Source organism: Spirosoma knui, assembly GCF_054780635.1.
In genome coordinates this window covers 747,053-804,723 of record NZ_BAAGVY010000002.1, presented here as the reverse complement: position 1 = coordinate 804,723, position 57,671 = coordinate 747,053, and the positions used below count along the sequence as shown (strand labels likewise).

The 57,671-nt window shown below is 51.3% G+C and carries 52 protein-coding genes (2 of these 52 running past the window's edge); 16 read left to right on the top strand and 36 right to left on the bottom strand.

The window, feature by feature from the left end:
* Both dnaJ and ACYVIY_RS08130 read right to left on the bottom strand, forming a co-directional pair.
* On the bottom strand, positions 1 to 546 hold the start of the coding sequence (gene dnaJ, locus ACYVIY_RS08135; protein ID WP_460975808.1) for a molecular chaperone DnaJ. Its footprint begins 618 nt before the window's first position; only the first 546 of its 1,164 coding nucleotides appear in the window; it begins with the start codon at positions 544 to 546; its stop codon lies beyond the left edge, outside the window.
* A gap of 69 nt (positions 547 to 615) precedes the next feature.
* The gene (locus tag ACYVIY_RS08130; protein ID WP_460975807.1) at positions 616 to 1,239 is read right to left on the bottom strand and encodes a nucleotide exchange factor GrpE; all 624 of its coding nucleotides are present in this window, start codon (positions 1,237 to 1,239) and stop codon (positions 616 to 618) included.
* Positions 1,240 to 1,435: 196 nt separating this feature from the next.
* On the opposite strand from ACYVIY_RS08130, the gene queG reads away from it, so the two are divergent.
* Entirely contained in the window at positions 1,436 to 2,380 is a 945-nt protein-coding gene (gene queG, locus ACYVIY_RS08125) for a tRNA epoxyqueuosine(34) reductase QueG (protein ID WP_460975806.1), read from the top strand.
* 147 nt (positions 2,381 to 2,527) lie between these two features.
* Positions 2,528 to 3,223 (top strand): TetR/AcrR family transcriptional regulator, encoded by a 696-nt coding sequence (locus ACYVIY_RS08120; protein ID WP_460975805.1) that lies wholly within the window; start codon positions 2,528 to 2,530, stop codon positions 3,221 to 3,223.
* Here the strand turns inward: ACYVIY_RS08120 and kynU are convergent.
* The 13 genes from kynU to ACYVIY_RS08055 form a co-directional block, all read right to left on the bottom strand.
* Positions 3,200 to 4,477 (bottom strand): kynureninase, encoded by a 1,278-nt coding sequence (kynU, locus tag ACYVIY_RS08115; protein WP_460975804.1) that lies wholly within the window; start codon positions 4,475 to 4,477, stop codon positions 3,200 to 3,202. The genes ACYVIY_RS08120 and kynU overlap by 24 nt on opposite strands.
* A gap of 171 nt (positions 4,478 to 4,648) precedes the next feature.
* Positions 4,649 to 5,011: a heavy-metal-associated domain-containing protein gene (locus ACYVIY_RS08110; RefSeq protein ID WP_460975803.1), complete on the bottom strand. Its 363-nt coding sequence runs from the start codon at positions 5,009 to 5,011 to the stop codon at positions 4,649 to 4,651.
* A 58-nt stretch (positions 5,012 to 5,069) separates the two neighbouring features.
* Positions 5,070 to 6,542 (bottom strand): hypothetical protein, encoded by a 1,473-nt coding sequence (locus ACYVIY_RS08105; protein WP_460975802.1) that lies wholly within the window; start codon positions 6,540 to 6,542, stop codon positions 5,070 to 5,072.
* A 59-nt stretch (positions 6,543 to 6,601) separates the two neighbouring features.
* Positions 6,602 to 6,949 (bottom strand): four-helix bundle copper-binding protein, encoded by a 348-nt coding sequence (locus ACYVIY_RS08100; protein WP_460975801.1) that lies wholly within the window; start codon positions 6,947 to 6,949, stop codon positions 6,602 to 6,604.
* A 249-nt stretch (positions 6,950 to 7,198) separates the two neighbouring features.
* Positions 7,199 to 8,284 (bottom strand): AI-2E family transporter, encoded by a 1,086-nt coding sequence (locus tag ACYVIY_RS08095; RefSeq protein ID WP_460975800.1) that lies wholly within the window; start codon positions 8,282 to 8,284, stop codon positions 7,199 to 7,201.
* Positions 8,285 to 8,565: 281 nt separating this feature from the next.
* Positions 8,566 to 10,794 (bottom strand): xanthine dehydrogenase family protein molybdopterin-binding subunit, encoded by a 2,229-nt coding sequence (locus tag ACYVIY_RS08090; protein ID WP_460975799.1) that lies wholly within the window; start codon positions 10,792 to 10,794, stop codon positions 8,566 to 8,568.
* A gap of 40 nt (positions 10,795 to 10,834) precedes the next feature.
* Complete coding sequence (locus ACYVIY_RS08085; RefSeq protein ID WP_460975798.1) at positions 10,835 to 11,818, bottom strand: FAD binding domain-containing protein; 984 nt, start codon at positions 11,816 to 11,818, stop codon at positions 10,835 to 10,837.
* Positions 11,815 to 12,438, bottom strand: coding sequence for a (2Fe-2S)-binding protein (locus tag ACYVIY_RS08080; RefSeq protein WP_460975797.1), 624 nt, complete (start codon positions 12,436 to 12,438; stop codon positions 11,815 to 11,817). The genes ACYVIY_RS08085 and ACYVIY_RS08080 overlap by 4 nt, the downstream gene beginning before the upstream one ends.
* Before the next feature lie 260 nt (positions 12,439 to 12,698).
* On the bottom strand, positions 12,699 to 13,877 hold the full coding sequence (locus ACYVIY_RS08075) for an alpha/beta hydrolase-fold protein (RefSeq protein ID WP_460975796.1): 1,179 nt from the start codon (positions 13,875 to 13,877) through the stop codon (positions 12,699 to 12,701).
* A 124-nt stretch (positions 13,878 to 14,001) separates the two neighbouring features.
* Positions 14,002 to 14,571 carry an AraC family transcriptional regulator gene (locus ACYVIY_RS08070; protein WP_460975795.1) on the bottom strand — a complete coding sequence of 190 codons (570 nt, stop codon included), beginning with the start codon at positions 14,569 to 14,571 and terminating at the stop codon, positions 14,002 to 14,004.
* Positions 14,571 to 16,757: a TonB-dependent receptor gene (locus ACYVIY_RS08065; RefSeq protein WP_460975924.1), complete on the bottom strand. Its 2,187-nt coding sequence runs from the start codon at positions 16,755 to 16,757 to the stop codon at positions 14,571 to 14,573. Before ACYVIY_RS08065 ends, ACYVIY_RS08070 begins: the two co-directional genes overlap by 1 nt.
* 123 nt (positions 16,758 to 16,880) lie before the next feature.
* Positions 16,881 to 17,330 (bottom strand): HYC_CC_PP family protein, encoded by a 450-nt coding sequence (locus tag ACYVIY_RS08060; protein ID WP_460975794.1) that lies wholly within the window; start codon positions 17,328 to 17,330, stop codon positions 16,881 to 16,883.
* A gap of 108 nt (positions 17,331 to 17,438) precedes the next feature.
* Positions 17,439 to 17,957: a DUF4494 domain-containing protein gene (locus ACYVIY_RS08055; RefSeq protein WP_460975793.1), complete on the bottom strand. Its 519-nt coding sequence runs from the start codon at positions 17,955 to 17,957 to the stop codon at positions 17,439 to 17,441.
* Between the two features lie 254 nt (positions 17,958 to 18,211).
* Here ACYVIY_RS08055 and ACYVIY_RS08050 point away from each other — a divergent pair, with 254 nt between their 5' ends.
* Positions 18,212 to 18,760 (top strand): YceI family protein, encoded by a 549-nt coding sequence (locus tag ACYVIY_RS08050; protein WP_460975792.1) that lies wholly within the window; start codon positions 18,212 to 18,214, stop codon positions 18,758 to 18,760.
* A 79-nt stretch (positions 18,761 to 18,839) separates the two neighbouring features.
* Here the strand turns inward: ACYVIY_RS08050 and ACYVIY_RS08045 are convergent, their stop codons facing one another.
* The 5 genes from ACYVIY_RS08045 to ACYVIY_RS08025 form a co-directional block, all read right to left on the bottom strand.
* Positions 18,840 to 20,972 (bottom strand): M3 family metallopeptidase, encoded by a 2,133-nt coding sequence (locus ACYVIY_RS08045; RefSeq protein WP_460975791.1) that lies wholly within the window; start codon positions 20,970 to 20,972, stop codon positions 18,840 to 18,842.
* 197 nt (positions 20,973 to 21,169) lie between these two features.
* Positions 21,170 to 21,628 (bottom strand): hypothetical protein, encoded by a 459-nt coding sequence (locus ACYVIY_RS08040; RefSeq protein WP_460975790.1) that lies wholly within the window; start codon positions 21,626 to 21,628, stop codon positions 21,170 to 21,172.
* Positions 21,629 to 21,781: 153 nt separating this feature from the next.
* On the bottom strand, positions 21,782 to 22,756 hold the full coding sequence (locus ACYVIY_RS08035; protein WP_460975789.1) for an immunity 49 family protein: 975 nt from the start codon (positions 22,754 to 22,756) through the stop codon (positions 21,782 to 21,784).
* Between the two features lie 313 nt (positions 22,757 to 23,069).
* Positions 23,070 to 24,356, bottom strand: a complete 1,287-nt coding sequence (locus ACYVIY_RS08030) for a dicarboxylate/amino acid:cation symporter (protein ID WP_460975788.1) — start codon at positions 24,354 to 24,356, stop codon at positions 23,070 to 23,072.
* Positions 24,357 to 24,392: 36 nt separating this feature from the next.
* Complete coding sequence (locus ACYVIY_RS08025) at positions 24,393 to 24,920, bottom strand: acyl-CoA thioesterase (protein WP_460975787.1); 528 nt, start codon at positions 24,918 to 24,920, stop codon at positions 24,393 to 24,395.
* A gap of 214 nt (positions 24,921 to 25,134) precedes the next feature.
* Between ACYVIY_RS08025 and ACYVIY_RS08020 the strand changes: the two genes are divergently transcribed.
* The 8 genes from ACYVIY_RS08020 (at position 25,135) to ACYVIY_RS07985 (ending at position 35,213) form a co-directional block, all read left to right on the top strand.
* Entirely contained in the window at positions 25,135 to 25,584 is a 450-nt protein-coding gene (locus ACYVIY_RS08020; RefSeq protein ID WP_460975786.1) for a DUF2147 domain-containing protein, read from the top strand.
* 94 nt (positions 25,585 to 25,678) lie between these two features.
* Positions 25,679 to 26,824 (top strand): flavin-containing monooxygenase, encoded by a 1,146-nt coding sequence (locus ACYVIY_RS08015; RefSeq protein WP_460975785.1) that lies wholly within the window; start codon positions 25,679 to 25,681, stop codon positions 26,822 to 26,824.
* Positions 26,825 to 26,881: 57 nt separating this feature from the next.
* Complete coding sequence (locus ACYVIY_RS08010) at positions 26,882 to 27,067, top strand: CsbD family protein (protein ID WP_381525708.1); 186 nt, start codon at positions 26,882 to 26,884, stop codon at positions 27,065 to 27,067.
* Positions 27,068 to 27,236: 169 nt separating this feature from the next.
* Positions 27,237 to 30,083: a M16 family metallopeptidase gene (locus ACYVIY_RS08005; protein WP_460975784.1), complete on the top strand. Its 2,847-nt coding sequence runs from the start codon at positions 27,237 to 27,239 to the stop codon at positions 30,081 to 30,083.
* A 96-nt stretch (positions 30,084 to 30,179) separates the two neighbouring features.
* On the top strand, positions 30,180 to 31,481 hold the full coding sequence (locus ACYVIY_RS08000; protein ID WP_460975783.1) for a leucine-rich repeat domain-containing protein: 1,302 nt from the start codon (positions 30,180 to 30,182) through the stop codon (positions 31,479 to 31,481).
* A gap of 316 nt (positions 31,482 to 31,797) precedes the next feature.
* Positions 31,798 to 34,287, top strand: coding sequence for an outer membrane beta-barrel protein (locus ACYVIY_RS07995; RefSeq protein ID WP_460975782.1), 2,490 nt, complete (start codon positions 31,798 to 31,800; stop codon positions 34,285 to 34,287).
* Positions 34,288 to 34,387: 100 nt separating this feature from the next.
* Positions 34,388 to 34,774 carry a helix-turn-helix domain-containing protein gene (locus ACYVIY_RS07990; RefSeq protein ID WP_460975781.1) on the top strand — a complete coding sequence of 129 codons (387 nt, stop codon included), beginning with the start codon at positions 34,388 to 34,390 and terminating at the stop codon, positions 34,772 to 34,774.
* A 52-nt stretch (positions 34,775 to 34,826) separates the two neighbouring features.
* A complete protein-coding gene (locus ACYVIY_RS07985; RefSeq protein ID WP_460975780.1) occupies positions 34,827 to 35,213 on the top strand; it encodes a VOC family protein in 387 nt (128 codons plus the stop codon).
* Between the two features lie 220 nt (positions 35,214 to 35,433).
* Here the strand turns inward: ACYVIY_RS07985 and ACYVIY_RS07980 are convergent, their stop codons facing one another.
* Entirely contained in the window at positions 35,434 to 35,898 is a 465-nt protein-coding gene (locus ACYVIY_RS07980) for a hypothetical protein (RefSeq protein ID WP_460975779.1), read from the bottom strand.
* Between the two features lie 362 nt (positions 35,899 to 36,260).
* Between ACYVIY_RS07980 and ACYVIY_RS07975 the strand changes: the two genes are divergently transcribed.
* A complete protein-coding gene (locus ACYVIY_RS07975; protein WP_460975778.1) occupies positions 36,261 to 37,919 on the top strand; it encodes a carboxylesterase/lipase family protein in 1,659 nt (552 codons plus the stop codon).
* 139 nt (positions 37,920 to 38,058) lie between these two features.
* Positions 38,059 to 38,946: a dienelactone hydrolase family protein gene (locus ACYVIY_RS07970; protein ID WP_460975777.1), complete on the top strand. Its 888-nt coding sequence runs from the start codon at positions 38,059 to 38,061 to the stop codon at positions 38,944 to 38,946.
* 125 nt (positions 38,947 to 39,071) lie between these two features.
* On the opposite strand, the gene ACYVIY_RS07965 is transcribed toward ACYVIY_RS07970, so the two are convergent.
* From ACYVIY_RS07965 to ACYVIY_RS07930, 8 genes are all read right to left on the bottom strand, one after another.
* Positions 39,072 to 39,251, bottom strand: coding sequence for a hypothetical protein (locus ACYVIY_RS07965; RefSeq protein WP_460975776.1), 180 nt, complete (start codon positions 39,249 to 39,251; stop codon positions 39,072 to 39,074).
* Between the two features lie 81 nt (positions 39,252 to 39,332).
* Positions 39,333 to 39,890 (bottom strand): hypothetical protein, encoded by a 558-nt coding sequence (locus tag ACYVIY_RS07960; protein WP_460975775.1) that lies wholly within the window; start codon positions 39,888 to 39,890, stop codon positions 39,333 to 39,335.
* 41 nt (positions 39,891 to 39,931) lie between these two features.
* Entirely contained in the window at positions 39,932 to 42,346 is a 2,415-nt protein-coding gene (locus ACYVIY_RS07955; RefSeq protein WP_460975774.1) for a TonB-dependent receptor, read from the bottom strand.
* A 79-nt stretch (positions 42,347 to 42,425) separates the two neighbouring features.
* The gene (gene holA / locus ACYVIY_RS07950; RefSeq protein ID WP_460975773.1) at positions 42,426 to 43,460 is read right to left on the bottom strand and encodes a DNA polymerase III subunit delta; all 1,035 of its coding nucleotides are present in this window, start codon (positions 43,458 to 43,460) and stop codon (positions 42,426 to 42,428) included.
* Between the two features lie 30 nt (positions 43,461 to 43,490).
* Positions 43,491 to 44,096: an acyl carrier protein phosphodiesterase gene (locus tag ACYVIY_RS07945; protein ID WP_460975772.1), complete on the bottom strand. Its 606-nt coding sequence runs from the start codon at positions 44,094 to 44,096 to the stop codon at positions 43,491 to 43,493.
* Positions 44,093 to 44,659, bottom strand: a complete 567-nt coding sequence (locus ACYVIY_RS07940; RefSeq protein ID WP_460975771.1) for a deoxycytidylate deaminase — start codon at positions 44,657 to 44,659, stop codon at positions 44,093 to 44,095. Before ACYVIY_RS07940 ends, ACYVIY_RS07945 begins: the two co-directional genes overlap by 4 nt.
* Before the next feature lie 249 nt (positions 44,660 to 44,908).
* Positions 44,909 to 46,237 carry an ABC1 kinase family protein gene (locus ACYVIY_RS07935; protein ID WP_460975770.1) on the bottom strand — a complete coding sequence of 443 codons (1,329 nt, stop codon included), beginning with the start codon at positions 46,235 to 46,237 and terminating at the stop codon, positions 44,909 to 44,911.
* Positions 46,238 to 46,317: 80 nt separating this feature from the next.
* On the bottom strand, positions 46,318 to 46,989 hold the full coding sequence (locus ACYVIY_RS07930) for a TetR/AcrR family transcriptional regulator (RefSeq protein ID WP_460975769.1): 672 nt from the start codon (positions 46,987 to 46,989) through the stop codon (positions 46,318 to 46,320).
* Positions 46,990 to 47,121: 132 nt separating this feature from the next.
* On the opposite strand from ACYVIY_RS07930, the gene ACYVIY_RS07925 reads away from it, so the two are divergent.
* A complete protein-coding gene (locus tag ACYVIY_RS07925; protein WP_460975768.1) occupies positions 47,122 to 47,661 on the top strand; it encodes a hypothetical protein in 540 nt (179 codons plus the stop codon).
* A gap of 24 nt (positions 47,662 to 47,685) precedes the next feature.
* Complete coding sequence (locus ACYVIY_RS07920) at positions 47,686 to 48,276, top strand: DUF6624 domain-containing protein (RefSeq protein ID WP_460975767.1); 591 nt, start codon at positions 47,686 to 47,688, stop codon at positions 48,274 to 48,276.
* Between the two features lie 41 nt (positions 48,277 to 48,317).
* On the opposite strand, the gene ACYVIY_RS07915 is transcribed toward ACYVIY_RS07920, so the two are convergent.
* The 5 genes from ACYVIY_RS07915 to ACYVIY_RS07895 all read right to left on the bottom strand — a co-directional run bounded on the left by ACYVIY_RS07915 (position 48,318) and on the right by ACYVIY_RS07895 (position 53,905).
* Entirely contained in the window at positions 48,318 to 48,923 is a 606-nt protein-coding gene (locus ACYVIY_RS07915; RefSeq protein ID WP_460975766.1) for a Uma2 family endonuclease, read from the bottom strand.
* A 34-nt stretch (positions 48,924 to 48,957) separates the two neighbouring features.
* Entirely contained in the window at positions 48,958 to 51,093 is a 2,136-nt protein-coding gene (locus ACYVIY_RS07910; RefSeq protein ID WP_460975765.1) for a ComEC/Rec2 family competence protein, read from the bottom strand.
* Positions 51,090 to 51,542 (bottom strand): GNAT family N-acetyltransferase, encoded by a 453-nt coding sequence (locus tag ACYVIY_RS07905; RefSeq protein ID WP_460975764.1) that lies wholly within the window; start codon positions 51,540 to 51,542, stop codon positions 51,090 to 51,092. Before ACYVIY_RS07905 ends, ACYVIY_RS07910 begins: the two co-directional genes overlap by 4 nt.
* Before the next feature lie 67 nt (positions 51,543 to 51,609).
* Positions 51,610 to 52,962 carry a M43 family zinc metalloprotease gene (locus tag ACYVIY_RS07900; protein ID WP_460975763.1) on the bottom strand — a complete coding sequence of 451 codons (1,353 nt, stop codon included), beginning with the start codon at positions 52,960 to 52,962 and terminating at the stop codon, positions 51,610 to 51,612.
* Complete coding sequence (locus ACYVIY_RS07895) at positions 52,943 to 53,905, bottom strand: PhoH family protein (protein WP_460975762.1); 963 nt, start codon at positions 53,903 to 53,905, stop codon at positions 52,943 to 52,945. The genes ACYVIY_RS07900 and ACYVIY_RS07895 overlap by 20 nt, the downstream gene beginning before the upstream one ends.
* 359 nt (positions 53,906 to 54,264) lie before the next feature.
* On the opposite strand from ACYVIY_RS07895, the gene dnaB reads away from it, so the two are divergent.
* Complete coding sequence (gene dnaB / locus ACYVIY_RS07890) at positions 54,265 to 55,851, top strand: replicative DNA helicase (protein WP_460975761.1); 1,587 nt, start codon at positions 54,265 to 54,267, stop codon at positions 55,849 to 55,851.
* A 79-nt stretch (positions 55,852 to 55,930) separates the two neighbouring features.
* On the opposite strand, the gene ACYVIY_RS07885 is transcribed toward dnaB, so the two are convergent.
* Together ACYVIY_RS07885 and ACYVIY_RS07880 are read right to left on the bottom strand one after the other, a co-directional pair.
* Complete coding sequence (locus ACYVIY_RS07885; RefSeq protein WP_460975760.1) at positions 55,931 to 56,731, bottom strand: LOG family protein; 801 nt, start codon at positions 56,729 to 56,731, stop codon at positions 55,931 to 55,933.
* Positions 56,732 to 56,917: 186 nt separating this feature from the next.
* Positions 56,918 to 57,671: the 3' portion of a toxin-antitoxin system YwqK family antitoxin gene (locus ACYVIY_RS07880; RefSeq protein ID WP_460975759.1), read on the bottom strand. Its footprint extends 392 nt past the window's final position; 754 of the gene's 1,146 nt are visible here — the last part of the coding sequence; its start codon lies off the right edge, out of view; its stop codon occupies positions 56,918 to 56,920.

Genomic DNA, 57,671 nt, shown 5'->3' with positions numbered 1-57,671 from the left:
GGTCTGGCCGGTGCCACTGCAGGTCGAACACGTCTGTACGGACGTACCGTTCTTAGAGCCGTTGCCGCCACAGGTAGTACAGGCAACGTGCCGTTTCACTTTTATTTTCTTCTCAACGCCGTTGGCAACCTCCTGTAGGTTCAGTTTCAGTTTGATGCGCAGGTCAGAGCCGCGCCGTACGCGCTGACGTTGTCCACCACCGTTGGCCCCGCGGAAGAAACTCCCGAACGGAGAGTCGTCGCCGAAGACATCGCCGAACTGGCTGAAAATGTCTTCCATACTCGGACCACCTGGCCCGTAGCCACCGCTGGCTGCTCCTCCCATACCGGCATGACCGAACTGATCGTAACGCGCCTTTTTCTGCGGGTCGTTCAGGACATCATAAGCCTCGGCCGCTTCCTTAAATTTTTCTTCGGCGGTCGGGTCGTCAGGGTTTTTATCCGGGTGGTACTTGATGGCCATCTTGCGGTAGGCCTTTTTCAAGTCATCCGGCGAGACGTTTTTATCAACGCCCAGTATTTCGTAATAATCGCGCTTGGTTGCCATATTTTTGAATGAGTGAATGAGTGAATGACCGGGCCGCCGGTGCGGTGATTCACTCATTCACTCATTGTTTTAACTGCCTACAATAACTTTTGCAAACCGGATCACCTTGTCATTGAGGTAGTATCCTTTTTCGACTTCATCAATAACCTTGCCCTTCAGATCGTCGCTCGGCGCGGGGAACTGCGTAACGGATTCGTGCAGATCAGCGTCAAACGGCTCTCCTTTCGACGTCATCGGCTTCAAGCCTTTGCCTTCGAGGGTTTTAAACAATTTGGTATAAATCAACGTAACCCCTTCTTTGAGGGCCGCTACGTCCTCTGCCTGTTCCATTGACTGCATGGCCCGCTCGAAGTCATCGACAACCGGAATAAGTGCCTGAAGCAACCCTTCGTTAGCGTTGCTGATCAATTCAAGCTTTTCCTTGGCTGTGCGCCGACGGAAATTCTCGAAATCAGCGTACAGACGCAGGTACTTATCTTTTAATTCGGCAAGTTCGCGATTGGCAGGGGTTTCGGTAGGCGTGGGTTCTGCTTCGACTGATACGTCGTTGTCGGTAATTTGTGCAGTTGCGTCGTCCGATGTGCCGCCATTGACGGGGCTGGCTTCCTCGCGGTCCGTCGTTTCGTTGGTCAGGTTGTCAGGTTGTTGGGTATCCGTAGACGATTGATCGTCCAAAATGTCTTTATTTTCCATTGATGAGTTCCTATTTCTCTTCCAGAAATTCATAAGCAAAGATGGGCAAAAGCTCGGCCAAAACCGCATTTTCTGCCAAGTTGACACATTTTCTGTAGTTGAATTAATTGCATTCGTACCGAGTACAGGATTTAAAAGGCAGGTAAAATCGTTCTTAGCTAGACAAACTGACTACTCTGTATTTCAATTTTAGTTTATGCACGCGTCAGCCAGCCGATACGCCCAGCTCATCAAATCCAAAGCCACTGAATTAGGCTTCGACTTCTGCGGCATTGCGAAGGCCGACTTTCTGGACGAAGAAGCGCCCCGGCTGGAAACCTGGCTCAAAAACGGCATGCACGGCCAGATGAATTATATGGCCAATCATTTCGATAAGCGGCTCGATCCGCGTCTGTTGGTCGACGATGCCAAATCCGTGGTGACGATGCTGCTCAACTACTACCCTACTCAGCCGTTGCCCGAAGGCGATGCTGACTATAAGCTGTCAAAATACGCGTACGGCGAAGATTATCATTTTGTCATAAAAGATAAGCTGAAAGAGCTGCTGGCTTATATCCACGAAGCAATTGGTGAGGTTGGTGGCCGGGCGTTTGTCGATTCGGCTCCGGTTATGGACAAAGCCTGGGCCAAACGAGCCGGTTTAGGCTGGGTTGGTAAGCATACCAACTTAATCAACCGGCAGATTGGCTCCTTTTTCTTCATTGGCGAGCTGATTCTGGATCTGGAACTAGAGCCGGACGGTCCTATCACTGACTACTGCGGTACTTGCACGCGCTGTATTGATGCCTGCCCAACAGAAGCTATAGTAGGGCCTTACGTAGTGGATGGCAGTAAATGCATCTCGTATTATACCATCGAGTTAAAGGAGGCTATTCCCGAAGAAGTACAAGGCAAATTCGAGAACTGGATTTTCGGCTGCGACATCTGCCAGAATGTATGTCCATGGAATCGGTTCGCCCGCCCTCACCAAACACCTGCATTTGAACCTCACCCCGACCTAGCTTCGTTTACGCAGAACGACTGGCAGGAAATTACGCAGGACGTGTTTAACGAGGTGTTTCGGCGCTCAGCCGTAAAGCGAACAAAACTGGAGGGATTGAAACGTAATGTATCATTTTTACTAATTGGTGAATCGCATTAAGATACAGACACTTGATTGCTTTTTTGCCCGTTACTACGTTGGCAATACGTATCTGTCAGCAATTTATTTAGTCGGTAGGCTGTCATAAAGTTATGATTTTATGGTTACATATGAACTACTACACCTTATGAATTGTCGTTACCCAGTATGCAGCGAAACCGCGCCGAAACCGAACAGCGGCTCATTAGGGCCGTTGGCCAGATTATCTCAACAGAAGGGTATGATCAAATCGGAATCAACCGAATAGCCAGTCGATCGGGTGTTAACAAGATCCTGATCTACCGTTATTTTGGGGGTTTAGAAGGCCTGCTCGATGCGTATACCCGGCAGGTTAATCCCCCGACAGACGTTATTCCGATCGACATTGAACAGCTACGCACCGAACCGTTGGAGAAGGTTCTCGAAACGTGTTGTGAATACCTGCTGGCCGAATACAAACAGTTTCGCAACGACCCCCAGGCCCAGGAGTTTTTCAGGGCGGAGCTGTTGGGAATGAATGTGCCGACCAGCCCTTTTACGATTGAGAAAGGGCAGCAATTTCGCTTGCTGATCCGGCAGATCAGCGAACTGCTTCAAACTTCCTATGGGCTGGCTTATGTTACCTTTATCCATAGTGCCATGGTTATGCTCTCACTGTTGAGTCAGCAAAAGAAAGCTCCCATTGGGTTTGACCTGACCGATGACGAAAACTGGGCACAAATTGAAACCGTTGTCCGGCAGATTTTCCGCGGGGCTTATCTTCAGTTAAACGAGCGACAGAACCGTAGGAAGAAAACCAACCCTAAAGAAAAATCTATGCTGGCACTGGATGGACAGGCCTCAGACGGGCTGAGCAAAAAATGAGTGTATCGCCTGCCCCACTCGCCATACGTCTTCGAACGTATTATACAGGGGAGTGGGGGCCAGGCGGATGCAGTCGGGTTCGCGCCAATCGCCGATTATGCCCTGCTCAGTTAGGTACGTAAATAAGGCCTTCCCGTTTTTTCGGACCAGCAGTGACAGCTGACAGCCCCGTTGATTGGGGTCGTCGGGCGTCAGGATTTGTATCTCGCTGAATGGCGTCAGCAAAGACTCCAGGAATCCGGTTAGCTGCTCGCTTTTCTGCCGAAGTCTGTTTAATCCGGCTTCGGCCGTTATGGCGATGGCGGCCCGATGCACGGCCAACGCCATAATATTGGGTGTGCTCAACTGCCATCCATCGGCACCCGGAGCCGGGAGAAAGCCAGGTTGCATGGCAAAGCGTTTGTCTTCCCGATAGCCCCACCAGCCAGCCAGCCGGGGCAGATTCTGGTCATGATGTTTCTGGTGAACGAATACGCCGGAAACCGCGCCAGGCCCACTGTTCAGGTATTTATAGGAGCACCAGGTGGCGAAATCAACGCCCCAATCATGCAGCCGCAACGGTACGTTACCGATCGCGTGCGCCAGATCAAAGCCAATTGGGAGGCAATGCCGCTGAGCCGTTTCGGCAAGGGCCGCCATGTTATAAACCTGCCCGGTGTAATAATTCAACCCACTCATCCAGATAACAGCCAGCGAATCGGCGTGTTCGGCAATGGCAGCCTGAATATCCGTCGTATGAATAAGCCCGGAACCATCTGAACGAGGCCCAATCTCAATCAGTACGTCGGCAGGTGCTAGGTTGTGGTGTTTTACGTGGGTTTCCAAGGCATACTGATCGGAAGGGAAGTCGCCTTTTATGGTCAGTATTTTGTAGCGGGTAGCAGTAGGCCGGTAGAACGATGCGAGCAGCAGGTGCATATTTACCGTCAGGGCGTTCATGGGACAAACTTCGGCTGGGTCAGCACCTACAATCTGAGCCAAGGCATCTTTGCAAGTAGTATGGTAGCCTAACCAGGTATGCTCAGCACCTTCAGGCGCTTCAAACCAGCCTTCAACGCCTAGATTCTGCCAGGTAGCCAGCTCCTGCTCCATTGAGGTCTGGGCGGCTTTGGGCTGTAACCCAAGCGAGTTACCGCACAGGTAGATCAAGGGTTTACCAGCGCGGTGCGGAATGAAAAAGCGGTCGCGAAAGTGACGTAACGGATCGTCCTGATCAAGCTGCTGGGCGAAGACCAGTGAATTTTCGACTATCATAGGCGTAAAGCTACTTATTCGGACATTTCCTCCCTACCCCTACGCTAATTCATTCGATCAATAAACCGCAGCACTCTTCCGTAAGATCAGCCTTAATCGGTTCGATAATTATTAAACCAAAAAGGCGATCCCGTACGGAATCGCCTTTCGGTATGTTAAGCAAGCTTATGGCTACTGGTTGTCCATACCGCCTTTTTTGCAGCAAGCTGGCAGTTTGGCATAACCAGCCGGGTCAGCGGTTACTTCTTCGGCGTCGTAACCCGTTTTGCTGATGTTTGCTTTTAACTTCGCTACGTCAGTTTTTGCGGGATTATATTTTATCGTAACTACTTTGCTTTTCACGTCGAGATCAGCCCCTTTCACGCCTTTCTCGAACGATAGATTCCGTTCAATCCGGGATTTGCACATACCGCAAACGGCGGATGTCTTAATCTTTACTTCCTTTTCTTTGTCGTCGCGGACAGAACCACCAGCAAAGGCATTTGCCAGGACAAGTAGTGAGGTAAGAGCCGTTAGAAATAGGTTTCGCAACATAGTTTGGTTGGACTTGCCTCTCCGGCAAGCAGGAGTATGGTGTATGAATAACGAGTTTTTAATGGGAATGGTGCCCGTTCATGCTTTTCTTCATGTCGCTCATCGTCATCAGCGAAGGAGACAGACGCAGGTAAATTTGGCCAGAAATTGGCATTTTCCCATAAAATGTCTGCAATGTTTTATCAGGCAAGCTGCCCGTAAGCTGCGCTCCCAGTACAAGATCGGTGTTACGTTGCTGGGCCAGCCGGTAGTTCATGCCAAGCGTCAGATTGTTTATGATCAGCACTTTACCTTCTGGCTCAATCTGATTCTGCAAAGCCAGTTCCTCAGCCGACTTCCCCAGGTTCTCGTAGCGGCCGTAGACAGCCACCCGGTTCATCTGCACGCTGCTTTCGGCTAAGATCGAGCCTTCGTTCTCGCCGTGGTGACTGTTTTGGCCCCATACTAGCGCCGATGTTACGTAACTCCCTGGGCCTATACCTTTGCTATGCAAAATGGATGCCGTTGTGCGCGTAACATTCTCATCCGGATGCGCTTCTTCGGGGCTGTGCAGGAATCCCTGCGAAAATTGAAGCGCCAGCGAAGGCGACGGATTAACGGATACCCGATAGGAGTAACTGTCGAACTTAGGGGCATCGAAGTTATACCGATTTTCGTCCGGCTCACGGCCCTTGAACATAGAGCCTTCGAGTCTCACCCATTTATACCGAACACCAACCGTAGCCACGCCGAACAGTATATGTGTAGCGTCCTGCCAGTGATGCCCTAAAGGCGCATCGGGGTTGTTGAACGCCGAAATCCGATGCATAAAGGCGGGTGGCCCTAAAGCGGGTTCGCCGGGGTAACCTACGTAACCGAATAGATCAACGTCTTTGCTGACCGCGTGGCTGTAGCTGACCGACAGTTCAGAGACCAGATCATGCGGGTGTTGTTTGTCGATGAGCGGTTGTCCTTTGTAGGTTTCGCCGGTCTGGAACAGCAGCGGATACCCGCCGTTACTCACGGTCAGCGGATCGAGCGAGATCATGGCCCGCACCTGGAAAAGGCCCCTTCGCCCAACCTTACGCTGGGCCATACCCATAAACCAGTTTGGGGCTCCAAACTGCTGAGCCCGGCCACGTCCTGACGCATTCAGCGCATTCTGGCTGGTATATCGCAAATAAATAGCGTAGTGCAGCATATAGCTCCACCCTTTCGCCGATGGATGACTCATATACGCGTACATGGGCGTATTGTCGGGGTGCCATGACGTACCAGACCCGTTTCGGTTCATGGGTAAATACCGCGAAAGCGAATGCGTCATGCCCATAGCCGTGTCCATGGTTAGTCCGTAATTGGGCGTACGATCCATACCGGCCGTCTGGTTTGTATCCATCTGGTGGCCCGCATGGTTCATTGGTTTCGTACTATCAGCCTGCGAATGGTTAGTCGACGGGTTGTGTTGAGGCATCGTCATGCCTTCGTGATGCTGGTGCTGACCAGATACGGTCGTACTCAGACTGCTCAGCAGAATAAAGATAAACTTATTCATTAGGTGTTGTTTTAAAAAACGGGATGATTTGCCGTACGGTAAATCATCCCGGCCCTGCATCAGGCGTTGGCAGACATGTGCCGACATTCTTCCGCGCATTTGCGGCAGGCTTCGGCGCAGGCTTTACAATGAGCGTGGTGATCGGCGTGTTTCGCACACTCTTCGGCGCAGGCCTCGCATACTTCGGCACAGAGCGCCATAAAATCCCGCATAAACTCGGATCCACGGGCTTCTAATCGGCCACAGAGCGTACAAATGTCGGCGCAGTCGCGGCACAGCCGGATGCACTCGGTCATGTCATGGTGTCGACTATCTTCGTCGTGCATCATGATACAGGCGGTAGCACAGCGTTCGCACGCTTCGGCGCATTCAAAACACGTATCTGTGTGTGAGGTTGAGTTTTCCATGAACGTAAATCGGTTAGTGTTTTTCAGACCACTATTAGTCTGACAAAATAACCGACTACGGCGTATTGGGTTTTTATATAATTCTGGACTGGCTGTGTAACATCTCCGTCAGCGCAGCTTATTACGTCCATAAAAGCTGCACCAGCAGCTGCCCAACGTATCTTTTTTACGTAACAGCATACCTTAGTAGCTATCCACTTTTACGCAATACTTTCCAAATGTGACTCCACAACTCGATCTGCTCGCTTTTTATGATTTACCAAACATCGCTTTGAGTTTATCAATCAAACCCGAAGATCCCTTCTGTTCGTCTTGCCCGATTAAATATCCGTAAGGTTTCAGCGGCTCTACGTGATCACAGATGATTTTGACGACGCCTAACGCCGGTAAAGCCAGAATCATACCAGGGATACCCCAGACGGCCTCGCCTATCACAATTACCAGTATTGTAAACAATGGATTAACACTCACTTGTGATCCCACAATCAGTGGTTCAAGTATGTAGGTCTGCGTAAATTGAACGATTCCGTAGACAATGACGATACCCAGAATCAACTGGGTATCGCCCCCCTGAGCCAGAGAGATCAGTATGGTGAACAAAGAGCCGGATAGATTGCCCACGAAGGGGATCAGTTCGAGCAACCCACACAGAATCGCTAAGAAAATGGCGTGCTTTACCCCAACAATGCTGAACCCGATCCCGTATAAAACCCATAACATACCCGTCATCGTAAATGTCCCGATCAAGTAGCGCTGCGTAACCTGACTGCTTTCATCGATTACTTTACGTGTTTCGCCTTGTTGATTGGCCGGAACCAGACGTAGCAGAAAGTTTTTTATTCGTCTGCGGAGGAACAGAAATAGGAATGTGTAGACAAGAACCAGCACGAGATCGACCGTTATGCCCAGTAACGAATCCATTACGCTCAACACAATCTTAGGCAGTTGAGCCGCACTGGACGACTGTTTTTGCATAAGGGCCTTTTGTTGCTCTGCCTCAATGCCAAATTTCTGGCTAATGAACTGCCGGGTCTGATCGATAAACGTCGTCACTCGCTGCTCAATACCAGCCAGATCACGAGTAAGTTCAGCGGATTGCCATGCCAGCAACGATATGATTCCGCCAACGGCCAAAACGAAGCAGCATACACAGATAAAAGAGGCCAGCGGTCGGCTTACGCCCCTTCTTTCAAGACGAGCGCTTAACGGCAAAAACAGCGTGGCCAGCAAGCCAGCGATGGCTAGTGGAACCAGCACAACTTTGGCAAAATAAAGGCCACCGAACAGAAGAAATAGAAAAATAAAAAAACGAGTCGGTTTTGTAAGTGCCTGCATGAGACGAGTGTATGATGGTGAGTAACTGCACACCCAGCGACATAATCAAGATGCTGACTAAGCCATTGCCAGGTGTACCTTCATACACTCAACTTTAATTTTAGGAAATTGATAGTGGATGGGCATTAGTTTGACCGGAAGAATCAGTAACCAAAGCCGCTCTTAGCGCGAATGATAATTAGAAAGGCTCACAGCGTGGGCTATCCACAACGTGAGCCTTTTCCCCTATTAACGCATTGTATTAGAGACACTCCACATTCACACTACCTACTGGTTAAAGTTTAAACCAGCACTTTATCAACGGTAATGGGCAGTTCGCGGTGGCGCTTGCCGGTGGAGTGGTAGATGGCGTTCGCAATAGCCGACACGGTGCCGACAATACCGATTTCGCCGATGCCTTTTACCCCCGCCGGATTCACGATATCGTCATCTTCCTCAATGAAAAAGCCGTCGACCGCACGGATGTCAGCGTTGACGGGTACGTGATATTCGGCCAGGTTGGGATTCATGACCCGGTTGGTACGTGGGTCAATCAGCGCTTTTTCGTGCAGGGCCATGCTCAGTGCCCAGATCATACCGCCCCGCACCTGACTTAGGGCCGTTTTAAGATTGATTATCCGCCCAGCCGCGTACGTACCCTGTAGTCGGGTCACCCGCACTTCGCCCAGCGTTTCGTCGACCCGCACTTCGGCGAATACCGCCCCGAACGCAAACATCGAGTACTTCTCTTTTTCATCGCCCTGCTTCGACTGGGCCGTCGCTTCGATTGGTTTTGAGCCGTTTCGCTTTAGCAAACTCGCGAAGGTTTCGCCTATTTTCGGGTTTGTTCGCTGTTGAAGCCGCCCGTTTTCAGCAACGATCTCGGCTTCAGCCAGGTTGTAAAGCGGGGATTTTTTGTCTTTAAAAGCCATTTCCCGCGCCTTGTTGAGTACCTCACGTGCGGCCTGGGTCACGGCAGAACCTGTGCTGGCCGTACTACGTGACCCACCCGACACACTCGCTTCGGGGAAACGGCTGTCGCCCGCGCTAAGCGTGACTAAATCCGGCGAGAGACCCAGCACTTCGGCCGCAATCTGATTCACAATAGTATATGTACCGGTACCAATGTCCTGCGTGCCGGTTTCAACCTGCACCTTTCCATCGGGCAGCAGCCGCACCGTGGCCGACGCATCCCCACGGTTCATGGGGTACGTAGTGGTCGCCATTCCCATACCAATCAGATGATTGCCGTCGCGCATACTCCGGGGCTGGGCCGCACGTTTCGACCAGCCAAAGCGTTCAGCGCCCTGCTGATAACAGGCACGCAGGCTTTTACTCGAAAACGGCAGATTCTTGTTAGGGTCAATTTCGGCGTAGTTCTTTAACCGAAATTCAAGCGGGTCCATTTTCGCCTGTTCAGCCAATTCGTCGATCGCACACTCCAGCGCAAACACGCCGGGTGCTTCGCCGGGCGCGCGCATGGGTGATGGCGTACCAATATTGGCTTTGATGAAGCGGTGCGTCGTCTCCTGATTAGGGCAGGCATACAGCATTCGGGTAACTGTGCCCGCTGGTTCGGCAAACTCATCGAAATCCGAAGTTTGTGAAACAGTATCGTGACGCGATGCGGTCAGTTTGCCCGCCCCGTCAGCGGCAAAGGTCAGCTTCTGGATTGTAGCCGACCGCGACCCAACCATGCCGAACATGTGTTCGCGTTTCAGCACCAGTTTCACGGGTCGGTTCACCAGCCGAGCCGCCATTGGTGCCAGCATCACCTGCGACCACGTAGCGCCCTTACTGCCAAATCCGCCCCCCAGATATTGCGTAATCACCCGAACATTCTCTTTGGGCATTCCGAATAACCCGGCAATACGTTTTTGACAGCCCGAAATGCCCTGGGTTGCGTTGTACAGCGTCAGTTTACCGTCGGTTTCCCACTGAGCCACCAGCGCATGCGGCTCCAGCGCGTTATGAAACTGGGTCGGCGTTACGTACGTCTGCTCCAGACGACTGGTAGCGGAGGCTAGTCCGCTTTTGTAATCACCTCGTATTGTATCTACCTGATCATCAACGCGGGGAAGTCGTTCCGGACGGTCTATTTTGTCCTGATTAGCGGGCAGTGGTGGCTTCACCGTCTGCGTATCGTAGGTTACCTTGATCCGCTCCGCGCCTTCTACGGCTCCCTCGTAGGTTTCGGCCAGCACCATAGCAATGGGCTGGTTGTTGTAATGCACAACGTTATCCTGAAACAAGTTCATCACCCGGTCCGTGGCCGTTTCCGAGGGTTTGTTTTTATCGAGTCCGCCCGGTTTCGGCGCATTTTCGTGCGACATGACCGCCACTACGCCGGGCACTTTCATGGTTTCGGAAGTATCCAGTTTACGGATGCGACCGTTGGCGATGGTACTCATTACCAGTACTCCATGTACCAGTTTATCTTTTTTAAAATCAGCCGAGTAACGCGCCTGACCTGTTACTTTCTGCTTCCCTTCAATGCGATCGAGGGGCTCACCAATCAGTTTTTTTGCCATTACGTAAAGTTGCTTAATGTCCCTGGCGGTACGTACCGGCTCAGGCCGGTTTACTAACCGTTTGCAAAGCCCGAACTATGGTATTCTCGGCCAGCTTGATTTTGAACGCGTTGTGTTCATGGGGTTTAGCACCCGCTATAAGTTGCTGGGCAGCCGCCCGGAAGGTGGTTTCGTTGGCCGGTTTACCAACCAGCTGCTTTTCTACATCAGGTACCCGCCACGGTTTATGAGCTACCCCGCCGAGCGCAATGCGAGCGTCGCGGATGGTACCGTTTTCAACCGCCAGCCGCGTCGCTACCGACACCAGCGCAAAGGCGTAGGAAGCGCGATCACGAACTTTTAGGTAGTGCGATTTACCGGCCTGTTTCGGCGTTGGCAAGTCAATGGCAACAATCAGCTCAGTAGGCTCCAGCACCGTATCCCGCTGGGGCGCATCGCCCGGCAGTCTATGAAAGTCAATGAGCGGAATCGAGCGCGTGCCATTGGGGCCAATAATCTGCACCACCGCATCGAGCGCACTTAAGGCGACGTTCATATCGCTGGGATTGGTGGCGATGCACTGCTCACTAGCCCCCAGAATGGCATGGATTCGGTTTTGTCCACCGATGGCTCCGCAGCCCGATCCCGGCTGGCGTTTGTTGCAGGGCTGGCTGGTATCGTAAAAATAATAACAGCGGGTTCGCTGCATCAGGTTTCCGCCCATCGTCGCTACGTTGCGGAGTTGCTGCGACGCTCCCGCCAGCAACGCCTGTGATAAAAGCGGAAACTGCTTCTGAACGAGCGCGTTGGCCGCTACGTCGCTGTTACGCGCCAGAGCGCCGATGCGCAGTCCGGTAGTTGTTGTCTCGATCTGAGCCATTTGCAGACGACTGATATCGACCAGCGTATCCGGACTTTCAACGCCGTATTTCATCAGGTCCACCAGGTTAGTACCACCTGCGATAAAGCGTGAGCCCGGTTTTTCGCCGATCAGTCGGAGTGCGTCGGCCGGTTGGGTTGTTTGCACGTAGTCGAATGATTTCATCCTGGCGTCCCTCCTTTCTGCACGGTTTCAATGGCATCCACAATGCCTTCGTAGGCTCCGCAGCGGCAGATATTTCCACTCATCCACTCCCGAATTTCCTCCGGCGAATTGGCGTGGCCTTCCTTGATGATGGCGACGCCTGACATGATCTGGCCGGACGTACAGAAACCACACTGAAAGCCGTCGTGCTTTATAAAAGCGGTTTGTAAGGGGTGCAAATTATCGTCTTGCGCTAATCCCTCAATGGTAGTTATCTCCTGCCCCTGGTGCATGATGGCCAGGAGCAAACAGGCGTTTGCCGTCCGGCCGTCAACATGGACGGTACACGCTCCGCACTGGCCGTGATCGCAGCCTTTCTTGGATCCGGTCAGGTCAAGTCGTTCACGCAGTACGTCGAGGAGCGTTTCGCGGGGCTCCACATCCAGCTTGTACATTTTGCGATTAATCCGCAGCGTTATCGATCGTTTACTAACCATTTGCGTATCGGATGGAATTGCGGCACTCGAAGCCGCAGGGGCAGCCAGGGGCGGCATGAAGAGCAGACCAGCCAATGCGGATGACTGCTTGATAAACCAACGCCGATTTGAGCCGTCTATCAGGTAAACCTCTTTTTCTGTCATAGGAAACGGAGTCTGCTACATGTAACTAACTCTACAGAAAAAGGTGTTTAAATTTCGATTGAATGTGATTGAATGCGTAGTCAAATTCAACAAATCATTCTCGTAAACTAATCGTACCAATTCGCTTTGCGCAGTAAACTATGGGCATTTAAAATGACTACGGCGCTGACTACAACCTTCCCAAAAAGAAGAATTGTAGCCAACGCCGTAGTCATCGAGCCAATCCGAAAACGTAGTAACGGAGAAAGGGTTGCTTTACGTTATTTGAAAAGCAGGGGCGCAAACTCGTGTAAACACCGGCGCCAGGTATGCCATTCGTGATACGTACCGGGTGATTCGTAATACATGGACGTAATGCCTAGATCAGCCAGCTTTTTGCGCGTATCGGCTGCCATTGTAACGAATGGTTTCTCTTCGCTGCCCGCCCCGAACCAGAGGAGTTTAACCTTTTTATTGAACGTACCGGCATCCGCGAAAATTCCGTTAAAGGCGGTTTCGGGCTCGGCCAGAATGTTGCCAAAGATAGCCCCGCTGAAAAACCCATAGTGCGAGAACAGATCCAGGTGGTTCATTCCGATCAGCATGGTCTGTAGCCCGCCCATCGACAGACCCGCCATCGCCCGATTCTCCCGCCCCGCCAGCGTCCGGTACGCTGATTCCATAGTCGGAATAATTTCTTTCAGGTAGACCTGTTCGAGCGTAGCCGCCCGTTTCGTCATATCGCCTGGGCTGTTGGTGGTAGGCGAAGTTTCTCCTTTAGCCTGCGCATAGCCGTTATCCATCACGACAATCATCGGCCTGGCTTTCTTCTCCGCAATCAGGTTATCGAGAATGGCGCTCATGTGTCCCTGCAACGACCAGCCCCGTTCGTTTTCGCCCGCGCCGTGCAAAAGATAAAGAATCGGATACCTTTTTTTAGGATTAGCGTCGTACCCAGGCGGGGTATACACATACGCCCGACGCCATTTGTCGGTAATCGCCGAGTGATACCAGTGTTCCCGTACCGAACCGTGCGGCACATCTTTGAGTCCGAAAAAGTCTTCGTTGGGAACGGGGATCTCAATGCCGCTGGTAGGTCGGCCATATCCAAAATAAGCTTCGCTGCCCGGATCGTTGACTCGAACGCCGTCAACCGTAAACCAGTAGTAATGAAAACCGGGCTCAGCCGAAGTGATGATGCTATTCCAGTTACCTTCTGCATCTTTCACCAGGTTTAGGGGCTCCTTCTGAAACCCATCACCGCCCTGCACCTGAACCTTGTTTGCGTCGGGTGCTTTCAGGCGAACGCTCACCCGCCTATCACCGGCAAGTTTAGGGTACTCAGCTCCCGGTATATTGGAATCTGCCGGGCGAAAGTCGCTGCTGGATGACTGCGCCCAACTTTGTGCAGCCATTATACAAACGAAGAGCAGATGGAGCGCAAAGATGCCTTTTCTCATAGAGTAGCTACGTTACGTTGGCGAGCGAGTGGTTGTTAAGCGCGACAAACCTAAGGTGGTCAATCGCGCTTAACAAAGTGACGGTAACGAGCCATTTACTCAGCCCTGCTTATCCTGAGGTCAGCTATAAGGAATCTAAAGGCTTCCGGTCAACATGGGTGGCTTTGCGGAACTGGCCCGGCGTCTGTCCCGTCACCTGCCGAAACTGATTCGATAAGTGCTGCACACTACTGTAGCCTAACCGCCAGGCGATCTCACTCAGAGTCTGCTCATCATAGCGCAGCCATTCTTTAACCTTCTCGATTTTGAGGGCGATACTGTATTTTTCAACGGTCTGGCCTTCGTTGGCAGAGAATAAACTACTTAGATACGAGTATTCGTAGCCAAGCTTACGCTCCAGAAAAGTCGAACAATTTTCGGTTGGTAACCGCTCGCCTTTGAGGTGCTGAATTTCGTTGATGAGGAGAATTTTCATGTGCTCGACCAGCGACCGTTTCCGTTCTTCAACCAGCTCAAAGCCATTGGCCTGTAACCGCTGCCGAACCTCATCCAGATTTATATCGGAAGGCAAATTGGCTACTTCAACCTCCCCCAGCTCCACCCGGCCGACGGTTAATCCGAGCGCGTTCAGTTCCTCACGAACGACCCGCCTGCAGCGGTCGCAAACCATGTTCCGAATTGTTAGCGTTGTCATCAGTTCAGCGGTTTAAATCGAAAGCCTGCATACACCATCCGCCCTGTAATTGGTCCCCACACCCGAGAACCCGCATCGAAGCTCGCGCTGAACGGGTCGTTCGCGGAAACGATCGGATTCAACTGGCGAAAGCCCGTCAGGTTTTCACCACCCAGGTAAATCTCAAATCCGCTCCGGAAGGCACGGCTCACCTGCGCGTTGAGGTTATAAAAGCCGGGGGCGTACTCAGTCGGCAGGTTCTGGTAGCTAGTGTGCACGTAGCCCGACTGCTGGTACGGAATCCGTCGGGGACCATTCCATTGCAACGTAGCGTCGAACTTCCACTTGTCGAACGGCAGCGCATACCCGGCGTTGAGCAGTACCCGATCGCGGCTAACCATCATCTTAGGCAGGAGTCGTTCCTCTTGAAAGGGGCCGCCCATGCTCTGCTGTACATCATACAATCGATACGCAGCTTTTACCTCAACCCGCTTAGCTGGCTGCAGGTTAAATTCGGCCTGGAAACTATTCGCGTACGATTGCCCCTTCAGGTTATAGAAATTGAGTTCCTGCGGGTGTTCAAGGTCAACGATCAATTGGTTCTTGAAGTAAGTTCTGTGGTAATCCAGTACAAGCGATGCTTTCTTTCCGAGCACAGTAAAATCATTGGTCAGGCTTACGCCATAGTTCCAGGAGATTTCAGGACGTAACGACTCGCGCAAGACGACACTTCGGGAGCTGACCAGATAGCCAAAATTCTCAGCGAACGGATTCGGCACCCGGAAGCCGCGACCGGCCGACGCCCGCAGGGCTACGTTTGGACTCAGGTTGTATTTGGCGTGCAGCCGCGGTGTAAACTGCGTACCGTAGAGGTTATGAAAATCCACCCGTCCGCCCGCCACCAGCGTCAGCTTGTCGGGATACATGTAGGTGTATTCAGCAAAAACACCCGGCACGGATTCGGTTCTATTCGTTCGTATAGCCCGGTACCGCTCCCGATAATCGTCCAGCAGGTAACTCAGCCCGGTTTTGAACGTATGGTTCGTATTGTCGATAATACTCTGGTAAATCAGGTTGGCGTACAGCGTCTGCTGCTGGCCTTCGTAAGGCGCGAAGCCAAAGCGGGCATCCTGCTGGTGATGTACCCCATTGATGATCAGCCCTAATCCTTTGTAAGGCTTTTCGGGATACAGCTTTGCCGTTTTTGAGAAGAACTCCAGCCGCTTTGTCGTATTGAGAAAGGCGTAGCGTGCATCGCCGAAGCGCGACAGTTGTCCACCATCTCGGTCTTCGTATAAGGCTTTGATGCCAAACTGCGCCATGAATCGGTCGCTGCTGTATTTGTAGCGATTAACGGCATTCACCTGCGTATACAGGGGTAAGTCGCGGAACCCATCGCTGTTCTGGTCAATTTCCGAACGTAACGTACTGGCGTGGCCCAGCACGCCCATACTCCATTTCTTGCTGAGGGTTTTCGACCAGTTAGCGTTGCCTTCTACCCGCCCGAAACTATTTACGTAGCCATTCAGAAACAACTTCGTAGCATCGTCCGGCTTTTGCAGTTCGACATTCATCTGCCCGCTCATACCTTCGTAGCCGTTCACAACCGACCCGGCTCCTTTGCCGATATCAATGCTCGTGATCCAGGTGCCGGGAATGTAATTCAGGCCGAAAGCCGAAGCCAGCCCACGAACGGTTGGGATATTCTCGACGTTGGTTTGCACGTACTGGCCGCCTAGGCCTAGAAACTGAATCTGCCGGGCGCCAGTAACCGCATCGCTGTACGATACGCTGACCGATGCGTTCGTCTCAAAACTCTCCGATAAGTTGCAGCAGGCCGCTTTCGCCAGCGTTCGCTGCGTAATAAATTCGGTCTGGATTGGATTAATCCGGTCGATTTGACCCGGTGCGCCGGATACCGTAACTTCCTGGAGCGTCTGCTCGGCGCGTAGCGTAATCGTTAACGGCCCTGCGTTAGTGACCGCCAACGTATCGGTCCGGTAGCCGACGTAGCTAACGACCAGGTGTGTCGCCCTTGCCTGGCGCTGAAGTTGAAAATGCCCGACAGAGTCCGTAACCGTACCGGCAGACGTACCTGCCCACTGTACCGTTGCGCCGACCAGCGGAATGCGCTGACCATTGGCTATTTCACCGACGGTCCCGTGAATATAGGTTGAATCGGATTGAGCCATCCCCGAAACGCTCATACCTGCCGTAACGGTTAAGATGACAATCCATTGAAAGATAGATTGCATACGATCAAAGATTGATGAAAAACAGAGAACAGGCCGGTATCTCAAGACACCAGCTTTCTGACATCAATCCATGAATCAAATAAGCAGGCTACAATCGAGCGTAATGATATCACGCCCAGTTTGGGAAGGAGGAGACGGAGCAGCCGTCAACGTAGAGGATTGCCTGTCGAACACCCAGCCGACGAGCCAGGTCAGCATCGAGACGGCACTGGTGATAACCGCTTCAGTAACGGTTTTAACGAACTTGGCAACCAGCTGACTCAGCGACGAAGAAACGTCGACATTTTCAAACTGGTGATCGTCCTGGCAGCACTCGGTCTTCTTGAAAACGATGCGCTCATCCAAATGAGATTGCTGATCAGCGGAACAACCTTTGGGCGATTTAACCTCGCTAAAGGCCACAATCATCGTTTTCTTCTTGCCGCGCATGTGGCACGAGTGTTCAACCAGCCCAAACCCCGTACTGCTGAGCAGCACGATGCAGGCCATAAAGAGGTTGAACAAACGAAAAAGTGCGCGTTTCATAATGATGCAAATATCCGGATCAGGTGCCTGGAATACAAACCTGATTTAGTAAAAGGCAATAATTGTGTAAAAAATGAGTGCCATTTTGCAAAATGGCACTCGGCATACTTAAACAGATTCGGGCTCAGGGCTCACAACCTCATGTAAAGGCCGCAGGTTGCGCTGTTCTTCCTCATTAAACGGGAAAATGTCCAGAATTTTGGTTGTATTCACATCGGTAATCTCGAACGGATCGAGCGCGGACTTCAGGCTGATCTCCACGCGCTCATAGGCTTGCTTGGGCGTTTCGGCATTCACCAGCATAACGCTCGGTGTTTTCTTTTGCTTACCCGTTTTTTCGTCGTCCATAATAAACATCGCCTTCACTTTGAACCAGGTCTCCCCCCCGTCTTCGTTGAAGAAAACGTCGGCCAGTTTCATGCGCGAAATGTTGGTGATCTCAAAATCGGGCGTATTAGCCGCAATTTCCTGATAAAGCCGGGCTTCGGCATCCGTGTACGAAACAGCGTCCACCAGATAAGCCTCCGTAACGGTTTTCTGCTTGATAAACTCTTCGTTACGTGTACCGACGTTGCTGTCGTCTATAGGTTGTTGATAGCGGATTTTTCCGAGAAACCAGTTGGGCATGAGTCTGTTTTTTATCGATTCGTGTATCTAAGATAGAACAATAGTCGGTCGGCAAAAGTGTCGTTTTCCTGGCTAAAATCCCATATCCAGCCAACTTTATCTCAATTATTTTTACTGACACGCAACCCGATACGTAACGAGATTAAAACCTGTTTCTGAATTTTTTTCACAGCCCGTAAACTTTTTTTAAAAATTACATGTATATACACTAAATACCTATACATTTAATTTTTAACAAGACAAACGTAGTCCAAATGGAAGCTCCAGCTCTTACCTCCACAACCTGGGTGATTGACCCTACCCACTCTGAAGTTCAATTTAAAGTGAAGCACCTGATGGTGTCAACCGTAACGGGTCTCTTCACCCAATACGAAGGCCAGCTAGAAATGGCAGGCGACGACTTTGAAGATGCCAAGATTACCTTCTCGGCCGATATTAGCAGCATCACCACCGGCAACGAGCAGCGCGACGGCCACTTGAAATCGGCTGATTTCTTCGACGCAGAGCAGTTCCCCAAACTGACCTTTGTATCTACTCAGATGAAAAAGACGGGTGATGATACGTACGAACTCGTCGGTGATCTGACCATGCGTGGCGTCACGAAACCCGTTACGCTGAAAGCCGAATACGGCGGTCAGATGCAGGATTTTTACGGCCAGACTAAAGCCGGTTTTGAATTAGCGGGCACGGTGAAACGTAAGGAATTTGGTCTGAGCTGGGATGGTATTACCGAAGCCGGTGGCGTAGTTGTAAGCGACGACGTACGATTGGTACTGAACATTCAGGTTACCAAGCAGGCTTAATCCATATAGATTTATTCACAAAAAAGCCGTCCCGCAAACATTTGCGGGACGGCTTTTTTATGGGAATGTCGATGTGATCTTACAAAATCAGACCGCTCCGACGTAACATCGCTTTGGGAGACGGTTCGCGGCCCCGGAATTTTTTGTACAACTCCATTGGCTTCTCGCTACCGCCTTTTTCGAGTACGTTCTTGCGGAAGCTATCCGCAGCGGCTTTGTTGTCCAGTCCGCCTTTTTCCTTGAAAAACTCGAAGGCATCAGCGTCCAGCACTTCGCTCCACTTGTAGCTGTAGTAACCCGCCGAGTAACCACCCGCGAAGATGTGCGAGAAAGCCGGGCTCACAGCCACACCTTGTACGCGGGGGAACAGATTCGCCACCGAATCAACTTTGCTCTCTACTTCAGCAATACTCTCGCCGGTTGGTTTCTGACCGTGGTAATACATATCAGTCAGACCCAGGCGCAGCTGACGCAGGTTAGCCAGACCGGCCAGGAAGTTCTGGCTGGCGCGGATCTTCTCGATCAGCTCGTTCGGGATCACTTCGCCGGTTTGGTAATGCTTAGCGAACAGTTTCAGTGCTTCGGGATCGTAGCACCAGTTTTCCATCACCTGCGAAGGCAGCTCAACGAAATCGCGGGGTACGCTCGTACCGCTCAGGCTTTCGTACTTGCCGTTGGCCAGCATGCCGTGCAATCCGTGACCGAACTCGTGGAACAGGGTGGTTACTTCGTAAAAAGTCAGCAGTGACGGTTTGGTATCCGTTGGGCGGGTGAAGTTGCAGACGTTGACAATATGTGGCCGAATGTTCTCACCGTTCTCTACTTTCTGTCCTTGTACGTCGTTCATCCACGCACCACTCCGCTTACCGGCACGGGGGAAGTAATCGCCGTAAAAAACGGCCAGAAACTTACCGTCCTTATCAAATACGTCAAACGTTTTAACCTCTGGGTTGTAAACCGGAATATCTTTCCGCTCTTTGAACGTAATGCCGTATAGCTTGTTGGCCACGGTGAACGCACCATTCAGGACGTTCTCCAACTTGAAGTACGGCTTGAGTGTTTCGTCGTCGAGGTCGTACTTTTCTTTCTTCAGTTTCTCAGCGTAATAGCTGTTGTCCCAGGCCTGCAATTTGTCTTCAGTGAAGCCGTGTGCTTTGGCGTAGGTGGTTAACTCGCCGAGCTGACGTTCAGCGGCCGGACGAGCGTAGGTTACCAGTTCATTCAGGAAGCTTTGTACTTTGTCTTTCGAACCGGCCATGCTTTCTTCCAGCACGAAATCAGCGTGGGTCTTGTAGCCCAGCAAATTTGCCCGTTCGTAGCGAAGGTTTACGATCTTCTGGATGATGGCCGAGTTGTCGTTCTTGTCGCCGTGGAAACCCCGTCCGTTATACGCCATGTACAGCTTTTTCCGGAGTTCGCGGTTGTCGGCATACTGCATGAACGGACCGTAGCTTGGTGCCTGTAACGTAAACACCCAACCTTCTTTGCCTTTCTGCTTGGCGGTCGATTTGGCTAACTCACGCACGAAATCCGGTAAGCCTGCGAGGTCTTTCTCGTTGGTGACTTCCATTACGTATTCGTTAGTTTCGTTCAGGACGTTCTCACCGAACTGCAACGATAACTGCGACATTTCTTTATCGATGGCCCGCAACCGCTCCTTGCCCTTGGCATCCAGATTAGCTCCGTTACGTGCGAAACGCTTGTAGGCCTTCTCCAACAGCATAGCGCTTTCCGGATCGAGCTTCAGGCTGGCGCGCTGATCGTAAACGGCCTTCACGCGGGCGAACAACTTTTCGTTCAACGTAATGTCGTTGCCGTACTCGCTCAGCATGGGCGACGCCTGCTTCACGATTTTTTGCAGGTCGGGGGTGGTTTCGGCGCTGTTCAGATTGAACAGAACCGACGTTACCTTACCCAGCAGATCGCCACTACGTTCCAGGGCAACAATGGTATTCTCGAAGGTAGGTTTCGCCGAGTTGTTAACGATGGCGTCCACATCCTTACGTCCCTGCGCTAATCCTTCGGTCAGGGCGGGCAGGTAATCTTCATTCCTGATTTTGTCAAACGGCGCCGTTTGGTGGGGGGTTACGTACGGCGCTAAAAACGGATTCTGCGTCATTTTGGGTTGTTGGGGCGACGGCTGGGCGAAGGTTGCCGTAGCAACGACCGCCAGTAACGCCCCTGTCTGAATGATTCGTTGATGTCTTAACATACTGTTTTGTGGTATGAGTTTCCTCGAAAAATACGAAAAAAAGACGGCTTCGTCAATCATTCGTTGCATGTACGGTTACATTTTACGCTGAGCGGTCAGTGTGGTTTCGGGCAGTCTCTTCCGAGGTATTTTTCCAAAACAAAAAACAGCCAATCAAGCGATCGGCTGTTTTCTTCACCTCCTTCTTCCACTTCTAACTAATATCGATACGGGTCATTGCCTGGTCCCCGCCCATACCCACGGCTTCGTCCGGCGGTACGTTCATAGGGACGCATCCGATCAATGACCCGATCCCGCTGCTGCGGAGTAAGCACGGCCATCATATCGAAAAACTCACGCTGCCGCATCTGCCGGAACAGGTCACGCTGGCGAGGGTCACGGGGATTAATGTTCCGGGTTTGCTGCTCGAACCGGTCGCGCACCCGCCGAATGTCCCGCTCCTGCCGACGCGACAGGTTCAGTTCCCGATCCCACCAATCCAGGTGGCGGTCGAACTGGTAGTCGTCGTAATCGTAGTTGTAATTAGGCTGATTGTAACTGGGCCGTCCATATCCCTGGTTGTAGTCGGGTTGTTGTGGATAGCCGTAACGTTGCGCCATAGCGCCGGTAGTGAGCAGGGCAACCAGCGTAGCGGTCGCCATCAATGCTTTTTTCATGGTGGTTTTTTGTATCAGGTTGTATTCGATACTTGGAACAACCAGCCACGAAATGGTTTAATTTAATCTTGAAATAAATCCAAATTATTCAAAATAGCCTGAATACTAAACAAACAATATGTCATTCCATCCACTAATTAGGAATTTATATGCCTAGGAATTATCCTTTACTAATAGCTCCATAGCTTCAAACTTTCTTTCAATCATCCATTCTGGAATGTAGGCTGATTGGATGTTCGTCAATTTTAAACCTCGATCATATGCATAAGCGCAGGCTGATACAATAGGTAAAGACAAATAACCTTCAGGCAAAGTGCTATGATCCTGTTCTTCACCGTTTTCATCTTTATAGCGCAACGTATAATACGCTTTCCATTTCAGGAGTGCCTGTTCAACGGCCACCTCATAGCCAGCCTGGTTGTTGTGAAGAATTTGATGGTAGAGATTCAATAAAGGCAAAAAAACGTATTCAGCCGTCTGCTTCCGCATTTCAAAAATGATTTTCCAGACCCATTCTTGATTAAAGTCTTCAATGGTGATAAATCGCTTGTACTCCTCCCAATTTAGCACCTTATTAAGGTGATGATATGTAGCCTGCGCTTCATTTTGAGTACCATTTCCGTTGATTAGTACCTGATAGAATAGCAATATCGTATCGTAGATTATATCTTCTTGATTGGCCTGCTCCGTGAAAGCCAATGGAATATCAGCGTAGAACGAAAGCGCTTGATTATCACGCAAAACCAGTGCCATTTGAATACCGCTTATAACATTGACCGCTCCAATGTTCTCATTTTTAAATTGACCAATCGTATCAATCAATTTATCAGCAATCTTCAAGGTGACGGGTTTTTCATCATTAATTGTATATTGAAACCAACTATGATTAAGTTGATTCGCGTAATACAGATAATTATAGGTAACATTCGGAATACTATAAATATTTGCGTAACATAAATTGGAAAATACCCTTCTAACTATTCTTCCAAAAGTTGGTACAAAATTATTTTTAATTTTATTGACTATTGAAAGTCCTTCCTTGATCTCAGTTAATCTATCATATACAAAAATTTCTTTGGAATGAAAGTAGATAGGTTCATGAGGTGCGATTGTTTTTGCAAAATTCATATTACTTATTGATTCGTGAGTAAGTCTGTAAAGAGTGTAGCGCGGTTATGGCTTTCACCAAGGATAGGCAACTTCTGTAAGCTAACGACTTTACGGATTAATTCACGGGTCAATAAGGGCCCCTGCTTCATCAAATTGTTGAGGGTTAATATGAGAGGCTACCTGATCCGCATCTAAAGCTGCCTGAAGTTGATTAAGGTATGAAAGCTTTTCGCCGGTAAGACCTGGCCTTTGATTAGCAATATACTTTCTATATAATCCCGTTGGGCATAGTTTGAACTGTGCTCAACAATGCTATCTGCAACAGATTCAATCAATACTTGTAATCAGCCAGCGCGTCTTCTTCCTCACGCTTCACCACCCGCAGATATTTGGCCCGGTCAAATTCACCTTCGTTGTTGGCGATGAAAATCGTAGCGACGGCATTACCAATGATATTGGTGATCGAACGGGCTTCGGACATGAACCGATCAACACCCAGCAGCAAGGCCAGCCCTTCGACCGGAATCACCTGGACCGCCGTTAACGTACTGGCCAGCACAATAAAACCGCTGCCCGTTACGCCCGCAGCCCCTTTTGAGGTGACCATCAGGATACCGATAATCGTCAGCTCCTGCCCGAGCGTTAACTCAATACCGAATACCTGAGCCAGAAATATCGTGGCCATCACCAGGTAAATCGTGGTTCCGTCCAGGTTAAACGAGTAGCCTGCGGGAATCACCAGCCCTACTACGGAGCGAGAGCAACCAAGACTTTCCAGCTTGTCCATCACCTGCGGCAAAGCCGATTCCGACGATGAGGTGCCCAAGACAATCAGAAGTTCTTCTTTGATGAACTTCAACACGGCCCACAAGCTGACTTTGTAATAGCGCAGGATCAGATTCAGCACGACAAATACGAACAGGAACATGGTCGCGTACACCGTTCCCATCAGTTTGGCTAGGGGGAGTAACGTACTCAGCCCGTACTTACCGATCGTAAACGCCATCCCGCCAAAGGCTCCCAGCGGAGCCAGCACCATCACGACGTTCAGGATGTTGAAAAATACCTTCGATAGTCGTTCAAACGTTTGGATAAGCGGTTTCCCCGTATCGCCCATGCGTGTAAGCCCCACACCGAACAGGATAGAAAACACAAGGACCTGCAAAATATCGCCTTCCGCAAAGGCCTTCACCGCGTTGTTCGGTACGATGTGCAGAAAGAATTCAGTCCAGTTCATCCCGGCTCCCTGCTCGGCATATTTACTAACATCTCCCCCAGCGGAGGCTGCGCCCTTTACGGCCGTCGCCTGAACGCCTTCACCGGGCCGGATGAGGTTCGCCAGTATCAGGCCGATGGCTAATGCGCCCGTGGTGACAACCTCGAAGTAAAGCAACGCCTTTCCCCCTACCCGGCCCACCTTTTTCAGATCGCCCATATTGCTGATGCCCAGGACGATCGTCAGAAAAATAATGGGCGCAATAACCATTTTGATCAGACTGATGAACAGGTCACCCAGGGGCTTTAGGCTGGCGGCCGTTTCAGGAAAAAAGTACCCCGTAAGGATGCCTAACGTAATGGCAATCAGAACGCGGAAGGTAAGGTTGTTTAGGAGCTTCATGCTGTAAATGTAGGGTGATTAGGGCGTAATGACCCGTTACGGGTTGTTCAGAGACACAATATGATGCTTGATGGACCGGATTCGATCGTTGAAGTTGAGATTCGGAAAATCAATATTCGGAACGAGCGTCGCTTCCAGATAGCCCATCACCAGTTCGTCGTGCGGAATGCGTTTGCCGGTCGCTACGCTGATGTATTTCGACGTAACCCAGAGCACATTTTTCAGGTGTGTTTTCCCGTCGTCGGTCATGTAATACTCAGTCACCGTGGTGTCTTCGTCGAAATAAATCAGGCGCGACATAATCCGTATCCACTCGCTGACCTGAGCCGGCCGAACATAGGCAATCTGGTGCTGATATACGACCCAGCTGGTGCGCAATTCCCGAAACAGTTGCCCCGGATTGAAGTCGTAGATTTTGGCCACCTGATCTTCGCGAGCGTTGAAGTAATAATCGAAATACTTGGCGTTATTGAGGTGCTGCAGCGGATCGCAATCCTGAAAACGGATGATTGTTCGGGATTCGGTTTCGGTTGGATAGCTGCGGTTCGGATCGCGTTTAAACATACGTAGCAGAGTAGGCGGTTAAAATGATCAGGGAAAACGTAACGGATTATGGCCAGGTCGATTACTTAACAAATAAGTGACGGGCCATATTGAAAGCAAGCAAATCATTTCGGGTCAATAAATCCAGCCCGGTTGCCGGGGCCGTTCAGACTTTTTAGCGCATATTTGCGTTAGTACAACAAAATCACCGTTTTATTCCAATTCCGTATCGGTTATGAAACCCATTCGTTATTTACTGGCTTTGCTCTCCTTGTTCGTTACGTTAACGGCGTTCGCCCCCAAAGATAGTCCGGATGCGGTGGTGGGCACCTGGCTCAATGGAACCAAGAAAGGACACGTTCAGATCTACAAGCAGGGCGGTACGTATTTCGGTAAGCTCATCTGGCTGAAAGAACCCAACGATCCGGATACGGGTAAACCGAAAACCGACATCAAAAACGCTGACCCTGCCAAGCGGTCACGCCCGCTGCTCAACCTGCCGCTGATGTATAACTTCAAGCACGACGGCGATAATGTCTGGAGTGATGGCAAGATCTACAACCCCGAAGACGGCAAAGAGTACAACTGCAAAATGACCCTGAAAGACGCCAATACGCTGGACGTTCGGGGTTACGTCGGCATTTCGCTGCTTGGCAAAACGCAAACCTGGACGCGCGTAAAATGAGTTGTAAAGTCGTAAAGTTGCATAGTTGTCCAGTTCAGGCGGGCCCATTAGTAGCCGGTCTCCACAGCACGACGAGTTCTTTAACTTTACAACTATGCAACCTTACAACGCTGGAACTATAATCATCGGAGCCGGTCCGGCAGGGTTGGCAATGGCGGGCCAACTGGCGCATCGTAAGCTGCCCTTTACCGTGCTGGAAGCCAGTGACTACATCGGGTTTAGCTGGCGTAACCACTACGACCGGCTTCACCTGCATACCGTCAAGCAGTATTCGGCCTTACCTCACCTTCCCTATCCGGCGGAGTACCCCACCTACGTATCGCGGTTGCAGGTAGTCGAATACCTCGAACGCTACGCCGAGCATTTTGGCATAAAGCCGCTTTTTAACCAGAAAGTCGTCAGCCTCGAACGTATCGGCAATACCTGGCGGGTGCAGACCGAAACCGATACGTTCACCGCCGAACGCGTGGTGGTGTCGACCGGCTATAACCGCGTTCCGAACAAACCGGAGCTGCCCGGCCAGCGTAATTTTCGGGGTATTATCTGGCACAGCCACGAGTACCGGAATGGCGCACCGTTCCGAAATGAAAATGTGCTGGTGGTGGGCATGGGCAACACGGGAGCCGAACTGGCGCTGGACCTCCTGGAGCATGGTGCTCGCCCGGTTATTTCGGTTCGGGGCCCGGTCAACATTATCCGGCGAGACATGTTCGGCCGACCCGCCCAACCCACGGCAATTTTCTTCAACAAGTTCCCCAATTGGTTTTACGATTTCGTAGCCGGGCTATCGCAGAAACTGACCGTTGGCGATTTGTCAGAGTACGGCCTGGGCAAACCTGCGCATCCGCCGTCTTATGATACCCGACGCGGGAAAATTCCGGTCATTGACCTCGGCACCATCGACCAGATCAAAGCGGGTGCGATTACGGTTGTCCCCGCCATTGAGCAGATAAACGCCCGAACGGTGACCTTCACCGACGGGCGCGAACTGCCCTTTGATGCCATTGTGCTGGCTACGGGTTACCGGCCGGGCTTAGCCCCCATTCTTGGCGATCAATTAAGTACTCAAGTTCTTAATGAGCGAGGCTATCCCAAACACCTTTGGTTCGATAATCCGCAGTTGAGCGGCCTGTATTTTCTGGGCTTTGCAACTCCGCTGACGGGCATCATCCACAACCTGAATCTCGACTCTGATCGGATCGCCCAGCACATCTCAGCAAACAATCTGGCGGCTACTTAGTTTTAATTACGTAACCACGAGGGTTATACTATTTACTCAACATTAAACACTACGACCATGAACGAGACAACCCTGAAAGGTGGCTGGAACGAATTAAAAGGCAAAATCAAGCAAGCCTACGGCGACCTCACTGACGATGACCTCGCTTACGAAGAAGGTCAGGCCGATGAAATGTACGGCAAGATTCAGCAGAAGACAGGTAAGACCAAAGACGAGATTACCAAAGCGATTGCTGATCTGTAACGGATTACTCAGTAGATAAATACGAAGCCGGGGCCAACGCTCCGGCTTTTTGTTTTACCGCTCATCCGGCATTTCCTTGTATACCTCTAAAATCCTTTGATATTTCAGTGTTTTATAGCTAATTATACAGCTGTTTTTTCCAAACTACCCAATCTTCTCCTCTATGCGTATGACTACGCTCAATAAGCTTTTTCGATCTGGATGGGCCGGATCAGGCTGGAAACCGTCTACCCTGCTGGCCGCTTCAGTGCTGGTCGGCAGCGTTACGCTCGCAACTGCGCAGGACAAGTTGCCCGAGGGAATCACCAAAGGTGCTTCCGTAGAAGGCATTACGGAGTATCAGCTTAAAAATGGGCTGAAGGTGCTGCTCTTTCCCGATCCGTCGAAACCCACAATTACGGTCAACATTACGTATCTGGTTGGCTCCCGGCACGAAGGGCTGGGCGAAACCGGGATGGCGCACTTGCTGGAACACATGGTCTTTAAAGGCTCGACCAAGCATAAAAACATTCCGCAGGAGCTGACCGAACACGGTGCCCGGCCGAATGGAACTACCTGGCTCGACCGCACGAACTACTTTGAAACGTTTGCCGCTACCGACGAGAATCTGAAGTGGGCGCTCGATCTGGAATCGGATCGAATGATCAACTCGTTTATCAAGAAGGAAGATCTGGCCACCGAGTTTTCGGTTGTACGCAACGAGTTCGAAATGGGCGAAAACTCTCCCCAGAACGTACTCAACGAACGGGTTGTCTCGTCGGCGTTCCTTTGGCATACCTACGGCAACTCAACCATTGGCAACCGCTCCGACATTGAGAAGGTGCCCATCGAAAACCTACAGGCATTCTACAAAAAGTTTTACCAACCCGACAACGCAGTTTTGGTGGTAGCCGGTAAAATCGACGAGCCCAAAACGCTGGCCATGGTGAACCAGTATTTCGGCAGCATTCCGAAGCCAACGCGGGTACTGCAACCCACCTACAGCATCGAACCCGTGCAGGATGGCGAACGCTCGGTAACGCTCCGACGTGTGGGCGATACGAAAGTAGTGTCGGCTCTGTACCACATCATGCCCGGTTCGCATCCCGATTACCCAACGATGGACGTCGTGATTGAACTGCTGACGAACGAACCAAGTGGTCGACTGTACAAAGCGCTGGTCGAAACCAAGAAAGCCTCTCAGCAGTACGGCTATTCCTTTACGACCAAAGATCCGGGTTACGTGTATTTCGCGGCTGAACTGCTGAAAGAAAAACCGCTGGATGACGCCAAAGCGGCCTTGCTGGGCGCGCTGGACTCGGTAGCCATTAAAGCCCCTTCGAAAGAAGAGGTTGAGCGGGCGAAGGCGAAGCTGCTTAAAGATGTTGAACTGAGCTTCAAGAATGCCGAACGAGTAGGTCTGGCTATGAGCGAATACATTGCTACGGGCGACTGGCGGTTAGGATTTCTTTACCGCGACGCGCTCGAAAAGGTAACCTCGGCCGACGTGCAGCGCGTAGCCAGCTACTACTTCAAGCCCTCGAACCGGACAATCGGTACGTTCATTCCCGAACAAAGCCCCGACCGTGTGGAGGTACCCAATGCACCCGATATTGCTGCACTCGTAAAGAACTACAAAGGCCGGGCGCTGGTGGCCCAGGGCGAAGCTTTCGACCCGTCGCCTGCTAATATCGACGGCCGGACCCGCCGTTCGGAGCAACCCAATACCATTGAACTCGCCCTGCTATCTAAATCAACCCGCGGCAACGAAGTAAACGCCCGCCTGACGTTACGCTATGGCGATCAGAAAAGCCTGATGAACATGGCGACCATCTCCGAGTTCACAGCAGCCATGCTGGATAAAGGTACGACCACACGTAGCCGTCAGCAGATCAAAGATGAACTCGACAAGCTGAAAGCGCAGATGAGCGTTTCGGGGGGAGGCAATCAGGTCAACGTATCGATCAAGACGACTAAAGAAAACCTGCCTGCGGTAGTTGCCCTGATGACCGATGTACTGAAAAACCCGGTGTTCGATGCCAACGAGTTCGAGAAGCTGAAGCAGGAACAGCTGGCGGCTATTGAGTCGCAACGCTCGGAGCCGCAGGCACTAGCGTCGATGGCGTTCCAGCGCACGATGAATCCATATCCGAAGGAAGACGTTCGTTACGTCAAAACGCCTGACGAAGAGGTAGCAGCCATCAACGCGACTAAACTCGATGACCTCAAGAAGTTCCACAAGGATTTCTACGGAGCCCAGTCAGCTACCATGTCGGTTGTGGGTGATTTTGAAGAAGCGGCCGTCAAGAAAGTGATCAACAGCGAGCTGGGTACCTGGAAAGCAGCCAAACCGTTTAGCCGCATCGTATCGGTTTACCAGGACATCAAGCCAACCCCACTGGCGATCGAAACGCCCGACAAGGCTAACGCGCTGATGCTGGCCGGTGTGAACCTGCCGCTGCGCGACGACGATCCGGATTATCCGGCGCTGGTGCTGGGCAACTATATGCTCGGTGGGGGCTTCCTGAACTCGCGGCTGGCTACCCGGATTCGCCAGAAAGAAGGCATCAGCTACGGGGTTGGTTCGCAGGTGTCGGCAAACCCATTCGATAAAACGGGGATGTTCACGACTTATGCCATCTACAATCCGGAGAATGCCGATCGCCTGGAAAAAGCGTTCCGGGAAGAATTGGAGAAGGTAGCGAAAGAAGGCTTTACTGCCGATGAGATCAAGGCCGCCCGCTCGGGTTTGCTACAATCTCGGATGGTGGCGCGGGCGCAGGACCCTTCGCTGGCGGCTACCCTCAACAGCTACCTGTACCTGAACCGGACGATGGCCTGGGATGCTGACTTCGAAAAGAAAATGGAAAGTCTAACCCCAGAGCAGGTCAATGCCGCAATGAAAAAACACATCGACCCAGCTAAAATCTCGATCGTTAAAGCGGGTGATTTTGCCAAGTCGCTGAAGAAGGTTGCCGAAAAACAACCAACCAGTCAGGCCCCTTCCGCAGCGGGTGGTGGCAGCAAGAAAAATTAAACAATAGTGCCGAAAAACGACCGGAGCCTAAAAACTCCGGTTTTTTTATGCGTACAAACTATAAATGTCGTTACTTACCTAAAAATCGAGTTGACGATGAAAAAACTGCTTTTACTAACTGCTCTGTGTTTGTTTGCCTTACCCCTTAGTGCCCAAGTTAAGGTGCAGGCAATGAACGATTCGATTAATTATAAGAAGTTACGTAGCGAGTATCCGGCCGCCATATCGCCACCCGAACAGGCAACTAGCCGGGACCTGGCCTTTCAAAAACTATCGGCTGACTACTGGGCTGATTTCCACCGGTTTCTAAAGAAAAAGGGATTCCGTCCGGATACCTCACTTGTCTTGTTTTTAGAAGGCTATTTTCAACCTACTGGTAAAGCCGACATTCTGCTCTATCAATATACATTCAATAATTTACGTCCATCGGCTAAAACAGAGCAGCAGTTTGTAAGCCTGCTGACAGAGTACCTGAATGAACGACCCTTACCCGTCAATTCTAGCTTAGTGTGGACCACGTTTCGTTTAGGGAGTCAATTTTCACTAGTCAAAAATTCAACCCGCAGAGTGCCTAAAGGTCCTGGTGTTATAGGTGATCTGACCACGGCCGCTCAAACGACCCGACCGGATACGGTCAAGAAGATCTGGTTCGGGGGGCTTGACCTGGAGCAGGTACCGGAAGTGATTTATCGGTTTACCAACGTAGAAGAGATTTCGCTCAGCAACAACTACCTGACATCGTTACCCGCCCGGCTTACGTCTTTACCTCACCTGCAACGGCTTGATGTAGTGTCAAATCGACTCCAGGAAGACAGCGTGTTTTTCGCCCGCAACAAGCGTTTAAAATCAATAAACATCCAGAAGAACGCCCTGACCAATGTACCAGCTACGATTGGTCGGAACCGCCGACTGGAAAGCTTATGGCTGGGTAATAACGACCTGAACGCAATTGACAAGAAAGCACTCCGTCGATTGCATCGGCTCAACGACCTGAATCTGTACAACGCCGGGCTCACGGAATTACCCAAGAGTGTGGGGCGTCTAAAACGCCTGAAAGTACTGGATCTATACTATAACAAACTGTCTCAACTTCCTCGCCAGATCAGTCGAATGAAACGGTTAGAGCAGCTGGCCCTTGCTTACAATACGTTTAATACCCTTCCTGCTTCATTAGCTAAAGTACGTCGCCTTCAAGTTTTGTACGCTCATCACAACCGGCTTAGTCAGTTACCAACCGCATTCGGGCAATTAAACCAACTGCGCATTCTCGATATTAGTCACAATGGGTTTACTACCATCCCGGCGGTACTTGGTACGTTGCCTAATCTGGAAGAGATAAGCCTGAATAACAACAACATTCAGGAGTTTCCAACTGTGCTTACGACCATCAGGGCTTAAAAAAAGGTATACATGAGCGCCAACCCGCTATGGGGTCGGGAAGCGATGAAAAGCCCCTATGCCAAGTACGTACAGCAATTGCAGGCGAATCAGACGGAGGTATTTTATTAACCCGCAGTTGATCGTTTTCACTCGGAGAACACCAGCCATCCAAAACGGTTAGTAGTCGGTTAGTGAGCAACCGACTTCCGATCAAAAAACACCATGTGCAGTTCATCCCGATTTTTTGTCAGTTGAGCCGTAATGGCAAGGTGAGTCAAAGAGCAATGAGCTACTTTGACGGCCATTCTCTTACGTATTCAACCCGGTTCTACACATGCGTCGATGTCTATATGCTTTTGTTTGCCTGCTGCTCTCTTCTCGTCTAACCGCCCAAGTGCCCAACTCGGCTACCGTTACGGGGATTGTGCAGGATGCCGCCGGTAAACCCATCGAATCCGTTACGGTACTGCTGGTTCAGGCCACTGATTCAACCGAAGTCCCAGGCCCAAAGACGACGGAGCACGTAGTAAAAGGCGCGCTTAGCTCTGCTCTTGGACAGTACCGGTTCGAAGGCGTTCAGTCGGGACGGTACCGCGTAGCGACTTCCCTGCTTGGCTATCAGAAAGTTTATAGCGTTCCGTTCACAATCGATCACCAACAAAAGCAGGATCTTTCACCGCTCGTGATTCGGGAAGAAGCCCAGCAATTAACGAACATAACGGTAAAGGCGCAAAAGCCGTTTATCGAGCAGCACATCGACAAAACCGTCCTGAACGTTGAGAACAGTATTGTGTCCACTGGCGGCACGGCCCTGGACGTACTGGAGAAAGCGCCGGGTGTGGTCGTGGACCTACAAGCAGAACGCATCAATCTGAACGGACGCGAAAACGTTTTAGTAATGCTCGACGGCAAACCGACGTATCTCTCAACCGCCCAGGTGCTCGACTTACTACGTAACACCCCCAGCAACACCATCGAGACCATCGAACTGATTACAAACCCATCCGCCCGGTACGATGCTGCGGGGTCGGCGGGCATCATCAACATTCGGCTGAAGCGTAACAAGTCTACGCAGCCAATGAATGGCAACCTGACGCTGGGAGCGGGTTATGGCCGATTTGCCAAATACAATTCAGCGTTGACTCTGACCGCCCGACCCGGTAAATGGAGCTTGTTTGGTAACTATGGTCTCGATCAGCGCGACTACTGGGCAGCCTCCTCCATCGACCGACGGCTGGCAACCACCAATCCCCCCAGTCTGATTCAGCAAACCAATTATCGCCCGATTCAGAACACAACCCATACGTATCGACTCGGTGCCGATTACGCGTTCAGCAAAAAAACGACGCTGGGGCTCTTGCTCAACGGCCTGAACACCATCGGTAAAACGCAGGGAGGAACATCCAGCAACATCTACCAGTCGAACGTCCTGACCGCAGCGCAGCGAACCGAAAACGACAACCGGCGATCGATTGACCGGCTGGCCGGAAACCTGAACGTTCGGCACCGGTTCGATTCGACCCGGCGGGGTGGTCAGGGACGCGAACTGCTGGTTGACATCGACTATTCGAACGCTACGTTCCACCCAATTGATCTGTTTGAAACGCGCTATCTGAATCTGCAACATCAGGAAACAGCGCCCCGCTCCTATCAACGGCTAAACACCCTATCCAAGGCGCTGATCCGGGCCGCCAAGGCCGATTACGTTCATCCGTTCGACAAACGAACGACGCTGGAAGCAGGCTGGAAAAGCAGCTACGTAACCCTCAACAACGATCTATTGGCCGAAACCAAACTCGCCGAAGAAGGCCAGAACGCCCCTTGGCAGCGAGACAACAGCCGAACCAATCAGTTCGAATACCAGGAGATCATTCACGCGGCTTACTTGACTGGGCGACGTAACTGGTCGAACTGGACGCTGCAGGCAGGCCTGCGAGCAGAGCATACCCATACCGAAGCCCATTCAGTCACCAACAACAGCACGGTGAGCCGTTCTTACATCAACCTGTTTCCCAGTGTGTTTTTAACCCGAAATGTGGGGGAGAACCATCAGTTTCAATATTCGTTCAGCCGACGTATCGACCGCCCCAACTACCAGTATCTAAACCCGTTCATCCGCGTGTTTGACCCGTATGCGTATCAGCAGGGCAACCCCTATCTGAACCCGCAATACACCGACGCGTTTCAGGTTGCTTACAGCTATAAAGACGAAACGACCATCAGCTTCGGGTACAACCGAACGCATGATGTCATTGTCGATATCAACGAGCAAAACGACCAGACCGGGGTCACCCGCATTACGTTCATCAATCTGGCTCAGCAGCACAACATCAGCTTAAATCTGAGCGCTCCGCTGCGGTTCACCCGCTGGTGGTCGTCGCGCAACTCGGCCAGTATTTTCAACAACGCTTACCGGGCGGAAGTAGCCGGAACACTCTTAAATTACAGCCAGTTGTCGGCGAATCTGACCAGCAACCACACATTCGGCTTTGGCCACGGCTTAACGGCCGAACTGAACGCGTCCTACAATTCGCCCTACGTATACAGCCAGAATCAGATGAAGGCGTTTGGGCAGGTAAGCATCGGCGTCCAGAAAAGTCTCTGGCAGAAGAAAGCCGTGTTACGGTTCAACTGGAACGATCTGTTGCAGACCCAGCGCTTCTACGGTAAGGTTCAGTTTCAGAACATGGATTTTAACTTCTCTACCTACAGCGAAACGCGCGTGGCCCGGCTAACCTTCACCTATAATTTTGGCAACCGCGACCTGAAAGGCGCGGGCAATCGCCGAACGGTATCGGAAGAGGAACAGCGCCGAATGAATTAACAAAGCCACAAAAGCTAGCGCACCTAATTTCGGACCCTTTTTCAGTTGCAAATCTGCTTACCGAGTCCGTATTTGCTTACCGGAACGTAACGCAGCCGTCATGAATTTTTACAACCTTCAGGTAGCCAAACGACAGGCAGAGCTTCAGGAGAAAGCGCATGTCATCCAACAGGTTATACGCTCAAAAGCCTTTATGGATCGATATTTTGCGAATGATATTACGCTTGACGACATCGCCCAGGAAGCCTGCCTGTCGAAGTTTCACTTTTTGCGGCTGTTCAAATCGTTTTACGGAGTAACACCCTACCAATACCTAAAATCTGTCAGGATCAGCCAGGCTAAACAGCGCTTAAAAGCCGACGAATCCGTTACTGATGTTTGCCTGGCGGTCGGTTTTGACAGCGTAACCTCGTTTGCCGGATTGTTTAAAAGCATTACGGGTTCAACTCCGGTGAGTTATCGTAAAAAAGCAATTTTGAAGAAGTAAAGTCGGTAGTTGATCGAGACCTTTGTGATGGACTATTTAGAGATGATCTCCCATGCGAATCAAAACGACCAGTGTGCTGGTTGATGACCAGCCAAAAGCGTTAGCGTTTTATACCGACATTCTGGGCTTTGTAAAAAAGACTGATATCCCGCTGGGCGATCATAGCTGGCTGACCGTTGTGGCAAAGGATGAGCAGGATGGCGTTGAGCTTCTACTCGAACCAATAGCCTTTGAACCCGCCAGAACGTACCAGAAAGCCTTATTCGACGCGGGCATTCCAGCCGCATCGTTTCAGGTTGACGACGTTGATAAAGAATATGAACGGTTAAAGGATCTGGGCGTCGTATTTACGATGTCGCCAACGCAGATGGGCGTTGTTAAACTTGCCGTACTTCAGGATACCTGCGGCAATACTATTCAGATCGCTCAAATGCTATAGAATCCCGCTTTTTGCGTCAGCCCTCCCCAGAAAGCTGCCGTTTACAGGGCGATAAATGTGTCAAATACGACTAACGGAAAACAGTAAATGGACTGACTGGTAAGACCTCAAAAAGCCCGACGTTAGAAACGTCGGGCTTTTTGAGGTGCTGATAGCCTTTTTGTAAAGAGAACGCGCTACAGTGTCACTCTGCTTGGCTGGTAATATGGCTTTTGTTAGTCTACAATCTATACCCTTTACGACCAGCTGAGAAATTCTCCCGAGGGTTTTGTACGTTGATGGCAGGTACGTTGTTCAGGTGATCAAAATACAGGAACATGATTGTTTCGGGCGCATTCTTCAACCTGAATGCCGACGATGTCAGGGGTATCAATTCGCTTTCGGTATATCCGGGAATTGCAATCAGCAGGGTGGTTCCATTCCGTTTTACCGTTATTTCCGGCCCTGTGTTGTACTTGAGATAAATGCCCACCATCTTGTTCAGGTACGTAGTATCTGTAAGCTTAAGCAGCCTGTCTGCTTTCGATTCATAACCCAGCACGGACCTCCCCATCGTTTTGATTGTGTCTTCAGAACCCACAATGATAGAAACCGGAATTTTCCGCTCAATCGTATAGCTACTATCCTGGCAGACTGCCCAATAGCCACTGTGGATAAGAATGGCTAGTATTATCAGACGTTTCATAAACACATAATTAAGTAAACCAACCGAATATAGTAGTTATTTAAGTCTACTGTATTCGCTTTACTCAAAATCGTACTGTGGCTCGATAGTATCTGCTAACATTAGACCGCTGGACCCTTGGTTTATCTTGTATGAATCCCGCCTGCGGGGGCATAGTGGGCATAATCCTCACGCTGCCGAAACCTCAAAAACTGGCCTTCCAGTCTGTAGCGATCAACTGCTTCTCTTTTTTATAACACCTTTGCAATCAGGACTAGTAAAACTTGGCTTTACTACCCTTTTCAAACCAGATTATAAACTAAGCGCGATTACGCCCTTTCGCGGGGCATTCCGTTTTCTTCAACCTTTAGCATACATCTGCGATGAAACCATCAAGACGTAATTTTTTACAATCACTAGGTGTTGGCGTGGCTAGTTTGAGCGTAGCCCAGGAAACTACGGCCGCCCCTTCATTTCCGCCAAAAGCCGTAAAGCCAGCCGGCGACGAGCAGGTTTTGTTTGTGGGCGACAATATCGCCATCGCCAACACGGAATACGGAAAAGTCAGAGGTTTTATCCTGCGCGGCATCCATCAGTTCATGGGTATCCCCTACGGGGCCGATACGTCCGGAAAGAACCGGTTCATGCCACCCCAAAAGCCAGCTTCGTGGACCGACGTGCGGCCTGCGCTCTGGTGGGGCAACTCGGCTCCGCAGATTATGGAAAAACGTTACGCTAACCCTTACGCTTCATTTGTCGATCACTGGAACTACGACGACGTATCGGAGGACTGCCTGAAGCTGAACGTGTGGACACCCGCGCTGGACTCCCAAAAACGGCCGGTAGTCGTCTGGCTGCACGGGGGCGGTTTCGTCAACGGCAACGGAATCGAGCAGGACGGGTATCATGGCGAAAACATTTCCCGCTTAGGAAATATCGTTTTCTGCTCACTCAATCACCGACTCGGTGCGCTGGGCTATACGCACCTGAAAGCGGCTGGGGGCCATGCGGCCTCGGGTAACGTAGGGAATCTGGATATGGTAGCGGCCCTCGAATGGGTCAAAAACAATATTGCCAACTTTGGTGGAGACCCCAACAACGTAACGATCATCGGGCAGTCGGGCGGTGGCGCTAAAGTGACGACGCTCATGAATATGCCCTCTGCCAAGGGCCTGTTTCATAAGGCAGTTGCCCTGAGTGGCAGTTCACTGGCTGGCGTCAATAAAGAGTACGCCGAAAAATTAGGACTTAAGGTCATGGAGGAAGCGGGTTTGAAGCCCGGCGAAGTCGAAAAACTCCAGCAGATTCCGTGGCGCGAATACATTGACATCGCCAACCGGGCGGCCGAGAAAATGGCCGACGAAGCCAAACGGATGAACCTCATGCGGGGTGGCTTCTCTCCCGTTGCCGATGGAACAGCCCTGAGCGACAAGCCATTTTTTAGCAGTGCCCAGGATTTCTCCGCCGATATTCCGCTGCTGATCTGCTCAACCTTCCATGAGCAAAGCCCCAGCCGAACCGATGCCAAGCTGGAAGCCATTACGTTGGCCGAAGTGAAAGAAAAAGTCAAACCGCGCTTTGGCGATAAAGCGGGTGACATTGTTGATGCTTACGCGAAGAACTTCCCGAAGGCTCGCCCGATTGAAATCTGGGCACTAGTGATGTCCAATCGTAAGAACGCCATTGCCACCGCCGATGCTAAAGTATCGCAGCAAAAAGCTCCCGTGTACGTAGCGTGGTTTGGCTGGCAACCGCCCCTGTTCGACGGTCGGATGCGGGCCTTCCACTGCGATGATATCTGCTTCTGGTTCTACAACACCGACCTGATGCTCACGCATACGGGCGGAGGCAAGCGGCCCCGAGCATTATCGGAAAAGATGGCCAAATCGTTCCTGAGCTTCGTCAAAACAGGCAATCCAAACGGGGGTGGTTTACCCACCTGGAAGCCGTATTCGAGCCAGAACGGCGAAACGATGATCCTGGACGACGCGCCCGCAATGGTCAATGATCCAGACCGCGAAGCCCGGAAAACACTGGCGTAATCAGCGAATAAACCGGTACAATACCGCCCGACTGCTGCTAGACTGACTGGATAGAGCCAACGGTTTAGCAGCAGTCGCGGCTTTTATTCAACAGATCAGCAAAATCCGTTACATTTAGGAAAACGCATTACAAACTACCATGGACCCAATCAGAAAAGAAGACGTCAAACAGGAGGTATTTGATCTGTACGACGACTACGCCCACAACCGCATCGACCGGCGCGAGTTTGCCCAAAAGCTATCGGTATACGCCGTGGGCGGCCTGACATTAACGTCGTTGATGAGTTTTCTCATGCCCGATTACAAAGGCGGTGTTCAGATCAAAGCAGATGATCCTCGCTTGAAATCGGAGTATATTACGTATAAGTCACCCAAGGGTGGAGGGTCTATCAAAGCCCTGCTGTCGAAACCGGCCGATGCAAAAAAGCCGCTCGGGGGTATTATTGTTGTCCACGAAAACCGGGGGCTGAACCCGCATATTGAAGATGTAGCCCGGCGAGCGGCTCTGGCGGGCTTCGTTTCGATTGCGCCCGACGCGCTAACTCCACTCGGTGGTTATCCGGGTAATGACGACGCCGGTCGGGAACTACAAAGCAAACGAAACCGGGATGAGATGCTCCAGGATTTTATAGCGGCTGCTGATTACCTCAAAACCAATAAGGATTGTAACGGCAAAATTGGAGTTGTTGGTTTTTGCTTCGGGGGATGGATTGCCAATATGATGGCGGTACAGGTTCCCGATCTAGCAGCCTCCGTTCCGTTTTACGGAGGGCAGCCAGCCGTCGAAGATGTTCCCAAGATTAAAGCGCCCCTGCAGCTGCATTACGCAGCGTTAGACACCCGCGTAAATGAGGGCTGGCCCGCGTATGAAGCGGCTCTTAAAGCCAATAACAAGTCGTACGAAGCCCACATGTATCCAAACGCCAACCACGGCTTTCATAACGACACTACCCCTCGCTACGACAAAGCAGCCGCCGAATTGGCCTGGAAACGTACTGTTGACTTTTTCAAAGCGAAACTAGCTTAGCTCTGTAAACCCGTTTAGTGACCTGATTCATAAACACAAACTACCGGAATTCTCTACGGATAAAGTATGTGTTTATGAATCAGCGTAACGTTCCATAACGCTACGAGTAGTGCCCGCTTTCGTGGTCATGCCCATTCAAAGCGTACCTGTTCATGCGTTACGTTAAAATAGCCTACCCAGTCTTTGGCTCGCAGCAGCGCTTGATCATGGGGTAAGTCGGGGAACAGAATCATTAGATTGAGCGCAGTTTTGATCAGATCCGTAGCACGCTCATCGGTTCGATTCGTTTGGGGAGCTGTAGTCATGGCAGGTTCAGAATATATCTACAATGACCCCGTCCACGAGAAAAGGGTTGGCAGGCAACTAACAAAATATTTGCCCTCGGCTTACTGAATCACGACGTTAAAATCGGTATCCAAATCCGATGTACCTGGTGTTGCCATTCCGTTTTTGACGTCTGGCTGATGGCGAAGCACTACCTTCAATTTACCTGATCCAGCAGCCCCCGTTTTTAGTTCGGTTTGCAATCCGAGTGGGTACGGGCCAGGGGCTGGGTTCGTATCTTTATCCGTGATCGTCACGGCCAATGCTAAACCCGAACTGGGTGTATAAACAAACAGGTGTTCATTAGCCTCCGTTCTGATTCCGGCCGTTACGTCGAGTACGGGTGTTTTTGTTTTGTCGAGCAACGTAATCGAACCGGTGTAGGTTGTGTTCGCCTTCAGCGTTAGCGTAGCCTTGCTAAGATCAGCCTGTGTAGTGAGGTTATCGATCGTAGCGGTCACGGTTTCGGTTGGCACTGCCTGGTTGGTGAGGTTAAGCGTAACCGTCGTAATCGCTTCGTTATCCTGGGTTGGCGCTACATTTTCTTCGTCGTTCGTACAGGCCTGGGTTAAAACTAGGAGTGAAACAACAAAAAGCAGCCGTGTTTTAAGCGTGTTCATACGTAACAGGTTATATGTGTAAATTTAATTGTAATGCGGCATCAAGCCCTTCTCCCGAAGGCTAAGGGCGCTTTCACTTTCAGCATGATGTTGCGGCCGGGTTCGTCGGCGAAATAGCGAAAGCGGTCGAGGTAATCGCGGTACGATTGATTGAGCAGGTTTGCGCCGGTCAGAATAATCTGTACGGGCTGGGTCCGCAATCGCCATGAGAAGCCCAATTCAGCCCCTAGCAGCGTATAGGCCGGTGGTGGAGGAGCAAAATCGCCCGTAAAAATGATTTGTCCGTTCTCCTGTCGCTGGGTGGTGGCGGGTACCCGGTTCTGCCGGGCCACGTATAGCGCATTCATACTCACATAAAAACCGGATATACGTCTCTGGTCAGAACCGGTCTGATCACCCAATTGATAGCGCAGCCCGTTATCGGTTCGGTTGGCCGGAATGTAAACCAGATAGTTCTGGTTCGTGTGATCGTAGGCATATAACAGCGATGTTTTTGAGGTAAATGTCAGTCGATCGCTGAGTTTATACTGAATAGTTGCATCAACACCCCGAAAGGTAGCCTGAACCTGGTCGTATGAATAGGCCGGAAACGCACCCCGCTGGCGAACGATGGGTACGGAGTCCGGTTTTAGATAGATGTAATTGTCTATTCTATTGTTGTAAAGGCTAAGCTCAACAGACAGCCGTTTACCGGTGTAATCAATCGACAGCGTTGCGTTATAGGCCTGCTCCGGCTTTAAGTTCGGGTTACCCCGCTCGTAGGCTACGGCACTTTGGTGCAGCCCATCCGAATACAAATCACTGACCGTAGGTGCCCGCCAGGCCGTGCCAAGATTAGCCGAAAGAGTAATTTGTGAGGTTAGCTGATACGTAGCGCCAAGCGAGCCCGTAACATTACGCCAGTTGTGCGTCCGATTCGTTGTTTGGTTGGTGGTCTCATCGAGGAAATAGGCGCGCAACCACCGATAATCATAGCGCAATCCGCCTTCTAGGGTCCAGCGGTCGCGGGCGTAGCGCTCAATGGCAAACAAGCCAGCCCCGTAGTTCCGGTAATTCGGGATGAGGAATAGGTACCGGCGCACATTGCCCTGCGTGATACCATTGATTCCGGCGGTTCCTGAAATCTGGCCGCCATTCACCATTCTAATGGGGCGATGCGCCCATACCAGATCAGCGGTCTGAGTCACTAACTTGAGGTAAAGCTCGGGGTCAGTTAGGCGACTGAACGATTGGCGATCATACTCCTGGCGAACATTCTGCTGCTGAGCTACGGTAGCCGTTAACGTTCCCCATCGGTCAGACCGAACGAAGGCTTTGACTTTCAGCAGATCATGTTGAACCTGCTGATATGGCCGGCCAAGAGCATAGGAAAAACCAGGCTGGCTAATGGGCTCTGAGCGCGCAATGGCCGCGTAGAAATCGGCTAGACTGCCAACCTGGGCCCCTGTGAACAACCCCACTTTCGTCGAGAACTGGCTGTAAAACACCTCGACGCCAGCGTTCCGTCGGGTATAGATCAGGGCACCCGACATATTGTTTTCGTGGTAGCTGCTGTTTTCCAGGTAGTAGTTCGGCGTTTTTGTGTAGCCCACCCGCTTCAGGGTCCCCTGCAATCGCCAGCTTAAACCAGCGAGCTTATTGCCAAAAGCCTGTTCGACCATCGCCGATACGGTACCCTGTCCGCCATTGGTACCACCAACCAGATTCAACTCACCGGAAAGACCCGGTACAGTCGGCATCGCTTTGGGTTCGACCAGGATCACTCCTCCAATGGCATCCGACCCATACCGAATGCTGGCTGCCCCTTTAATGACCGTGAGTTGAGACGCCACAAATTGATCGATCTGCGGAGCGTGCTCACTCCCCCACTGCTGATCTTCCTGCCGCACGCCGTTGTTGAGCGTAATAATCCGGTTGCTGTATAGCCCGTGAATAACCGGCTTTGAGATGGATGGTCCCGTCTGAATGGAATATAGACCGGGCAACGTTTTTAGGCTTTCCCCTAACGATTGCCCCCGAGTGGCCTCCAGCGCGTTACCGCCTAACGTGCTGCGGGTCTGGAGTAGTTGATTCGCTTCGGAGCGGTGTTCACTCACAACGACCTCCTGCAAGGTTCGCGCATTGTCAATCAGCTCGACCGGAGCCAGTCTGATAACCGAGTCTCCACTGACAGTTACCACAGTCGTAATGCTCGTATAGCCAACGTATTGGTAGACGAGCGTATAGGAACCGGAACAAAGTGCCTTTATCTGGAAGGAGCCGCTGCTATCGGTTACTGTCCCTGTGTTTAGCTCACGAATAAATACGTTTGCACCGGCCAATGGCTGATGCGTGCTGTGGGCCAGCAAACTCCCCGTTAATCCAGCCAGACAGGCGGTTTGCGCCAAGCCCGGTTGTACGGCCACTAGTCCCATCAGTATAGTCAATACCCACCTAATTCGTTTTACCCAGTCCATTCGTTCGTGTGCCTGCTAGCAACAACGCAAAGTATTATTGCAACAACGTTGCAAATATAACGAACAACGAGATGAATTGTTAATGGAGCACCTCAAAAACTAATTCGCGCAGAATATCGCTCTCGTTCATCGTTGGCGCATCGATTCCTTTGCTACGGGCGTCGGCGATACGTATAGCGTGGATGATGTCGGCCACTTTTAGGAGCGGAAAGGTGCGGGCCGCCGACAGATAATCCTTGACAAAAAACGGGCTAATGCCCAGCAAAGAGGCTAAGCCTTTTTCAGATTGGTCTTTGGACGCCTGCACCAGTAACACTTTGCTGAAGTATCCGAACAACTGCGCCAAAATGACCACAAGGGGATTGTCTTTGGGATTACGGCCGAAATAATCGACGATCCGGTTCGCCTTTACTACGTCCCGCTGAACGAGCGCCTTTTGCAACTCAAATACATTGTACTCTTTGCTGATGCCGACCAGTCGCTCAACCGTATCCGCGGTGATTTCCTCACCCACGTGCAGGTTGATCAGGATTTTATCGATCTCCCCCGCTAATCGTTTGAGGTCGTTACCGATATGGTCGGCCAGCAGCTGACAGGCTTTCGGGCTGACTTTGCTGCCCTGTTCGCGGCAATACTCCCCTACCCAATCCGGTATTTTGTTATCGTAGAGCTTTTTAACGCCCAGCAACTTGCCTTTGGCACCGAATGCTTTTACCCAGGACTTTCGCTCGTCCAGGCCCGGCTTGCCATCTTCCTTTACGTAGCAGAGCATCAAAATCGTGCTCGCCAGCGGATTCAGGGCGTAATCTTCCAGCAGCGTCTGCGCCGACTTGTCATTAATTCCGGTTAGTTGCTGCGCTTCTTTCACCAACACCAACTGCCGTTCGGCCATAAATGGGTAGCGACGAGCGTAGTTGATCACCGCCCCTACGTCCGCATCTTTTCCGAAGAGAACAAACTGATTGAAACCCCGTTCAGCCACCGGAACGGCTACTTTTTCGAGTTCGTCGGCAATGCGGTCCAGGTAATACGGCTCATCGCCATGAATCAGATATACGGGAGCGATCCGCTTGTTGCGGATGTCTTTCAGCAGAGTATCAACGGCAGCAATCAACGTAAAAAGAGAATCGTTTTAATCACAAAATTAACCGACATCGGTTAAGCGAACCAGCGTTTGGTCAACGTGAGCAACCAGTTGAGGCCAAAATCGCCGGAAATGGTCGTCAATCTGGTTATAGTACCGCTCCAGATCAACAATCGCGGTATCCAGTCCTGATGGGAAAGCGGTCCGGCGCGACAGCCCTTTCAGGGAGCGATCGATCCCGTCCAGCGTCTGGTAGTTCGTCAGCCAGTCGTAGCGTACCATTGCATCAAGCATCCGAACGGCGGGGGTCGGCAGACGTGCTACGTTCCGTTGCAGCGTTTCGTAGAAGTAGCCCGTAAAGTCGGACAGCGATTCGCCAGTCAGCTGTTGAAAGTTAACCGCCAGAAAATAGTCGAAGAAAATGTCGACCCCTGCCCCGGCGTATTTATGGCAGCGCGGACGCAGAAGCTCACGTACCGCTTCCACCTCAGCATGCGCATCGGTGAACGTATCAATGGACCGATGCACCCGAACGCCCAGCCCTTCATCAGGCGCTAACGCGTGACGCGGATGCAGTGGATCGCCTTTGATGAAATCGCCGATAAAATTACCGATGAGAATACCTTCGTTTCGATTGGACAGATAGCCATGTGCCAGGATGTTCATCGCTGGGCCGGTTCAAGATCCGATGATGCCGCGCTTTTCTTAGAGATAGGTGGTTCCGCCAGTAACGTAACGCCCTCACCCGGTACGTACCGTTCGACAACTACGCCGAACCGACGCAGGAAATCAACGCCTTCGTCGGACGTAATGCCTTTGTATTCGGCGTACGAGTGGAGGTAAATCACGCGAGCTATCTTCATACTGTAGATGATGCGGGCGCAGGCAATGCAGGGCGATAGGGTAACGTAAATGGTAGCGCCTTCGATCTCCGACCCGTTTTTTGCTGCATACAGGATAGCATTTTCCTCAGCGTGCAAGGCTAACGAACACGAGCCTTTCGAGTCGCGGGGGCAGCCCACACCCGCGTATTCTTCATCGCAGTTGTGCGTACCGGCGGGCGGGCCGTTGTAGCCAATGGAGATAATGCGGGTATCGCGGGTTAACACGGCCCCAACCTGCGCCTTGATGCAATGAGAACGTTTGGCCAGGTTAACGGCCAGTTCCATAAATATGTCGTCGAATCGGGGCTTAGCGTGGTTTACGGCGGTATCGGAGGTAAGTAGCATACGGTAAAGATAAACACATTCGCCCGTTTTACGGTCTGAGTCAAGATATAACAAACGACAGGACACGGATAGATCCGAGTTCATTATCAGCCGCAAGTGCGGAATGGACAAGCGCCCTATCGACGCGGCTACCTAGGTTGTCAGGTTGGTAACCGGCTGCTATTCAGCAGAAAATGCGCGTACAAAAACGACGGATCGATGCAGCAGAAACGCCGTATCAACCCGTCGACAATGTAACATTTAAATAGATCAGGCCGTAACCGCCTTCTTCGAACGTAGCCACTCGGGCTTCGTCGTACGGACGCGGGCTTTCAATTCATTTAGCATGGCGTATAGGCCGTAATACGTACGATTTACGTATAACCCATCCTGCGAGCCCCGAACGACTTTCGACGAGCGGAGTTCTTCCAGTTTGGATAGTTCATCGGCAAACGCATAGACTTTATTGAAATACTCATCGTCGCCGAAATCGAATTCGTCCACGGCAAACGGTGCCCCCAGCATTTCAATCATCTGAAGGAACAACGCCGAGAAGAACTTGCGGTCTTTAGGCGAATCCTGCTCTACCAAAAACTCAAGATTGGTGAAAATCTGCTGCGTAAGCGCTTCGTCCTGAATCGTGTCCGGATTAATCAGCCGGAAGTAGTTGTCGTAATAAAAATCCGGGATGACCTTTACGCAGCCGAAATCAATGACCCCCATCGTCCCGTCGGGACGCATCAGGAAATTGCCGGGATGCGGATCAGCGTGTACCTGACGAAGCGTGTGAATCTGGTAATCATAAAAGTCCCAAAGCAACTGCCCAATCCGATCGCGTGCCTCCTGCGAAGGATTTGTCGCCAGAAACTCTTTCAGGTGCAGCCCGTCGAGCCAGTCCATCGTCAGGATGCGCTTGCTCGAATACTCAGGATAGTATTTTGGAAAAACCAGTCCGTCGATGTGCGCGCAGGCTTGCGAGATCTCGATGCTGCGTCGCAGTTCCAGTTCGTAATCGGTTTCTTCGAGCAGTTTACTCTCGACCTCGCCCATGTACCGATCAATCTGCCGCTCGTCGAGATTCAGCAGGCGAATGGCCAGCGGTTTGGCGATCTTAAGATCGGAACTTACGGCATCCGCTACGCCGGGATACTGTACCTTAACGGCGAGTTTCTTACCGTCTTTCCAGGCCTGATGCACCTGGCCAATACTGGCCGCATTAACCGAGTTGATATCAAATTTATCGAACAACTCATTAGGCGATTTGCCGAAATACGTCCGAAAGGTCTTCACGACCAATGGCCCCGACAAGGGTGGTGCGGAGTACTGAGCCATCGTAAACTTATCCGAATACGCCACCGGCAGCAAGCCCCGGTCCATGCTCAGCATCTGCGCCATCTTCAGGGCGGACCCTTTCAGTTCACTCAGCGCATCGTAAATGTCAGCCGCATTATCCTTGTGCAGTTCTTCTTTCGAACGCTCAGGATCCAGTAGCTTTTTGCTGTAATGCTTAATATAATTACCACCGACCTTCACTCCGGCCTTCACAAACTGGCTGGCACGGGCAACTTTAGTCGTTGGAACGGAGTTTTGGGTTTTCATATGCTTAAAGAGCGAAAGAATGGAAGAGCGAAAGAATGAAACCCATCTGGCAACACTCGTTCACTCTTTCATTCTTTCGCTCATTTATTTTGATAGATGAATTTAGCAAAGTCGAACAGCGTATCTAAAGGTGAACGACCGATGAGATCAAAGGCTGTGTTGACCGCTTTTTCGATTGCAGTATCGGTTTTCTCGAAGTTCTTACTCACGTCACGCACCCAGAAATCTAATAGAAACAAGGTCTGATTCCACAGTGCATTGGGATAGCGATCGGTGATGAACGGGCGGGGTTCTACTTCCTTACTTTCGCGGCCCTCAGCCAGCAGATCGCGGGCGTAATCGTAAAACGAATCTTTGAATGGATACAGCACCCGGCTCGTACCGACCTGGCGACTCGACGGCATCCCAATGGGCCGCTGTCCCATCCGCTCGGTTTGCAACCGCCCGTAGCTATAGACCACGAAACTGCGTTGCGCTTTCAGGAGCTCAATCCAGGTGTAGTAGAAAGCAAGCAGTTTTTCCCGTACCGAATAGCCCTGATACGTAGTGTCGGCTTCGACCGTAGCTCTGGCATCCTGGAAGAACGCTAACCAGATGTCCGCTTCAATGGCATCGAATGAGGTGTAGTAATTGTAAAAGTCAGCTTCCGAAAGCTTCAATTTTTTCGCAAACTGAAAGACGGAGGTGGGTTGTTTGCCGTTTTCAAGAACGTAATCGGTGTACGCCTTGCGGATTTTTTCGAGCGTTTCCATACGTATTGACAACGGCTGGTTTGGCGAAAAAGTTTAGCGTTTCTTTACCGATCCAATGCGTGATTCGTTTGTATTTTTTGCCTTATTTCGTTGTTTAATTTCAGTTCTTCTTTTTAAATCTGACAAGTACCGATGCGTTATAAAACAGTACGGTTAGGCATACTAAGCCTATTCATTCTGATCAGTCTACAAAGTTTCGGGCAATACCCCTACGGTGGCGGCATGGGTAGAGGCATGGGCGGTATCGGCCGCATGGGTGGCCAGGACATGGGCGGAGGCCCTCGCTCATCGATCCCGAACATTGCTGGCGAAATGGCCAATAAAGAAACGAAGTGGCTAAAAGAAAATCTGGCACTCGACAAAGACCAGGCCAAGGCCGTTAAGAAACTCAACAACGAGTACGCACAGCAGCAACAGGACGCCATTAAAGATATTGTCGGTAAAGATGGCAAACCCGGTCCTGATACGCGGAAACAGATTCAGGACATGATGATCATGCTGAACGAAGAAAAGGAAGACCAGTTGAAAACGCTGCTCACGGCGGATCAGTGGAAGCTCTATCAATCTAAAAAGCCTGACATGCAGAAAGAGATTGGCGGATTCCGACCACCAGCCAAGGGTATGCAGGCTCAGGCCGATTCTTCGGCTCAGTCAGCGGTTCCCAAGCAGTAACCGGCAAGTCGTTACGTCACAGCCATGCTCTATCAAGTCCATGCTACGTTGCTTATTCACCTACAGGACGAAGACCTTCGGGTCCGGCAACAACTGGCGGAGCTTGGCCTGCTGACGGACGGTTACAATCCGCAGATGGAGGCCGTGCACCTTGCCAATGCGGATCAGCTAAAAACGATTATCGCCGAGATTGGCTGGCCGACCCGTGTCAAAGTGGGTGAAGAGGCCAGTCAGGCGGCCTGGCTGATTGTGCAGCACTCCATTAGCCTGCCTGCGTTTATGCGGTTTTGTTTGAGATTAATTGAGCAGGAAATCCCGCTTGGTACAGTCGATCCGGTTAACCACGCCTTTCTGTACGACCGGATCGCTATGTACGAAGGACGTCCTCAGCGGTTTGGTACGCAGTTTATCAGCGATGAGATGGGGAATCTGGTTTCTTACCAGCTTGATGCGTCAATGGATGTAGTCAATGAACGGCGCCAGGCTTTGGGCTTAAACTCCGTTCAGGAACGGCTCAGCGAGTTATCCGAAGGCCTGGCTGCTAAACCCCCAGCCGATTTTCAGGAGCAGCAGAAAACGTACGATGCCTGGCGCCGGAACGTCGGCTGGATATAGAAAGCTCTTTAGCAACTAGCCCAAACTTCCCTACCTGCGCATTAACGCATTAATAGCCGCAGGTCGAACGTAAAGCCAGGCAGCACATTCTCTCCCGACAAGGCTTCTTCGAAGTTAGTATGCTTGCTGATTGTGCCATCGGCCCGGTATATGAGGACTTCTTGTTGCTTTACGTTGATTAGCCAGCCCAGCAACACTCCGTTCGTGATGTATTCCTGCATTTTCTCTTTGGCGACGGGTAACGAATCCGTTTTAGACATAAGCTCAACAACAAAGTCGGGAGCCACTGGCGGAAATTTCTCCTGCTGATCATCGGTCAGTTGGTTCCAGCGTTCACTACTTACCCAGGCGGCATCCGGTGATCGCGTTGCTCCGTTAGATAGCTTAAATGCCGTTGAGGAGTCGAACACTAGCCCTCCAAATGATTCAGCCCATAAATCGAGCCGGGAAATTATCTTCGTATTTCGATTGCCGGTTTTTCCGCCTGTATTTGGCATAGCTACGATGGTTCCGTCTGCATTTCGTTCAAACTTCAAATGATTGTTCTGACGGCAGAACTCATAGAATCCATCGTCATCCATCTGATAGTTTGCAAACTCAACGGTTGTCCGCTGTTCGTCCGGCAGATTCGCAATGCTGAGTGTCATAGCTTCTCGGGTTTGTTGTAAAAATAAACCAAAATCAGTTTAGCTCCGCTACGTAAGCGCCCATCTGCCGGACGGAGTAGCAGGTGATGTTACGTTGTGCGGCCTCGGCCAGCAGCTTATCGGTCAACGGCGTTTTATTGGAATCATCGAAGATAATGTGCCGGGCCACCACCCGACCATTGAGCTGATCCCAGTCACGTAATGCGTTCCGACGGATGATCAGGTAATCAACCACCGCGGGCAATCGCCAGTGAGTACGCCCGGTCAGCTTATTTACGATCAACAGTGATTTTTCCTTCCAAACCCACAGCGCGTAGTCACGGGTTTTGTAATAATTTGGTATTGTCGTCAGCGAGTCGGCGCCAGCGTTGGCCTGTATTACGTTCTTAACGCCCCACTGCCCGAACGTGTTTTTCAGGTAGAAATCATACGAACGCGCATCAGCCGTGTCCAGATCCGTCAGCAATAGACTCGTGTATCCATTCGTTACGCTGATCGCCGTACGGTGAGGTAGGAAATGAACCGCCAGCCGCTGCTGATGGCGTTGGCTGTAATCATCCCAAAGAATCAGATTGGCCAGCACCAGGGCGGATATACAGGTCGCCCAGAGGTAGGCTCGATTCCTCGTCAGCAGCAAAGCGGCTCCGCAACCGATCAGGAGATACGTAATGGCCATAGCCTCCGGTGATAGCCACAGGCCATCCCAGGCTGCGCCCGGCAGTTGCCCGGTTTGGGAAACAACCCAATTCAGTAGCCAAGCCACTTTCTGTAAGAGCCACCCCAGCCCTTCGTTTACGTACGGTATCCAGCACAAACCCAGCGTCAGCATCGCCAGCGGCAGCAGAATAAAGGACAGGATCATTACGGCCGGGTTGGCCAGCAGGAAATACGTTGGAAACTGGTGAAAATAAAATACGCCCAATGGGAACGTAATGAGTTGAGCAACCAGCGCCAGCGCCGTTACTTCCCACAACTTATTCAACAAGCGATTGCGAAACGTAAACGTCTGATAGAGCGACGATTGCCAGGCACCGATACCCGCTACGGCCAGATTCGACAATTGGAAACCAGCCGAGAACAAAGCGTAAGGATCGAAGCACAAGATAAAAAAGGCAGAGGCCCCGAGCGTATTGGTCAACTGCTGTTGACGACCGAACGCTTTGGCAATAGTCAGCATGGTAAACATGGCCGCCGACCGGAGTACGGGTGGCGACATACCCGTCACAAGCGCGTAGAACCATAAGATCACCAGTTGTAGGGCGGCCATTACCAACTTTCCACCCGGCCGCTTGATGAGGAAGCTTAAGAGAAACGTTAATACCCAGAATAAGATGCCGACATGCAGCCCCGATACGGACAGAATATGCACGGCACCAGCCGCCGAATAAGCCCGGTACAGTTCGGTGTCCAGATCATCACGGACGCCTAAGATCATGGCGTTTACGATGCCATACTCAGCGCGGGTGCCAACCTGCCGAACGAATACGCTATCAGCCCACCGGTTTACGGTCGTAGCTAATTGCGTTATCGAATTTGGAGGGTCGTAGCCTACAATCTGGCGTTGGTAGGGCCGTACGTACTGCTGATGATAGATATTGCGGTAGCTTAAGTACCGCTTGTAATTAAACTCGCCAGGATTCAGGGGCGGATCAATCGGCCGGGGTGGGCCGGACACCAGCCATACCTCGCCATAACGGGGCATAGCGACATCGGATTTGTCCAGGTATACAATGACCCGCCCGCTGAGCGGCTGCCAGAATGCAGAACGACCGGAAGTATGATCAGCCAAAAATCCAGCAAACCTCCCCCGCCGGACGGCCAGTTCAACCCGGTACGTCTTGGCGCGTTCTTCGGGCTGCGCAGTTACCACGCCCTCATACGCCTGCAACGTATCGGCAACATGCAGCAGATTATTAGGAAGGTTGCTAGCCGTATGCACGTACGTAGCAGCCCACCCCAAGGCAGCCAGCACAAGCAGAACGCCAAGCCCCTGCCCGATCTGAATTGGTTTTACAGTGTTGTTTGAGGTCGCAAAGACCCCGCGACTAAACAATACGCTGCCGACCAACAGGATAACCAGCGGAATCAACCATAGATCAGGCAACCAGGCATAAAGGATGATGCCGACGCTTAGCCCGGCAACGTACCGCACAAACGGGTGCCCCTTCATTGCTTGGAGTAAGCCGAACCGGGTAACACCATTTTATAGTGCTGAATACCAGCCTCCTCGAACATTGAGCCTACCGTAACAAAGCCAAAACTGGTGTACAGCGGTATGGCCGTAACCTGCGCGTGCAGATAAATGCTTTCGATTGGCTCGGGTTGCTGGCCAAAAATATCGTCAAGCACTGCCCGAACCAGTGCTTTGCCGACACCTTGACCACGGTACGCTTTCAGAACGGCAAACCGCTCCATTTTAATGCCGTTAGACGTACGACGCCAGCGAGCTGTCCCGCAGGGAGTCCCATCGGCGCGGGCCAGAAAATGCTGGCTGCTCACTTCAAATTCATCGTACTCCTCTTCGGCACTGACCTTTTGCTCATCGACAAATACCTGCCGCCGGATGGCAAACGCCTTATCAAGATCCTCGGGTGAAGAAATGGGTAATACCTCAATCATAAGGTGGGTTCAATTAGGGTAATGAATGCACGATGGTCGATTGGACTGACCGACCATCGGGGCAAATTTACTGCACAAGTAAGCGCTTACTGACCCGTTCATTGGCGGTGCTGACCCGAACGATATACAGGCCCGTTGCCAGCCCATCGCGGGAAAACGAAACCCGGGTACTGGACTGATTCACATACTGCTGCGAACGTACCTGTCGTCCGGTCAGATCGAGCACATCCACCGTAAACGATTGAGCACCTTTCAGTCGCACCTCTACAGTAGGATCGGACTGTGCCGGGTTCGGATAAACGTCAATTGCCAGGTTGTCGGATTCCGGCACCGGGCCCATCGCCGACAGCACCAGACGCGCCCGCCGGGGACTCAGCGCCAAGACCGTACGCATACGAGCTACCTGCCCTTTCGTGAACAGGTTCATACAGGCATCCGGCGAGTAATCCATATAATCCTCGGTCAGGTCCCGGGTCTGCGGACCTCCATTGCAGGTTGAGTACGTCTCGCGACATTGCCGCGTCTGGTTCGGTGCCTTTGTCGGGGGCGTATCGGCAACGTAGTCCTCAGCACATCCGTCGCCATCGCCCCAGGTATGAAGCAAACCCAGCCAGTGGCCAATTTCGTGCGTGGCCGTGCGGCCCTGCCGATACGACGGATCACGTACCGTACCGATGTCCCGGCCGAAATACCGGTAATCAATAATCGACCCATCGACCCGTTCATTGGCGCTGTCGGGCAATCCGCTCAGGGTGTCTGCCATGGTCGGAAACTGCGTGTAGCCCAAATATTCATCAATCTGCGTAACCCAGATATTTAAATACCGATCGCTGGGCCAGTACGCGATTGCAGACAGCAGGCTATCATCCTGAAACACATTGAACGTCGTTTTCTGCGGATAATAATGCCGGGTTATTCCGTTTGTCGGTTGTCCATTCGGGTCGGTTTTTGCCAAAAAAAACTCAATGCCCGCATCCGCGCCTATTGGACTTGTATTGAAGCCATTCGTCCCGGCCTGGCGTCGGTAATCTTCGTTAAGAACCTGAATCTGGGAGATGACCTGCTCGTCCGAAATGTTGCGGTTTGTGGGCCCACCCGTCTCGCCCGAAGCGGTATTGTGAACGACGTGCACCACAACGGGTATCCGGAAAACGACCTCGTCGGCCTGCTGCCGCAACTGCCCTTCGTTTCGCTCAGCTTGCTGAAGAAGCCGATTCAATTGATTAAGCTGCCGAAGGCGGTTCGGATCGCGCTTTTGCAAAATTTGCTCGTACTCAGCCGTTCCGCACCGCTTCGGAGCCGGGTCGTTTTCGGTTTGTGCCTGAGCCATTACCGGTAAAGCACAGACAAAAGAACCGGCCAGCCAACGCCAACCGGTTCGTTTACAGTGCATGAGCCAGTTACTGACCTGCTTTGTCATAAGCTGTAATGATTTCTCGAACAAGTCGGTGACGAACCACATCACGTCCATCCAGCTCTACAAATGCTATGCCTTTAACGTTCTTGAGAATGTCGACCGACTCAATTAAACCTGATTTCTGCTTATTGGGCAGGTCAATTTGCGAACGGTCACCGGTTATAATTGCTTTCGACGTTGGCCCCATCCGGGTCAGGAACATCTTCATCTGCATCGACGTCGTATTCTGCGCTTCATCGAGCAGAATAAACGCGTTGTTCAGCGTTCGGCCCCGCATGTACGCCAGCGGAGCGATCTCAATAATCCGGTTCTCTTCGTAGGATTTGAGTTTCTCGGCTGGAATCATATCGTCGAGCGCGTCGTAGATTGGCCGCAGGTACGGATCTATCTTTTCTTTCAGGTCGCCGGGCAGAAAGCCCAGGTTTTCACCGGCCTCTACGGCTGGACGCGTAATGATAATCTTCTTTACTTCCTTGTTCTTCAGCGCCCGAACAGCAATAGCCACCGCCGTGTAGGTCTTACCCGTTCCGGCCGGTCCGATGGCAAACACCAGATCGTGCTTGTCAGCGGCTTCAACCAACCGTTTCTGATTATCTGTTTTAGCCCGAACAACCACCCCCCGGTTTCCGTACACGAGCACTTCCTCGTCGGGCACTACGGGCGGAGCACTCCCCGCAGCGTTGGCTGGGTGACCGCTGTGACTGATGTAGTTCTGCACGTTTTCGTGGGTGATCTTACCGTACTTCTGGTAATGCTCCATCAATGAATCCATGATGTCACTGATGCGGGAGATTTCAGGCGTTGTGCCTTTAATCCGTATTTCGTTGCCGCGCGAGATGATTTTGCTCATCGGAAATGCAGCAGCAACTTCCCGAATAGTATTGTTCTCTACGCCCAGAAAGTCAATGAGCGAGATATTGTCGAGGGTGATGACTTTTTCGACCAAATGATGAATAGCGTTAAAGTGTGATTCCGAAAAGTAAGCGATTTCTTTGCTTCTACAACATTTTTTTAGGGAAAATTATTCGTTTTAGCCCGATTCTTATTCACTGATTCGCTTTATAAATAAACGAGTTTTTTGTTGCAGGAATTTGGTATATTGCTGACGTACAGGCCACTGTTTGCTTCACCATGATGTACGCCCGAACCCATCCCCACCATTGCTTAAATTTTCGAAAATTTTTTGGGAGCGATAGCGCTAACATTACCAGAATGTTACGTCTCCTACTGCCCCTATCAGCTACCTATGCCGGTCAGACGGGGCTTGCCTTATGCGGGGATGAATGCGTAAACTTGCAGTAAGACATGGAAAACAACACGCGCCCGAACCAACACCTTCGTAAACCATCTGCCTTCGCTGGCGGCCGTCAGCAGGCGGGTAACCACTGGCTCGATACCGGTCTTGGTAAGCTTCCTCCTCAGGCGCTGGACCTCGAAGAGGCCGTGCTGGGTGCGCTGATGATCGAGAAAGATGCCTTGTCGTCGGTTGTTGACATTCTTAAGCCCGAAACATTTTATAAAGAAGCCCACCAGCGGATCTATAACGCCATCCTGACTTTGTTTGGCAACTCCGATCCAATTGATCTGCTGACCGTTACGCAGCAATTACGCAAAACCGGTGAGCTTGAACTGGTGGGCGGTGGCGGCTACGTATCAGAACTAACGTTCCGGGTAAATTCGGCCGCCAACATTGAGTACCACGCCCGTGTCATCTCTGAGCAGGCCCTGAAGCGCGCCCTTATCACGATGTCGTCGTCAATTCTGCGGGATGCGTACGAAGACACGACCGACGTATTTGAACTCCTCGATCGGACGGAACAGTCGCTCTTCAAGATTTCGGAATCGAACATCAAGAAGAATTACGCCGACATGAGCACCATCGTTCGGATGGCGCTGAACGAACTGGAGACGAAAAAGAATCAGGAAGGACTGACGGGCGTTCCATCCGGCTTCACCAACCTCGACCGCGTTACCTCCGGCTGGCAACCCACCGAACTAATCATTCTGGCTGCGCGGCCAGCCATGGGGAAAACTGCTTTTGTCGTTAGCGCCCTCCGGAACGCGGCTGTCGACCATGGTAAACCGGTGGCTATCTTCTCGTTAGAGATGTCGTCGGTGCAGTTGGTGAATCGTCTTATCTCGGCAGAAGCTGAAATTGATTCCGAAAAAATCAGAAAAGGCACGCTGGCTCCGCACGAGTGGACGCAGCTTCATCACAAGATTCAGCGGCTGACCGAAGCGCCCATTTTCATCGACGATACACCCGCCTTGTCGATTCTGGAGTTACGGGCCAAATGCCGACGCTTAAAAGCGCAGCACGATATTCAAATGGTCGTGATCGATTACCTTCAGCTGATGTCCGGCGATACGTCGGGCCGTGGAGGTGGTAACCGTGAACAGGAGATTGCGTCGATTTCGCGGGCCTTGAAGAACCTGGCGAAAGAGCTGAACGTACCGGTGATTGCCCTTTCGCAGTTGAGTCGGGCCGTTGAAACCCGCGGTGGCGATAAGAAACCCCAGCTCTCTGACCTTCGGGAATCGGGATCCATCGAGCAAGATGCCGATATGGTATGCTTCCTGTACCGGCCGGAGTATTATAACATTACGCAGGATGAAAACGGTAACTCAACAGCGGGCATTGGTGAGGTCATTATCGCGAAAAACCGAAGCGGCTCGCTCGATACGATCCAACTCCGGTTCATCAACAAATTCACGAAATTCTGCGACCTCGACTCGTATTTTGAGCCGGTTCAAACCCAGGGCTTTGCTCCCGACGTAAATGGACTGAGCAGCTTCGATGCTCCGCCAACGGGTGGCAGCGTGTTCAAGAGCAAAGCGAACAACCTCTCTAACTTCGGCAACGCTGACCCAAGTCAGGAAACACCGTTTTAGGATGTCTGTCTGTTTCGTTGTTTAGCTGTTTGCCTGTCATTAATGTAACAAACAGCTAAACAAGGAAACAGTCGAACTATTAGAAATTCGGTTTCAACAAGTACTTGCTGTAGAACTCGTCGATGACACTCACAGCTTCGGTTGGTGTATCAACGATGCTGATCAGCTTCATATCTTCGGGGTTGATGTTATGCTCCTGCCCCAGCATTACGTCCGTGATCCAATCGATCAGGCCCTGCCAATACGACCGCCCAACGAGTACGATTGGGAAGCGCGCAATCTTGCGGGTCTGAATGAGGGTTATAGCCTCAAACAGTTCATCGAGGGTGCCCATACCACCGGGCATAACCACAAAGCCCTGCGCGTATTTCACGAACATCACCTTCCGGACGAAAAAGAAATCGAAGTTGATGCTTTTATCAGGATCAATGTATATGTTGCTATGCTGCTCGAAGGGGAGTTTGATGTTTAGACCGACCGATTTACCGCCTTGTTCGAAAGCCCCTTTATTGCCAGCTTCCATAATACCAGGTCCGCCACCCGTGATAACGCCGTAGCCATGCCGAACGAGTTTAGCGGCAATCTCTTCGGTCATTTTATAATACGGACTGTCAGGCTTGGTGCGGGCAGATCCAAAAATAGAGACGCAGGGTCCAATCTTGGCCAATTTGTCAAAACCTTCCACAAACTCGGCCATGACCTTGAAAATAACCCAGGAATCGGCCGTCTTTATTTCATTCCAGTTATGGTCCTGAAAGGCTTCTTTAATACGTTGCTCGTCGGGCGTAAGGAGTAACTCGTCGCGCTTTGGTAAATCTTGTGCAATGCGTTCGGTGCTCTGCGTTTCAGAGCGTTGAACATTTTCTTTTGTTGCTTCCATTTGACTACTAAAAAAAGGCAGTGGGCGCGAAACGTACTCACTAGTGTTGATAAAATCCTGTCCGCCCACCTGTTAAAAAAACGAGCTGTCAGCCATCTCAGCAAGCTTTTTTCCTAAGGGCGGATTTCGATAACGTCAAGTTCAACAAAAACGTTTACAGATTAATGATTTGGCTTACCTCCAACCTTAATCAAGGTACCGTTTTTCTTCCAGAATCGTTTCTCTGCCTTCTTTGATTTGCACCCAACGTGTTAATCGTCCTTTTGTATCGTAATACGTCACTTGCCGGGAACCGTCCTTATCATAATCAATCCGATATACAATTTGAGGTATGGGTTCCTCATGTGGTTTTACTTCAGTACGCGTTACAATTAGGAAGTTTACGTTACCCTGCTTATCGTACGCAGTTCGGCATTCAACGCCCGTTTCCGGAACGCCAACCGTTTCGTCCGTCAATCGTCCATACCAATCGTAGTTTCGACTGCTCAGCAATCGCCCCTGCCGGTCCGCAATTGTAACCCGTTGCAAATGAGACTGACTGTAAAACAATAAAATCGAGTCACGCTCATGTGAAGTCACGGTGGCCGTTGTCAGGTAGAAGGTAGAATCTACGTCGGTTCTGTACCAGTACCGGCTGGTATCAACGGCAATGCCTGCCACGAACGTTTCGGTTGAGAGAAGCGTACCGTTGGCATTCCACCAGGTCGCTGGACCGTTCTTCAGCCCCTTTTTATAGAACTCCCTACCCCAAAGTCGGCCGTTCTTGTGCCAAACAGTTCGTTCCTCCCGTCCGCCCCGTATGTACGTAGTGAGCAAGGCCCGCCTGCCACTTAAATAGAATTTTTCAATACGGCCATTTGTCGCTTTAATGGGCCTTCCGCTCAGCTGTCGAACCGTGTTAAGCAATTCTTCACCCGCCTGGCTTCGCAGGTTTTCAGAA

Excerpts from the sequence above, each read along its gene's own strand:
- ACYVIY_RS08130 (WP_460975807.1), bottom strand. The coding sequence starts at position 1,239 with ATGGAAAATAAAGACATTTTGGACGATCAATCGTCTACGGATACCCAA.
- queG (WP_460975806.1), top strand. The coding sequence starts at position 1,436 with ATGCACGCGTCAGCCAGCCGATACGCCCAGCTCATCAAATCCAAAGCC.
- ACYVIY_RS08120 (WP_460975805.1), top strand. The coding sequence starts at position 2,528 with ATGCAGCGAAACCGCGCCGAAACCGAACAGCGGCTCATTAGGGCCGTT.
- kynU (WP_460975804.1), bottom strand. The coding sequence starts at position 4,477 with ATGATAGTCGAAAATTCACTGGTCTTCGCCCAGCAGCTTGATCAGGAC.
- ACYVIY_RS08110 (WP_460975803.1), bottom strand. The coding sequence starts at position 5,011 with ATGTTGCGAAACCTATTTCTAACGGCTCTTACCTCACTACTTGTCCTG.
- ACYVIY_RS08105 (WP_460975802.1), bottom strand. The coding sequence starts at position 6,542 with ATGAATAAGTTTATCTTTATTCTGCTGAGCAGTCTGAGTACGACCGTA.
- ACYVIY_RS08100 (WP_460975801.1), bottom strand. The coding sequence starts at position 6,949 with ATGGAAAACTCAACCTCACACACAGATACGTGTTTTGAATGCGCCGAA.
- ACYVIY_RS08095 (WP_460975800.1), bottom strand. The coding sequence starts at position 8,284 with ATGCAGGCACTTACAAAACCGACTCGTTTTTTTATTTTTCTATTTCTT.
- ACYVIY_RS08090 (WP_460975799.1), bottom strand. The coding sequence starts at position 10,794 with ATGGCAAAAAAACTGATTGGTGAGCCCCTCGATCGCATTGAAGGGAAG.
- ACYVIY_RS08085 (WP_460975798.1), bottom strand. The coding sequence starts at position 11,818 with ATGAAATCATTCGACTACGTGCAAACAACCCAACCGGCCGACGCACTC.
- ACYVIY_RS08080 (WP_460975797.1), bottom strand. The coding sequence starts at position 12,438 with ATGACAGAAAAAGAGGTTTACCTGATAGACGGCTCAAATCGGCGTTGG.
- ACYVIY_RS08075 (WP_460975796.1), bottom strand. The coding sequence starts at position 13,877 with ATGAGAAAAGGCATCTTTGCGCTCCATCTGCTCTTCGTTTGTATAATG.
- ACYVIY_RS08070 (WP_460975795.1), bottom strand. The coding sequence starts at position 14,571 with ATGACAACGCTAACAATTCGGAACATGGTTTGCGACCGCTGCAGGCGG.
- ACYVIY_RS08065 (WP_460975924.1), bottom strand. The coding sequence starts at position 16,757 with ATGAGCGTTTCGGGGATGGCTCAATCCGATTCAACCTATATTCACGGG.
- ACYVIY_RS08060 (WP_460975794.1), bottom strand. The coding sequence starts at position 17,330 with ATGAAACGCGCACTTTTTCGTTTGTTCAACCTCTTTATGGCCTGCATC.
- ACYVIY_RS08055 (WP_460975793.1), bottom strand. The coding sequence starts at position 17,957 with ATGCCCAACTGGTTTCTCGGAAAAATCCGCTATCAACAACCTATAGAC.
- ACYVIY_RS08050 (WP_460975792.1), top strand. The coding sequence starts at position 18,212 with ATGGAAGCTCCAGCTCTTACCTCCACAACCTGGGTGATTGACCCTACC.
- ACYVIY_RS08045 (WP_460975791.1), bottom strand. The coding sequence starts at position 20,972 with ATGTTAAGACATCAACGAATCATTCAGACAGGGGCGTTACTGGCGGTC.
- ACYVIY_RS08040 (WP_460975790.1), bottom strand. The coding sequence starts at position 21,628 with ATGAAAAAAGCATTGATGGCGACCGCTACGCTGGTTGCCCTGCTCACT.
- ACYVIY_RS08035 (WP_460975789.1), bottom strand. The coding sequence starts at position 22,756 with ATGAATTTTGCAAAAACAATCGCACCTCATGAACCTATCTACTTTCAT.
- ACYVIY_RS08030 (WP_460975788.1), bottom strand. The coding sequence starts at position 24,356 with ATGAAGCTCCTAAACAACCTTACCTTCCGCGTTCTGATTGCCATTACG.
- ACYVIY_RS08025 (WP_460975787.1), bottom strand. The coding sequence starts at position 24,920 with ATGTTTAAACGCGATCCGAACCGCAGCTATCCAACCGAAACCGAATCC.
- ACYVIY_RS08020 (WP_460975786.1), top strand. The coding sequence starts at position 25,135 with ATGAAACCCATTCGTTATTTACTGGCTTTGCTCTCCTTGTTCGTTACG.
- ACYVIY_RS08015 (WP_460975785.1), top strand. The coding sequence starts at position 25,679 with ATGCAACCTTACAACGCTGGAACTATAATCATCGGAGCCGGTCCGGCA.
- ACYVIY_RS08010 (WP_381525708.1), top strand. The coding sequence starts at position 26,882 with ATGAACGAGACAACCCTGAAAGGTGGCTGGAACGAATTAAAAGGCAAA.
- ACYVIY_RS08005 (WP_460975784.1), top strand. The coding sequence starts at position 27,237 with ATGACTACGCTCAATAAGCTTTTTCGATCTGGATGGGCCGGATCAGGC.
- ACYVIY_RS08000 (WP_460975783.1), top strand. The coding sequence starts at position 30,180 with ATGAAAAAACTGCTTTTACTAACTGCTCTGTGTTTGTTTGCCTTACCC.
- ACYVIY_RS07995 (WP_460975782.1), top strand. The coding sequence starts at position 31,798 with ATGCGTCGATGTCTATATGCTTTTGTTTGCCTGCTGCTCTCTTCTCGT.
- ACYVIY_RS07990 (WP_460975781.1), top strand. The coding sequence starts at position 34,388 with ATGAATTTTTACAACCTTCAGGTAGCCAAACGACAGGCAGAGCTTCAG.
- ACYVIY_RS07985 (WP_460975780.1), top strand. The coding sequence starts at position 34,827 with ATGCGAATCAAAACGACCAGTGTGCTGGTTGATGACCAGCCAAAAGCG.
- ACYVIY_RS07980 (WP_460975779.1), bottom strand. The coding sequence starts at position 35,898 with ATGAAACGTCTGATAATACTAGCCATTCTTATCCACAGTGGCTATTGG.
- ACYVIY_RS07975 (WP_460975778.1), top strand. The coding sequence starts at position 36,261 with ATGAAACCATCAAGACGTAATTTTTTACAATCACTAGGTGTTGGCGTG.
- ACYVIY_RS07970 (WP_460975777.1), top strand. The coding sequence starts at position 38,059 with ATGGACCCAATCAGAAAAGAAGACGTCAAACAGGAGGTATTTGATCTG.
- ACYVIY_RS07965 (WP_460975776.1), bottom strand. The coding sequence starts at position 39,251 with ATGACTACAGCTCCCCAAACGAATCGAACCGATGAGCGTGCTACGGAT.
- ACYVIY_RS07960 (WP_460975775.1), bottom strand. The coding sequence starts at position 39,890 with ATGAACACGCTTAAAACACGGCTGCTTTTTGTTGTTTCACTCCTAGTT.
- ACYVIY_RS07955 (WP_460975774.1), bottom strand. The coding sequence starts at position 42,346 with ATGGACTGGGTAAAACGAATTAGGTGGGTATTGACTATACTGATGGGA.
- ACYVIY_RS07945 (WP_460975772.1), bottom strand. The coding sequence starts at position 44,096 with ATGAACATCCTGGCACATGGCTATCTGTCCAATCGAAACGAAGGTATT.
- ACYVIY_RS07940 (WP_460975771.1), bottom strand. The coding sequence starts at position 44,659 with ATGCTACTTACCTCCGATACCGCCGTAAACCACGCTAAGCCCCGATTC.
- ACYVIY_RS07935 (WP_460975770.1), bottom strand. The coding sequence starts at position 46,237 with ATGAAAACCCAAAACTCCGTTCCAACGACTAAAGTTGCCCGTGCCAGC.
- ACYVIY_RS07930 (WP_460975769.1), bottom strand. The coding sequence starts at position 46,989 with ATGGAAACGCTCGAAAAAATCCGCAAGGCGTACACCGATTACGTTCTT.
- ACYVIY_RS07925 (WP_460975768.1), top strand. The coding sequence starts at position 47,122 with ATGCGTTATAAAACAGTACGGTTAGGCATACTAAGCCTATTCATTCTG.
- ACYVIY_RS07920 (WP_460975767.1), top strand. The coding sequence starts at position 47,686 with ATGCTCTATCAAGTCCATGCTACGTTGCTTATTCACCTACAGGACGAA.
- ACYVIY_RS07915 (WP_460975766.1), bottom strand. The coding sequence starts at position 48,923 with ATGACACTCAGCATTGCGAATCTGCCGGACGAACAGCGGACAACCGTT.
- ACYVIY_RS07910 (WP_460975765.1), bottom strand. The coding sequence starts at position 51,093 with ATGAAGGGGCACCCGTTTGTGCGGTACGTTGCCGGGCTAAGCGTCGGC.
- ACYVIY_RS07905 (WP_460975764.1), bottom strand. The coding sequence starts at position 51,542 with ATGATTGAGGTATTACCCATTTCTTCACCCGAGGATCTTGATAAGGCG.
- ACYVIY_RS07900 (WP_460975763.1), bottom strand. The coding sequence starts at position 52,962 with ATGACAAAGCAGGTCAGTAACTGGCTCATGCACTGTAAACGAACCGGT.
- dnaB (WP_460975761.1), top strand. The coding sequence starts at position 54,265 with ATGGAAAACAACACGCGCCCGAACCAACACCTTCGTAAACCATCTGCC.
- ACYVIY_RS07885 (WP_460975760.1), bottom strand. The coding sequence starts at position 56,731 with ATGGAAGCAACAAAAGAAAATGTTCAACGCTCTGAAACGCAGAGCACC.